The organism is Legionella santicrucis, assembly GCF_001468135.1.
Classification (GTDB): Bacteria; Pseudomonadota; Gammaproteobacteria; order Legionellales; family Legionellaceae; genus Legionella; species Legionella santicrucis.
Genome location: NZ_LNYU01000004.1, coordinates 1 through 57,671, shown reverse-complemented (window position 1 = coordinate 57,671; position 57,671 = coordinate 1). Strand labels below are relative to the sequence as shown.

Sequence of the window (57,671 nt, the reverse complement as noted above, 5' to 3'; positions counted from 1 at the left end):
GATCAGTTCGTTTTATGCAGGTGGTTATGGTTATATAAATGATGCAGTAAATGCTGTTTGCGGGGCAGGAGGTAATCAACCGTGCCGTGCAGTACCTGATGTATCAATGTTAGGTGATCCAAGCACAGGTCTAAATATGGTATTGGATGGAGCTTATCTGCAAAATGGCGGTACTAGTTTAGCCTGTCCTTTATTTTCTGCAACGATGCTTTTAGTCAATCAAGCGCGTGCATTATTAAATAAACCTCGTATTGGTCATACAGCACCTTATTTATATCAAATGAATACTATATTACGGTTCAAACGTGCACTTAATCCCATTGTTCCGCCGGTTAAAGTCATTGATGGGGCAACTGCTCCTGATCCAGCGACTTATCCAAAAGTACCCTCAACAGCTTTTGTTTTGCCGAATAAACAAGGGGATGTGGATATTTGGGGATGGGATTCTTCATTAACCATTGCCCCAGAAAGTCAATTTTGGAATGATGCAAGTGGGGTGGGCTCACCAAATCTTCCTAACTTTGTACCTTTAATGGCAAATCTGTAAGTTGAGTTTTATGGAAAATGATGGTGCATTACTGATAGTGTGTTCGCTTTTCAAAGCCGTTCGCACTATCAGAAAAAAGTCAGCATAAACATTGCTTTTTATATTTGTTACCAACATCTCCTATCAATTTCTATGATAGACTGTTGTTGTGTGAGGAGGCCGATGATCATCGGATTGAAACCCATCTTTATCGGCTCCCTTACCTTTTTTAATTCCCGCTTTATTCACTCGTTCGATTTCTTGTTTTACCGCTTTTTCCATTCGGTCGTAAGCTTGTTGTGTTCCTGTTTTGATTCCCAACATTTCAGCAAATTTGCTAATAAGACTTTGACTTCTACGCACATCAAACAATTTGTTATGTGCAACGCGATGTACTGTAATTTTGTCTAAAAGAACAGTGAGCGGTAATTGAGGTTTTCCTGCTATTTCTTGATATAGATGTTTTAATTCATCAAATTTCTTTCTTGTAGTGTCAGATGCGGGGTGCATTTTAGGCAAATTCTCAAGTTTTTTATAGAGTTCTTGCAGCACTTTCATTTGAGTTGGATTTGCTTTAAAACAATTAGGGGGTTGTGGAAGAACATAAAATGTATTTGCGGTTGGCTTTCCGGCGACTAATTTTGTTTTATAATCAAGTCCAATAGCAAACAAAGCAGGAACATCTGGGGAGTAGCGCAACGTATAATTAAGAAGGGCGCGTGCAGTCGTACGGCATGTGTTAGACGCTTTAATTTCTTTGGAGCCGCTAATTATTTCTTCGCGCATTTGCTGCTTGTCGTTAACACATTGATGTTCAAAAGTATTAATTGATTTATATTCGAATTTAATTTTTCCTGATTCTTCTTGAGTCGGGATATAACAATCGATGCCACTTCTTAGTTTATGGACGCCTCGTTGTGGAAAAGTCAAATTTTTATAAGAAATATTAGGAAGTTCTCTCTCTTCATAGTGTTTCAATTGATTCTGGTGAATCTCTTTTGTGAGCGCTAGAAATTCTAAATATTGTTCATAGGTAATTGAGTATGATTGATAGCTAATGTCTGAAGTAGCATCTTCATCATCACTGATTCCTTCATCCATTAATGAAGCCTCGGTGTGAGTGCCTACAGCTTTCCCAAACATAGTAAATTGTTTACCGCAACTTGTACCAAAGCTTGGGTCTATAAGATTTCCCTTACCTACCCTAGCTAAAAGTTGAGGTTTGTTATCAACCATGACTCCTAACATAATAAAACTATGAATTCCTTCTTTTGCAATAGTTATAAAAAATTCGCTATCTTTATCTACTGTAATTGACGTATTTGATCCAGGCATCTCAGCATCTCAAATTGTGTTCTATAATTGACATTGTAGATCAATTTGTATTCATTGGGAATACATAGGGTACCATATGGTTAAAAAGGTTCTTTTTGTTTTTGCTGGAACAGGAGTTAATGCACAAATGATCCGTGATTTTACCGAAGGTAAAACGGAGAATACGGGTGAAACATTTAATGACGATGTGATTCGGGTGTATTTTAATGGTTGCCAAGATAAGCATATTGGAGGCCATTCAAAACTTAAGGGATATTTAGATCCAAATCTTGATGTTGTCGCAAATAAAGTGCGTCGCGCTTTTTCTAAAGATGATGCTGTTACATTGAGTCTTGCTGATTTAAAAAGGAAATTTGGCAGTTCAATCATTATTGAACCCAAAGAAGGATTAGAAGATGTAGAGGAAGTAGATGATATTACTTTGAAAGGTTTCAGTCGAGGTGCTGTTGCTACTTTTGCAACAGCTCGAGCACTCGATGATTTAGATACACCCATGTCACTTTTAGCAGAAGATCCAGTTCCTGGTAATGTTCGTGAAAACACGTATAAACAAGATTCTTTATATGCCAAAAATTTCGATTTGAGTCATTGTAGAAATATTGTTCGAGGAGAAATACTGCTTGGAACCTATTCGAAACATAATCAAGGTTGGGAAAATAAGTGGTTTAGACAAATGGCACCTAAGTTTAATCCAACCACGGATAGTCATATTTTTATGGTTCCCAAAAAGATGCATGTCGAATTTAATCGCAGGACGACAACATATAATTCAAGCTTTTTATACCATAGAAATTTAACTACTGTTAGTCTTGCTTGGAGAGAAGAGGATGACCGTGCCTATGTAATTCCCAAAGTAGAGCAACAGAAATTTCATTTTGGTGTTGTCGGTAGGGCAGAATATTTACCTTCCTATAAAATGAGTGTTCTTCGAAATTTGAAAAGACAATATGACCCAGAAATTTTTTGTCCTATAGATGGTGATAACAAATTTAAATGGGGTCAGGCTCTTTTAGCATTACATAATGCAACTATGAGTGAGACAACTTTTGAGACTTTGTCGAAAGCTGTTTTAAAAAATACAGATAAAGGCAAAGGATTGCGCGAATTTATCGTGGAGTTTGATAGTATTGTTCAATACAGTAAAGAGCAAGGTGCTTTAAAAGCTGATCATAAGCGAACAATGGCTGCATTAGAAAAAAATATATATAAACTAATTGCAGACTTTTATAATTTAAAAAGTCCAAGTTTGAAAGAAAAGGAGGTTCTTGCACAAGCAATACAATCAAATATCAGCCTTTCAAAACGTGATTTACCTAGCAAGGTGTATGATAAATTAAAAGAATTAACCTCAATTCTATTAATTGAAAATACTTTAATGCATTCACACTTAATAAAATTTATCGATGAAAATGAAACTTTTTCTGCAAATTTACTTGCTGCCGATCAACCCGCGCTCGATGGTGCTGTAACGAATGCAGAAGAACTATCACAAAAATTATTTCATAGTTCTGTAAGACAACGTACGGTGATATTTGAACAAGAAAAAAAATCTCTAGGAGAATTTATAACCAAGGCGACTAATTTAGCAAATATTGCTTCATTTTTAACACCAAAGCAGTTAAAAGAGGTGCTTGAGATAAATAACAAAATTACAACAATGGCTGATGTACTTTTGCTCATGAAAACACTTCCTATATATGAACACCGAAAAATTATCTATCATGCTGTTAAAGAAAATTTAATCAATATGAAGCCAACATTAAATGAATTAGTAACGCTAATGGAATACTTATCCGATAAAAAATGTCAGGAGCTTTGCCAGATATTACCAATTCAAGAATTGGAGTTGGCAGATTTAATGCTCTCAAATGACTTAATGAGACGGAGACTTAGTGACGATAAAATTGCACTACTCAAAAAAGTATTGGAAGTTGTACCCGAAGAAACAATATCATATAGCTTAAATATTCGATAAACGAAGAGCACAAAAAGCTTTATATAGAAGTCACTTAAAAGAGCAGGAACTGTTTAGGGGACTTGTTAATTATGGATAGAATCATGACAAGGAGTCATTGCTTATGATGGTGTTAATACAGGCAATTTTCTTTTCTTTTGCCGCACTTTTTCCTATTGTAAATCCTGTAGGCGCCTCTATTGTTTTTCTTACTTTAGTAAAAGGTGCCTCAAGACAACAAATTAATGCACTGGCCATGAAAATTTCAATATATACAGTCGTTATGTTGTTGCTTGTTCTTGTAGTTGGATCGTTAATATTATCTATATTTGGCATAACCGTACCTATAGTTCTAATCAGCGGTGGGCTATTACTCACGCAAGTAGGTTGGCAGATGCTGCATAAACCGCCGCATGATGAATCAACGGGATTGTCTTCATCTGCAAGTCAGGACAAAAAAATAAGTCAATTAAAAGACATCGAAGATCCTAGAGCTTTTTATCCTTTAACTTTGCCTGTAACTGCAGGCCCTACTTGTATCGCAATTACAATCGCTTTGGGAGCGCATGGCGTTCAAAATGTCTGGGAAAATAAATTCTTAGCCATGTTGGGATACTCCATTGGTATTATGCTGATTGGTCTTAGTGTCTTTTTTTGCTATCGTTATTCCTATTATATTTTTGATAAATTAAAAGATGCAGGCAAAAATGTAGTGATGAGTTTGGCCGCTTTCCTTAATATTTGTATTGGACTTCAAATTATCTGGCGCGGAATAGAAATGTTAATACCTAAATAAAGGAGTGGTATTATGATTGTTAAAAAGGACCAAAAAAAATCAAATGCAAGTACCCATTCAACTTCTGTCTATGCAAGCCGTTACGATTTAGATGATTTCTCAATAGCAACCTGTAATGAGTATGGTATGTCACCTGCTGTGGCTAAGCAACTTATTGAAGATGAGTTATCTTTAGAGGCCACACCTATTTTAAATTTGGCAAGTTTTGTTACCACTTGGATGGAGCCTGAGGCTGAAGAATTAATTAAGCAAAGCATCAATAAAAATTTTATTAATTATGAAGAATATCCACGAGTGCAAGAAATTCACCAACGCTGTGTACATATTCTTGCTGATTTACTAAATATTCCTGAGGGATGTGACTATGTTGGGACTGCTACAGTAGGTTCTTCTGAAGCAATCATGCTTGCAGGTCTTGCCCATAAATTTAGTTGGCGCAATAAGTGTAAAATGCAAGGTCTTGAGAGTAGTAAACCTAATATCGTTATGGGAGCAAATGTGCAAGTTTGCTGGGATAAGTTTGCTCGATATTTTGATGTCGAAGCACGTATTATTCCTCTTAAAAAAAATAAATTTACGATTAGTGCCGAGGATGTCGCGCCGCTTATTGATGAAAATACTATTTGTATCGCGGCTGTGTTAGGGAGCACTTTTACGGGCGAGTACGATGAAATCGAAGAAATCAACGATTTGCTTATTCGTGTAAAAAAAGAAAAGGGTTGGGACATTCCTTTACATGTTGATGGTGCAAGTGGTGGGTTTATTTCTATGTTTTATGATAACGCCATTAAATGGGATTTTCGCCTTGAACAAGTTAAGTCAATTAATCTTTCTGGTCATAAATATGGCTTAGTCTATCCAAGTGTAGGCTGGCTGCTTTTTAGAGATGAAGCAGTTGTACCTAAGGACTTGATTTTTGAAGTAAATTACTTGGGTGGTCAAATGCCAACGTATACACTTAATTTTTCAAGAAGCAGTTCGATGGTTATTGCCCAGTATTATAATTTTCTAAGACTTGGAAAAAGGGGATATAAAAAAATTATCGGCAATATGTTAGCGGTTAGTGACGTAGTAGTTAAAGGATTAACTGCTACAGGCAAATTTGATTTACTGGGCGATCGACGTATGGCTCCAGTCGTAACCGTTGCACTCAAAGATAATATAAATTATTCGGTTTTTGATATTTCTAAAAAACTGCGAGAATATGGTTGGATCGTCCCCGCATACACTTTACCAGAAGCGGCAGATGAGATTGAGGCTTTACGAGTAGTTATTAAAGAAAATATGAGTTCTATGATGGCCCATCACTTCATTGTTTCAGTGGAGGAAGTATTAAAAGAATTAGAAAAGTCCAAAGGAAAGAGCGAGAAACAACAAGGTAAATCTTTAGGAATGCATTAAATGAAAAAATAGTGATATTGATGAAGTTGTTCGCTGTGTATCAACATCATAAGGACGTGCTAAAATAGATGAATAAAAATTTAAGTGCTTTGAGTTTACTTTGGATTTCAATTACCAGCATGATAGGTTCAGGTTGGCTATTTGGTGCTTTATATTCTGCACATTTTGCTGGGCCTGCTGCTATTATAGCTTGGCCATTGGCAGGTTTTTTACTTCTATTTGTAGCATTATCCTATGCTGAATTAGGTACAATGTTTCCACAATCCGATAGCCTGGCTTGTTTGCCTTTATATACTCATGGGCGTTTAACTGGGATCATTATGAGCAGTATGGCCTGGTTTTCTTTGGCCATTTTGCCTGTCATTGAAACTCAAGGTGTTCTTCAATATGCCAGTAATTACATTCCAGGTTTAGTAACCCATAATGGTATTTACTATAAAAATACTCCCTTAGGTTATGTGTTGTCCTTGGTTGTATTAATGAGCTTTGTGTTTTTCAATTATTTTGGTATTGGCTTTTTTGCTCGTATTAATGCAGCATTTACTGTTTGGAAGATAATCATTCCTGCGCTTACCATCATAAGCTTAATCACCATGAGCTACCACCCCGATAATTTTTTTCAACACGGTGGTTTCATGCCTTATGGTTGGCAAGGCATAATGACTGCTATGTCGAGTGGAGGCGTACTATTCTCCTTATTGGGATTTAGGCAAGTGATTATTATGATGGGAGAACTCGAAAAACCAGGGCTATCTGTCCCTCTGATTTTGGGTGGTTCATTATTATTCGTCACTTTACTTTATACAGGGTTACAATGGTCCTTTATTGGTAGTGTTAGCGAACAAGCACTTGAAAAGGGCTGGGTGAATTTATCGTTTAATGGTGATGCAGGGCCGTTCGCCGCATTGGCCGCATTAGTAGGAATGGTTTGGTTGAGTATTTTATTATATGTCGATGCTTTTGTATCTCCTTATTCAACGGGTTTGGTGTATTCAACAACAGCAGCACATATGTTAAGCAGTATGGGCTCAGTGGTTCCCACTCCGAGAATTCTTGCCAAACGTAATAAATATCAAGTGCCCTGGGCTAGTTTAGGAGTGAATTTTTTACTTGCTGCTTCAATGTCATTTGTGTTGCATGGGTGGCAAGAGATGTCTGCTTTTCTTGTGTCAATATTAATGGTTAGCTATTCCATAGGGCCTATAGGAATTGTATGTTTACGTAAACAATTGCCTGATTATAAAAGACCTTTTCGTTTGCAAGGGTGTAGCGTTATTGCTTTTATTGGATTTTATGTTTGTACGGTTGGTGTTTATTGGGCAGGCTTCCATAGTGTCCGAAAGTTATTGGTGATCACTATTTTGGGGTTAGCAGGTTCTTTTTTTTATTGTTTTATAAAAAACACGCATCAAAATCTCGATGGCAAACATAGCCTATGGTTTATATTGTATCTTTTGGGGCTTAGTATTTTCTCTTATCTTGGTAATTATGGGGGCAAATTTATCCTACCTAGGTATTGGGATTTAGTATATTTATTATTTTTCAGCTTGATAGTGTTTGTTTTTGCTATTTTCTCCAGAAAACCCAGTACACATACACAGAAATTAGTTACAGAAAAATTTACTGTACTTAGCAAATATGGGACGTAACCTCTTGGAGATTGATCATCAGCATTATAAGTAAGACGAATTGGGCCGACAGATCCTAGGGTTTTTGGGTATCTTACTTGCGCAAAAAATGGTGTAATCTGCTCTATAAAACAGGGAATGATGGCTTCTCCTGATGAGAGAAGTATACTCTTATAAAGGTGTTTTGTTATTGACTAAATCTATTCATTCATTGTCGATTTATTGGTTTCATATTCAATAATACGGACAGTTCATTTGGATTATGTAAAACGTCAGCTAGGGTATAATGCTCTAAAACTTTCATAAATGCAGCCTGAGCTTCGTGTAAAATACCTTTTAATCGACACACTGGAGCAATACAGCAGTTTGCTTTTTCTTTATTAAAACAAGGTACTAAATCAAAATGGGGCTCTAGTTGAGCAATAAGTTGACCCAAATTAATTGTTTCGGGTTGAACTGCTATTAAGAGACCGCCACCCTTACCACGACTGGTTTTAATTAGCCCGAGTTTGGCTAAGTTATGAATGATTTTAACCATATGATTATTCGAAATTGTGTAAGCATCCGTAATATCTTTAATCGTACATGATTCTTTTCTCAGAGTGATATAAATCAAAGCGCGCAAGGAGTAATCAGTAAATTGTGTGAGTTGCATTATTAATTCCTAATAGTTAGTTGACTCTGATTATTTCTTTTTATAAGATGTATTGCAAATACATCTTTAAGGGGGAGCCATGCATAAATCTTTATTTGAGCGCCTTGGTGGTCAAGAGGCAGTTAATAGTGCAGTTGACATTTTCTATCGCAAAATGTTGACAGATGAACGAGTGAGTCATTTTTTTGATGACATTGATATGGAGCAACAAATCTTAAAACAGAAAGGTTTTTTGACTTTGGTATTTGGAGGTCCCAACCACTACAGTGGAAAAAATATGCGTGAAGGACATGCTCATTTACTCAAACGTGGATTAAATGACACACATGTAGATATCGTTATCGAGCATTTAGGTGCAACTCTTAAGGAATTAGGGGCTAGAGCAGAAGATATCGAACAAGTGGCTGCAATTGCCAATAGCGTTCGGGATGAAGTATTGGGGCGCTCATGAGTATTATCGACTTTAATAATCAATCGTATTGCTTAGCACCTCAGGAAAATGTGTTACAGTGCCTTTTACGCCATGGTGTGGATTATCCTAACTCATGTCAGGCTGGTATTTGCCAATCTTGTTTGATTAAAGCTAAGGAAGGTGTAGTTCATCCCTCTTGGCAGGAGGGATTACCAGAGACACTTAAATCGCAAGGTTATTTTCTAGCATGTCTGGCAAAACCAGAAGTAGCACTTCAGGTGGTAGCGCCTGAAAGTGCTGAGTGTGAAATAGACGCAAAAATAATAGATCTTAAACTACTTAACTATAATGTAATGCAAGTTAAGCTTGGCGTAGATAATCTAGAGGAGTGGATCCCTGGCCAATATCTTAGTCTGATTAATCCCGAGGGCATTATGCGAAACTATTCAATCGCCAATATACCCATACAAGAAGGATTTATTGAGTTACATGTTAAAATTTATCCTAATGCCAGTATGGGGCAATGGCTTCTGAATAAGGCGACAAAACATATGGAGGTCAAACTTAGAGGTCCTTTTGGTCGTTGCTTTTACTATAATCCAGATCAATTAGTTTTTGATATCCTATTAGCAGGAACAGGTACAGGACTTGCGCCACTTATAGCGATTATTAAAAGTGCACTAAGTCAAAACCACCAGGGGTTAATTACATTAATTCATGGTGGTCTTGTAGATGAGGATATATACTACCGAGAAGAGCTAGAAATGTTATCAGCGGTATTCAGCTCTTTTGTTTACGCTCCTTGCGTGCTTCAAAGTCATGGGTGTTATCCAGAAGCATCAATAGAAAAACAAGCCTTGATTCATTTAAACGTCTCGAAAGCAACACGTGTTTATGTGTGTGGTCCTAAAGAAACAACCAATCAATTGAAGAGACAGATTTTTCTTGCTGGTGTGCCTTCTCAGTCTATATTAAGTGATGTATTTTTGTGATCGACGTATTTATTATTTATTACGGCACTTAAAGTGCTGTATTAAATGTCCAGATTTTTCTATTTCATCGAATTTTTTCGGCGTAAGGAACGAATAATAAAACCTTATTATGCTGAGCAATTGCTCTAAAAATTACCTATAATTAATTAAAATCTAAATGTCGTATTATATCATGAAATTAAATTTGACTGTTTTTTCAGAAGAGCATAAAAATATTTTGCGAGATCGAAGAAAGCTAATATTGGAAACACTCGATACAATTGCTGCTTATTTAGTAGAAAATGGTGATGTGGAATCAGAATGGCGAATGATGTTAACTAGGGAACACCGGATCAATTACTATGATGTAATTCCGGAGAAAGGACCCCTTCGACCTCATGAAATTGATTTAGAATTCTTTGTTGTTGATGAAAATAATCATCCCGAGACAAAGATATTTAAAAAAGATGTCTTAAAAGCCAATAATGCAATAATTCGAATTGTTTCTACTAAATTGAAAGAGAGAAAGACAAAACTAATACAAATGAAACAGGGCGCGCCTAATGAACATCTTGAACTCATTAACGCTCACATAGAGCACACAGAGAGCTTAATAAAAAAATGCTTTAATTTAAAAATCGGTGGCCAACTTCTCGTTACAGAAGTTGGGGGATTACATTTTATCGATGAAATTCTTAAACAGATTAAAGATAATGAAATTAATAGTCTTACTCATGAGAACTATATACAATTCAAAAAAAATATGGATGATTTAAAAGAACTTGTTTCTATGTATTCACCGCAAAGTGCTCAAGAGGATTATGTCTCGCTTTGCAGTAGAAAAGATATTGTTGATAAACGGCAACAATTTAATAAATCTTTTAATGTTTGCAAATCATTACTCCATTCTTTTTCACAGGATGGGCTATTAGCTTCTGACATGGAGCAATCAATTCTCATGAGCTTCAATAACTTGCAGCATATGTTTTTTGCAAAATGCGATGTATATTTTATGGTTATAACGTAACGTTACATAAGACCATCTCCCGAAATCAAAGCTTTAAAACTCATATGTTCTGAACCCATCATATTCAACGTGCTTAAATACGCAAGTTTCCCACAACAAAGTAATAGAGGTTTTATTACTCATCATTTACTGTTATGCTGACAAGCCAAAATGGATTGAGATTTAGGTATGTTAAGAGAGGATTCATTTAAACCAAGATGGTTACCATTAAAAGCGATTTCTTATTTTCACAAAACACCTATTCGTTTCATGAATCAAGTTGCTTATCGTTATGGGGATATAGCAAGGTTCAAATTTTTTAATCAACGTTTATGGATCATTCGTCAGCCAGAGTTAGCTGCTGCTTTAGTTAAAAATAGCGATTTTGTTAAATCTCCACTTATTTTTAAACAACTGTATCCTGTTACTGGTCGGCAGGGATTAGTTCAGCTGGATAATAGCAGCTGGCAACTTAGGATTCCTCCGATTAAGGCACAGTTTTCTATTCAAGGACTAAACGACTTTTTACCATTGATCATCGATAATATAGAAAATGTTTTGCAGCAATTAAATAACGGACTCGTCAATATCTATCCTCTTATTATGAGAATGACTATGAACAACATATTGGGAATGTTGGGTATTGAAGGTAGGACAGATGTAGCAGCAATTATTAACGATATGTTGGTATTAAACAAACTCTGTGGTAACCGCATGCGGCAACTATTTCGGTGGCCTTTATTCTTGCCCTTACAGTCACATCGCACCATAAGCAAGAAAGCTTATGCGTTGAGGATTAAATTAAATCGTTTGCTACAAACATCAAACGTTCGCGCTAACTCACCATTACATCAGTTACAACAGCATTGGTCTCGCAGTGAATGCATCGATCACTTAAGTACCTTTTTGTTTGCTGGTTTTGAAACGACATCAAGTTCTATTATCACTGCATTGTATTATTTGGCTCAAGACCCAGAGTTGCAAAATGCGATACGAGAAGAAGGGGCTCATACTGGGAAATTATCAGTACAGTTAATGAGGCAATGGTCTTGGACGCATGCGCTTTATTGTGAGACACTTCGAATGCACCCGCCTGCATATATGTTGGTTCGCCAGCCGACAATAGATATTCATCAGGATAACTTGATTTTTAAAAATAATGATTTAATAGTCCTCAATATTTATGGTATTCATAGGCATGAGCATTACTGGCGTGCGCCCAGATCATTTGATGTGAGACGTCATTTAAACAGTTCTCCATTTGCTAATAAAGCATTTATGCCATTTGGGTTGGGAAAACGAATTTGTACTGGACATCATTTGGCAATGACTGAGAGTATGTTGACTTTGTCTTTAATATGTCAACGTTTTCAATTAACTACTCCCAATATTATCAAACCGATGATGAATACAGAGATTACACTTCATCCAAGGAGTCAAATATGGTTGAACTGCGAGCCTCGCTAAGTCAGTGGCTACATGATTATTTAAAACTAGATATGGGTAGAGATGAGCGTTTATTTACTCAATTTTTACCTGTAGGCTACACTAAAACGACCTTATCTTGTGTCAATGCTTCTTTTTATGAACGATGTCAATTAACCAAATGGATGGTAGGTGCACTTATCACTTTAACTGATGATTTTACTGATAATCCAGCATTTAGGAGCATGTCTTGGGTAAAAGGATTTATTGCAGCTATTCAAGACGGTCGTTCGATGTATCCTCTATCTTCTAAACAGCAACAGGCATTGAAATTGTCTTGTCAATTATATGAATGGATACAACAATCGATCGCTCAAATGACACTTCAACCAAGGCTTATTCCTTTAATCGAATTTGACATGCAACAATACTTCCTAAATATGCATTTCAGCACCTTTCTTAATAGCGAGCCTTCATTGATTTGTAAACGAGAGTATCTATGGCATGCGCCGCATAACATGGGTATTGTTATTGCAGGAATGGTGGATTTAGCGTGCAGCGATTACATCGAATGGCAAGAAATGGCAGCTATGCGTGAAATATTTTATAGCGCTCAACGTTGTGGACACATTTGTAATACCTTAACCACTGTGGACAGAGAAATACAAGAAGAGTGTATCAGCAATGAAATTCTATTAAGAATACTCCATGGAAATAATGGCAGTGAAGACGATATTATCGAATTTTTAAGGCAGGAAAGAGCGGAACTGTATCAAAAAATACGTGATAAATCGTTAAAAACATTCTCAATAGAGAACTATGTGAAAGGACTTGAGCAGCTACAGAGCTTGCATGATGATATGCAAGGCGTAATATGAAATCATCATTTACTATTATTGGAGCAGGCGCTAGCGGGTTATTATCAGCATTGGTTTTAGCGGAACATAATGAAGAGATTTTACTAATTGATCGATATTGGCCTGATCAAAAAGGCGTGAGTCAAGGAACCCCCCAAAGTAGTCATTTGCATGTATTATTAGCTGAAGGACAACGGCTACTGGCTTCTTTATTACCAAAAGTGTGGCGAAAGTTAATTGTTGATCTACTGCCGTTGGTTGATTGGGGTAAGGAAACTTGGTGGAAAACTCCTCAAGGGCTGCTTATGCCAAATGATTGTGATATAAAAACATACCTATTTAGTCGTCAATGGTTCAATCAGATTTTATGGTCTGAGTGCCAGCAGTTTAAAAATATAAAAACCTTAACTGCAACTGTAGATGATTGGCAAATGATTGATGGAAGAATAAAGCAATTGCAATTTAAAGATGGTAATTATATATCAATTGCCGGGAATGTTATTGATGCACGGGGTAGAGCTTCAGACTTGCAAAGGCAATTGCGACTTAAATCTTTAGAAGTTAAAAATCAATATCGCTATTTTTCTACGCGATTGCCTCAAGATGCTTGGCAAACTAAACTTGTTGAGCAACAAGTTTATATTCAAGCTTGTCCTAAAAAACAACCCATAGGTTTGGTATTGTCTCCCATTGAAGGACGGGAAATGATTTTGACATTAATTGATACCACTGGAACCATTAAAACAGATGTGCAAAGACAATTAATAGTAAACAGTTTATTCGAAAAATACCAATTAGGTTTTATTCATTGTAAGCTTAAGGGATGGGTGCCCTATGCTAATTTGAATAATAAGCGTTTAATCATCGAGCGCAGAAAGTGGCCCCAAAATTTATTTGCAATTGGGGACAGTATTTGTTACCAAAATCCAGTGTATGGGCAAGGTTTAACAGTCATACTGAATCAGGTACAGGTATTAAGACAGTCTGATAAAATAAATTGGTTAAGTCAAAAACAACTTCATCGGTGTAATTGGTTGCCTTGGCTAATGTCTTCTCATCAGGACAGGAACAATGATAAGGACACTACTTTCCAATGGTTTTTGCAAAAACTATTAAAACAGGCAACGATTGATCCTGTCGTGGGAAAAATCCTTATTCAGGTGCTACATCAAAAAAAAGGACCATGGCATTTATTAAATCCTAAATTTTTGGCCAAACTTATGTGAAAACATCATTATGATTAGACTATATCAGTATCCAGGTATTTGGGGTATGCCGAGCTTGTCCCCGTTTTGCAGCAAAGTATTTTATTTCCTCACTTGGGCAAACTTACCCTTTGAGGTTATTCAGGTTTCTAATCCGCGTAAGGGTCCTAAGGGTAAATTTCCTGTGATCGATGATAATGGTTTATTGGTGGCTGATTCAGAATTCATCATTGAACATTGCAGGCAAAAATATAAATTAGATATTGAAGATCATATAGATGATTTACCTATCAGGCGGTTAATTGAAGAGCACCTTTATTTTATCATATTATATTCGCGGTGGATTGACTCAGAAAATAAGATGCAGATTGAAAATGCGTTTAAATCTTTTTTTCCCAGAGGGATAGGAAAAATAGTATTATCTCTCATCCGATTACAACTACGAAAACAAGGCTGTTTTCAAGGGATTGCTCGACACAATCGCCAGCAAATTTATCAAAAAGGCATTAATGATTTACAAGCGATTGAGCAGTTTATCATTCATCGTCAACAAGGCAAATGTAGAGTTATTGATATGTCCTTATATGCTTTTTTGCAGGTTATCCAACAAACGCCCCTGGATATTCCTATTCGTTCTTATGTAATTGCATCAGAAGCGATTCAAGATTATTTATTTTCTCTTAAAGATGAATTTCGATGTTAAGATTTTGATAGGAGCATCAAAGGAGGATTATCAAAGAGGATGCTTTTTCATTGGATACTTAGTTTGTTTTGCTGCTTCCACTATATTTTGCTTCTAGGTAGCAATTGAAAAAAGATTTGGTATATTGTTAAAAAGTAAAGGTAAAAAGGAATTTATTAATGGAAAATAATAGCTCACGGTATCCATGGAACGCGCGTTTTATTGTCGGAATTATCATCCTTCTGCTCGCTTTTATCGGATTAATCCTGACAAATATGAAAGCGGCAAGTGCATGGCGATTTTGGCAAATAATTACAGTCATCATTGCTCTTCTTGCTTTAGGATTAAGTTTTTATCATAGGCATGTGAAGAAAATTCCAACAGCAGTCCTTATTTGGCATGAAATTTTGCATTGGTTGGGACTAATGGGTTCTGTTTATATCATTTCAATTTATGTTGATATAGGAATTATAAGTTCATTTATTGGAGCATTAGGGGTACTTGCACTTCTTGCACAAGCAATTTTTTTAGCAGGTATTTATATTGAGCCTACTTTTCTTTTGATTGGAATTGCACTTGGTCTATTCGCAATAAGTATTGCTTGGATGGAAACACATCTCTTTCTTCTCATTATTCCTATTTTAATTATTGCTGTTTTAGCTATAGCTTATTTTGCTCGGCGAAAGAATGAGTAGTCTCTGGAACTAAAGCAAGCATTGACTATTCTAAGGGATTGAAATGGAAAGTTCATAAATAGGATAAAGATAGAATATTTATGAACTTATTAAAAATATCGCTATTATCCTGTTGTTAACATGCCGCAAGAAATGCCTGTAACTGTTTTTCCTAAAAGAGGTAAATCCTTTCTTTTTATGGCTTCAATCTGAATGAGATTCAAAGGATGAACCATAGTTGATCTTAATTGAATACTTTCTCCAAGCCAGGGTTGATGAAAACAAAAATCCTTCTCACCCGTTATTTGATAGAAGAATAGGATGGCTGCTTCTAACTCTGATTGAAAAGGTTTGAGATATTCATTGGAACCAGTTAATTGATACAAGTACTGTTCCCAGATAGGGAGGTAAACTTTAGAAAGAGTTACCCCTAATTGTTTGATAAAGGAAGCAAAAAGAGCATTTTCTTTGTAAAGAACCTTAAGCTTATTTTTTTCAAGGTTATTTAGTTCTAGCCAAGTGGAACCAATACCCCACCAAGTTGGGAAAAGAAGTCTTGTTTGAGTCCAACATAGAATCCATGGGATGGCACGAAGCTTTCTTTGATCCGGTCCTGATTTTCGTTTGGTTGGACGAGAACCAATCTTGAGATCCTTCAAAAAATGATAGGGTGATGCTTGTTCAATCGTCGACCAAAACCATTCGCTCTTTATCAACGCTTTATATTTTTGACTGACTTTTGTGGAAAACAATAACAGTTCCTTTGGATAACCATTATCCGTGTTTTGATCTTGTTGTGAATAAATATCAATGAATTTGTCAATCTGACTTTTGAGTATAGAGCCCGAACCAAAGAGCCGTGCAACCATTTCTCCTTGGATGGTGGCTTTATAATTTGCCATCATTTCCTTGGACCAGGAAGCGGTTTGCTCTTTGATATCCCCTCCTCCTCGCTCAATACTGCCACCTGAACCATGAAAAAAAATGGGCCTAAGGCCCTTACTTTCCAGTGTAGACTGAATACTTTTTAAGCTTTTAGCAATCATCACTCGGGAAGGCAGTACGCCATTTTCTTTAGAGGAGTCGGAATAACCCAGCATGACTTCATAGTTGCCATCCCATTGTTTAAGATGCTTCTGTCTAATATCTTCAGTGATTGAATTATTTAAAATTGTATCAGCATTAGTAAGAGCAAGTTGATTTTCAAATAAAGGTACAACAGGTAGGGCGTAACTTCTAAAAACTTGTTTCACCAACTTAATTCCATTTTTTATATCCTCAGCAGATTCAACCATGCTAAGAATAAAGCCTCGTATATAGTCTTTGGGATCAGTCCCATGGGTTATAGAATAGACTTTTTCAAGCATATTGGTGATCGTAGTTTTTTTTATGCTTGTTAAACTCTCTTTTACAACGGCTGAATCTTCTCTGAGTTCTATGGGGATGACTAAAGCGGGATAAAGCTGAAAAATGCTAGAAATAATGGAGAATTGTTCGAGTTTAAAATTTAAAAACTTTAGTGTGTCCTTCTGTATCGCAGTTAATTCTTTTTTGAACGCAGAGACTTTTTCATGATCCCTAGGTTTTATTTTCCTAAGATCGTGCGTTTTTCTAATAAGCTGATTGAGCTGATTTGCCAAAATTTTGTTTGCCTTTAATGCGGTTGAGAGTTTGACAATTTCCAGTACTTCTTTTAGGCACTCCTGAATGTAGGCAATAAAAAAAGATCGAGAAAGCTCGAGACTTTTAATCATGATTTTGTCATTAACGCCGGAATGTCCATCTTTATCCCCTCCTACCCAGGTACGTAATTGAATAGGAATGCCTTTGATGAAAAAGGAATGATAAAGTTTGATATTGAGTGGATTGAGTGCGTATTGATAGATGTATCGAGCTTCGTCTTCTACGCTTGGTTTTTCATGAAAGGAAATATTAATTTGAAGTGAGATTTTAAGCATTTGATCCAGGCGAGATTCATTCGTCAGATAGGGAGATTTAAGAACTTCGACAAGGTAGTCACGAATTGCTTTGAAAAGTTTTAAAAATTCATTGGTGCGAGCTTCGGTTGGATGTGCTGTTAAAACATAATGAATGCCCTGAGGCTTGTCAGAATAGATTTTTTCTTTTCTTTGATTGATACGAAAAATACGGTAAGCACTTTCACAGGCATTAATGAGTTCCATCATGAGAGAAAATCCATGAGCGATTTGATAAAGCTGATTTCTGTCAAGTTTAGCAAGCTCCAGTTGAAGACTAAGAAGTGCATTTCTAAGTTCAAATGCGTTACTCCCAATCGTGTCTTGCATAGATAGTCGAATTTGCTCAATTATTTCATATGTTTCTTTTCCATAGATCTCTGCAATGGCCTTCCCTAAACGAGTAAGGGACCAAGCAACCATATGACTGAGCTCTCTTGGTAGATGGGAGACATTTTGTTTCATCGAAAACTCCAATTTCTAAGAGAGTACCTGGAATGTGTATTCTTGCGAACATCTTCCGCTTGTAAGCCAATCTCGATTAGACACTCCTATATGGACTCTTCGCCTGATTTTCAAACGATTCTAATACATTCAATCAATTGAAAAGTGTCTTTATACACGATTGTAATATACTTATATGTACTGGAAAATAATTAGTTTTACTAATGCTTTTGTTGTATTTCGTTGAGAATAAATCAATTTGGTTTTAGGGGTTGAAGAAACTTGTCGCAATCGCATTGTTCCAATAACCATTTTTCTGACTTATCTGGAAAGTATTCGCTAATGAACTTGTTTTATAGGAATAGTATATACTATGGCTAACCTTAAAATTTTTGATAATTTCATATAATTTTTCCTTTTATTTATAGGTTAACAAACATTAAATATTCGCATAATAAAGGAGTTTCTTAGTTTGATGGTCATTTATAATCAAGGAAATCCTTTATAGGCTATGATGGTTGATTTTTTTAAATTAAAAGGCACGATTAGATTAGAATTATTGATTTGTATACTTATTGAGTAACTCGCTTCTGCATTTCAGATTAAAATTTGAGGAAGCGACATTTAAAATACTGGCGCTAAGGAAGGCATTTATGAATACAACAATTATTCGTCGCTGGTTACCTTTAATCATGTTAATTGGATTATTGGTCCTTTTCTTTACTTTCCGTTTGAATAAATATTTTAATTTTGAGATGTTACAAGAAAACCGTACTTTGCTCATTTCTTGGACCAAATCTCATTATTTGAGTGCATCTGTTCTTTTTGTGGCGTGTTATATATTTTCTGTTGCCATTTCTTTTCCTGGAGCAGTGTATCTTACTTTGGTTGGCGGCTTCCTTTTTGGTATATTCTGGGGGGCTGTCTTTGTCGTTCTAAGTGCCACAATAGGCTCCACACTTCTTTTTTTTGCTGTGCGCACTTCTTTGGGGGACTGGTTGGCTCAAAGAGCATCGGGCTGGGTAGGACGAATGCGTGAAGGGTTTCAACATAATGCTTTTTCTTATTTGCTTACTTTACGTTTAATTCCTATTTTTCCTTTTTGGGTTGTTAATATTGTACCTGCACTTTTGAACGTGAATGCTAAGACATTTATAATGGCAACTTTTATTGGCATCATACCTGGCTCTATCGTTTATGTTATGCTTGGTAATGGTTTAAGCCATCTATTTGCAGCCAATCAAACACCTAATCTTCATATTATTTTTGAACCGCAAATATTAGGGCCTTTATTGGCATTAGCTGCTCTTTCTTTAATACATCCAATCTATAAATTTTTTACTCGCAATCATCATAAACGGCAAGGCAACGCTAATAAAAGCACAACAGATAATCGCCAAATCATAAGCTATGATTTGGCGATTATTGGCGGTGGAGCAGGCGGCTTGAGTCTTGCCTCGGGTTGTGCTCAATTGGGTTTAAAGGTTGTATTGCTCGAAGCGGGCAAAATGGGAGGGGATTGTTTGAATTATGGTTGTGTTCCCTCCAAGTCGTTATTGGCTGCTGCAAAGGCTTTTTATTTCACAAAACAAGCAGAGCTCTTTGGCATTTGTTGTAAGGAATTAAATCTCGATTTTCATCAGGTAATGAAGCATGTGCATCAAGTCATTGCCAATATTGCTGAGCATGACTCAGTGCAGCGTTTTGAGGCTTTAGGAGTAAAGGTAATCCAAAATACAGGGAAGTTTCTAAGCGCGAATGCGTTGCAAGTAGGGAATATGGTGATTCAAAGTAAGTATTTTGTCATCGCAACAGGCTCCTCTCCTTTGATACCAGCCATTCCAGGATTGGATGAGGTGCCTTATTTTACTAATGAAACTGTATTTTCTATAAAAGAAAAGCCAAAACATTTAATTGTAATTGGCGGAGGACCAATTGGATGTGAATTAGCTCAAGCTTTTGCCATGTTAGGCTCGGAAGTGACTTTATTAGAGCTATTCAATATTCTTCCTAAAGATGATGTGGATTGTGTTGAAGTCGTTCGTAGTCAATCAAAAATGATGAATATTGCTATTTACGAACAAATTAAGGAGTTGGCAATAAAATCTCATTTGGATGCTCATATTACTGTATCTTTTAATTACCAAAACAATCATATAACAATTACTGGTACCCATTTACTGATTGCTACTGGACGTCAAGCAAATGTTGACGGTCTTAATTTAGATAAAGCAGGAATTAAATACACATCTAAAGGTATTGAGGTTAATGATCGTTTGCAAACCAGTAATAAGAAAATTTATGCTATTGGTGATGTGATAGGGACCTATCAATTCACTCATATGGCAGAATACCAGGCAGGAGTCGTTCTGCGTAATGTGGTGTTTAAAATGCCTTCTAAGGTTGATTCTCGTGCTGTGCCTTGGGTTACTTATACTGAACCAGAATTAGCGCATGTTGGCATGCTTGTAGCTGATGCATTAAAACAACCGCACCTAAAAATTACGGAATGGTCTTTTGCTGAAAATGACCGTGCACAAACCGGACAAAACACACAGGGAAAAATTAAAATTATTACAAATAAAAAGGCAAAAATTTTAGGTGTTACTATTGTTGGTCCTCATGCTGGCGAGCTTATTTTACCTTGGATTATGGCAATTCGGGAACGAAAGACATTACGTACATTTACAGACGTAATCATTCCTTATCCTACATTAAGTGAAGTAAGTAAACGAGTTGCTGGAGCATTTTATACACCTAAATTATTTTCTAATAAAACACGGACACTGGTTCGATGGTTGCAAAAATTGGGGTAAATTATATGATTGAACAACATGTAAGAGAACATTATCAGCAAATATTTGTGAATCCAATAGCAAATCATTTGCCTTATTTCATAACTCCTAATCAAATTACCTTGTTATCAGGTATATTAGGCCTTCTTATTTTTCCGGCGTTGCTGTTTCATCAGGAGTTTTTGGCAATTTGCTTACTGCTCTTATCTGGATATTGCGACACTTTAGACGGAACAGTGGCACGTTTTAGTCAGCAAACATCAAACTGGGGATCGGTTTTAGATATTATGATTGATCGCTTAGTGGAGTTGGTGGTTGTTTTGGCTTTGTGGTGTGTTGCACCTCTAGAAAGAGGATTGTGGTGTTTATTGATGCTGGGTAGCATGCTTTTGTGTATCACCAGCTTTCTGGTAGTTGGTATTTTTTCAGAGAATCACTCTCAAAAAAGTTTCCATTATAGCCCTGGACTTATGGAGCGTGCTGAAGCTTTTTCTTTCTTTATTGCAATGATGGTATGGCCTCATGCTTTTGTTTTCCTCGCTTTTTTATTTACACTGTTGGTAACATTCACTGCTATTGTTCGTCTTAGAGATTTTTATAATCAACGAGAAATAGTAGATTAATAATGCAAATAACGAGCTGTTGACAATTGGCCAACACACTGTAAAGAAACCATTGCTATTTCATTTATATAGGAAGATTTTTCTTTTCATCAGGAACAGGTGGTACGGCACTAAAAAAATGTGCAATTAATAAGATTAAAAAAGCAGCTACTAAAAGATGAAGAAAAATTTTTGCAATAAGGGTCAGCGTAGGATTAGTTCCCTTATATAAGTAAATCGCCATGAGAATAGCGATAGCCAAAAATGTAAATGCTCCTATTAACATTATTATTCCTTTTAATTAAATACACACGTTTATCCCTATTAAACCGATTAGAAAAACTAAAGCCCACATCACCCAAAAGACCAAGAGCTTGCAAGTATATCGGAAATGCAATAATTTTACTGTTAAAGCAGTAATTAATGATAATTTTTTAAAATTATGCATCTAAAATGCTTGAAAATTTCAAAAATTACTTCTATGGCAGTAATTTTATGCTTTTATTTAGAAATTATTGATAACTTAATTAAATAAATCTAATCGCTCACATCGTTCATCTAGCAATTGGAGATATTTTTTTTGCATTTGCTGAGACAAATAGCTGAAACCAATCAGTTGGCGCCATCTGGGTATTACTTGTTGGAATTCTTGCATAATTCCGGCAATGACCTTCTGGTTTAATGTGAGTTGTTCAACAGCAAAATATTTAAAAAAATCACGTTTAGTTAAATTGTTTTTTCTACCCCTTAAAGGTAGAGCCATTTCTTCTTTGGCATTTTTTAAAGCGATGGTTGAGTTAAGTAAATCATATGCAGGGGATAGAGAAATTTTTTTATCTTTTGTAATTAGGGAGAAATTTTTTAAATGCATGTCTTCATTGCCGACGAGGAAGTTAAATAGTGTCAGCTTGAATAGTTTAACGAATTCAATTTTGGGGAATGTACAAAATTTTTCTATGATAGCCAGCACTTTTTCCATGGAGCTCTGATATTTTGTATAGCGATCTTCGCCTGATAGCTGTGCAAAATCTTCTACTGCTAATTTTTTATTATGCCCTATTCGATCAAATCGTTTAATGAAATACGTCATACTGTTGTCTTTAGAATACACTAAACCATGAACTGGTACTTCGAGGCCAATAGTTTTTGCTAATGACATAGTAATGGCTTCATTTTCTGGCAATTCAGGGAAGTTGTCACTTTGTGGTTTTAAAATATAATGACCATTTTGATCAACGATTTCAAAACATCCTGCCTTAACTTTTAATTGTGCGCTTAATTTCTTTTGAACACCTTGAATCGACATTTTTCCTACACGGTCGAGTGCTTCTTGTCTTTGCTCATTAGCACTTAATTCTAATGGACTAAGTTTTTTTAATTGAGGTGAAAGTAATCGTAACCCACGTTGTGAATAGCTTTCTTGGTCACTTATGATTTCATAAGTAATAGGGCAGTATTTCATTCTAGTTCCTCAATAGTAACTGCACCCACAACGTCATGTCCAACTGTCATCAATTGACCAAAGTAATCATTCCTATCGATTTTATATTTTCGTAATAGCGCTTCAAGCATAATACCTTCTGGTAATAAACCCTCAAAGAACGGAGGAAATATATCGAAGTCGTACACCTTGTTTGTTAATGGCATTGTCAGAGAAACTGGTGCCCCGTGATAATCATTAAAGTAAGTAAATTGATATTTTTCATCTTTTAATTCTTCTAGAATCCCAGCTTTGGTCCCATTAACCAATACGCATGCTTTTCTCATGAATTATCATCCGTTGTTTGTGAAAAAGGTGTTTCGAATTTCATTCGGATATTCAAAACATCCAGTACTTTTAATAATGTATTTAACTGCACTGTTTCTTTACCTTTTTCAATATCAAATATAACGGTTTTGCCTACGCCTGCTAATCTGGCTAGTTCTAGTTGTGATAATCCGCTTTGTTTGCGGTAATAATGGACTATTTTTGCGATCTCATTAGGGAGCATATTTACATTATAAATTAAAGGTTTATTACTTTTATAGCAGTAAAAATGATGAAATAAAAGGTTTCTAGAGTGATGTTATAACAAAAATACAATAAATTTACTTCTATGACGGTAAATAATGATGATTTATAAGTTCATGCATTTAAATTGCTTAAAAAAATTTAAAAATTACTTCTATAGCAGCAATTTGGTGTTTTAATGATTCATAGAGTCAGAATTGATAAATTAACGTAAATTGATAAAATAGATTCCTGCCAGCAGCTATATACGCTGAGACAGGAAGAAAATTACACACTTCTTAGCCTAAAGTTCTTGCTGGTCTATGTTCAGCATGGCTTACTATTTCGTGTAGTTGTTTTATACGGTCGTTTAAAATAGCTACAGCTTGCTCATAACCGATGGCATGCGTTCTTCCTAGTCCTGAATAGCCAGTAGCCTTTCTATGCGCATTTAAGAGTAATGCAAGATCCTCTACCGCTTGTTCATAGGTGGGATCTTCTGGTTTGATAATTGCTTTGAACACTCCTTCCGCAAGAGGGCGAATAAAACTCATATTAATATTGAGTAGTGCATAGTGACGGTCTTCTTTTCGGCGCCCTGAAAAAATTGATTTTATTTCGTGTAGGCAATCTTTATTTTTATCAAGAAGATGAGCATATTCTTGCAGACTGCCAGACGTAATTGCCAGTTCGGGATCCATCACTTTTCTCATGTAAAAAGAACAAGCGATTTCCTCTTCGGACAATGAACGTTTAAAGCAGCATTTAGCCGGACCAAATTTTAAAATAGCCATACCATTATCTGCGATAATAGGTATCGCTTTGGTTTTTCCTTGATAATCTAAAAAATGATTCTTCAAATAGGCTCCAATGTGGGAGTTGCTATCTCGAGTAAGTTCTATTTGTTCAGGGGTTAGAACAAGTGTTCCTATAAGCGCTTTAGGCTCTCCATCTACTGTTCCGATTAACTCTTCATCGTGGTAATGATGGTAATGCAAACCCCAGGCATCCACGGCGTGAATTTTCAAATGTTGAGAAGGTTCGTTAGGGTGATGAATAACCAAAGAAAACGGTTCGGCATCTGTTTGAAAAGGATGAAAATCTTTAAGTTCTATTGTAATGTCTGAAGTGTCTTCTATCCTTAGAAGATGTGGCAATTTTCTATAATACAATTTGCCCGTATAAGATAGCTTTGATGTGTTAAGAAAAGCCGGATTAAAAGGAATTATTGTGTTTTCTGCAAGGTTAGCTGGTTCAGCCGCTGGTTCAGGATGAAACCTCCAGCTCGTTTCGGATATATTTTTAAAATAATAACCCCATCCTAATTCTGGATCTTTCCCTTGAATTCTTAATTCGCGTGCATCATCGCCCTGTCCTGTCAAACGAATACACACCTTATGGGTAATATTAGGGAGTATATCATCTACTGGGTGTTCCACCCATCCTTGCAAAGGCAATTTACGAACGCCATGTCCAAGAAAAAAACTTCCTTCATGACCATCGGGGGGCTCAACGACAGGAGTATCTGTATAATTTACTTTCAATCCTGGACAAGCACCATTGATTTCATAGTCAATCATGCGGGTAAACAAATGCAGTTTTCCTTCTGAGTCTATGGCAGAAAGAAAAACAGTGGAGCCAGCTGCACTGATAGACTGACCTTGAGTACCCTGAGGAACAAGAAATCCTCTTGAAAAACTGGCGGGTAAACCTGTATCCCAATAGACTATTTTTAGTCCATCCTTATCGAGCACGTACAGGGTTGGTGTAAATCCAAAATCGAAATGGACTCCGTTAGCATCACTGAAGAAGGAAACGATTTCATTTGGGTGGATAAAGTCGGTTCTTCTTATTTCAGGTTTAGTGCGTACACTGCAACTAAAAGCCCAAGCTCGCCGAGTGTGAGGAAGAAAAAGTTTGTCACTACTTATATAATCGGGAGCGCCTACTATATTTTCCCAGTGAAGAGGCCTATTGTTTTCAGTTGGTTTGAAAAGATAAACACGATCTAAATTCGAAACTGCCACCACGATATCGCTTGCAACACCAATCTCAACAATTTGCTCCTCAGAAGCAAGAAGCGACTCCATATTTTTATTATAAGGTATCCCTATACCATCAAAAAGTTTCCATCCAAGAGCATCAGGATCGTCCTTGAGCGAAACGATATCGCCGCGAACTAAAGTTTTGGGATCTTCAGGCGTTTGTGTTCGTAGGTAAATTTTCCCATTATTTAATAAATAATCAAAGTTAAAAGTGCTGCCCGAATGATGATCCGGAATAGGGTTGATTGGACCTGATGGGAGAGATGACAATGGTTGGTCTAAACTAGAATTAGGCATTTCCTTTCCTTATTCAAATAAAATATAACCTATTTTTTTGTAAACCAGAACCCTGAACAAGTCAATAAATTTTTAAACTGGTTGTTGCCGATAAAAAGTCTTTACTTGAAGCCATAAATGAAAGAAGCGATTTTTAAATGAAATAGAGGAATTTTTATTAGGCAATGGAAAATGGGCATTACTTTAAAAAACAATATAAATTAATTGAAATAAAAAATTGCCTTTGATAACCCTAAGATATTAACTGCTAAGTGCAGGCATAAAAATCATGGAATGAGTATTGATGATATTTGTAAAACGCTTAAAATATCTCGGGTAGCCGTGACAGAAATTATGATTTTAATTAATTTTAAATTGGAGAGTACAGGTGAATAATAATAAAGTTTTAGAGAAGCCAAATAATTGGTTTCGGCTATGCAGTATTGCTTGTTTCGGTTTATTAATTTGTGTTAGTAAAAATGCAGCTGCAGAAAATATCTTGACTCTAGGTCAAATGGCCTCACAAATTACAAATTCATTTGAACAGCTGGCTAAATTAATTACTGCTGGTTCGTATATAGCTGGTTTAGGTTTCTCTATCAGTGCTATTTTGAAATTTAAACAGCACAAAGATAATCCAACCCAAATTCCGATTGGAACACCAATAGCTTTGGTGTTTATTTCTGCTGTGCTATTGTTCCTCCCATCTTTCTTAGGAGTGGTCAGTTCCACAATGTTTGGTGAAAGGGGTGGTGAAGTCGCAGGACCTAAAGGAACAGTTTTTGCGAGCGTAGATCAAAGGTTTGATTTTCCATAACTATAGAATATTTTGTCTGATCTTCTCCTAAAGGAGAAGATGGGAATATTAAATGCACCACGTATAATGCCGTCAACAATGGTACGTAGCATGCAGTTCTCCTTTATTTACTCCAGCCATGAATGCTTATGTGATTATCATGAAAATTTAGACTAATGCTGCAAATTTTTCTCCTTGGATAGTGTCACTATTTTTTGAATAAATTCGATTTTTAACCCATCCTTTATTTGTTTATAAGATGCCTAAAACATTGCAATTTCAGAGCGCGTAAGAAGTTGAATTGCCATTATAATTAGTCCATTATCATCCATGATTGATTATATTATAGACAGTTTTATTGATACTTAAATTTGGGCAGAGTCTACCCAATTAAGGAGGCATTTTAATCAAGTTAGCCTAATATTAAATTTAATCCATTTTGTTGTATTTGATTTTCGCACTATGTAAATGAGGTATTAAATTTGATTTAATACCTGCACCAATTCATAGGGTTTCGGTGAGTGACCAGATGGGAAGGTCAAGATTTTTTTATTATCAAACCCAAAGCGTTTTGCCATATCAAGTTGTGATTTTGAGGTACGATTTTATCCTAACTGCATAAGATATAGGCGGTTTATGGATGATGAAGTTGTCTATCTTGGTGCAATACTAACAGGAGTAGTATGTTCTTTAAATAAGTCAATTAAACGCTTTGCTGAAGGACCTATTTTGTGCGGTTGATGATGCACTAGATAAACTGGATAGGTCCTAATATTATTCTCTGCCATGTTTAGCGGAAGTATGGGCAAGTTACGTGCCTCAACAATTTGCTGAGGCAACCAGCCAAAACCAATTCCATGGGCAACACATTGAATTTTCATTTCCAAGGTACTCACTTTCCAATGAAATTCCGAACCTAACCAACCCTCATTTCGTTTTTGTTTCAGCCCAGAATCTTGAGCAATGATATAACGTTCTTCATAGAGATCCTCAAGAATTACTGTTGTTTTATGTAAGGGACTGTCTTTATGTGCATAAGGAATGAAATCAATATCCAGTAATTTATGACCCGTATATCCCTCTGGAATTTTTGAAATAATAGCCAACTCAGCCTCCCCATTGATTAATTGATCACTAGGACCGGATAAAAGTCCATGGTTTATGATCAATTTAGTATATTTATTTTCTTGACTAAACTGTTGTAATACAGCCAGTAAAATTGTAGAGGGAAAAATCTCATCAATGGCAATTCTTAGTGACTTCTCATAGATTGATTTTAAATTGAGTGCCGCATTCTCTAAATTTTTTGCACTTCGGAGCAGTTGTCGCGATAGTTTTAGGATTTCAGCACCTTGCTCTGTCAGTACCGCCTTCCGGCCTTCAATTTGGAGCAACTGCACCCCTAACATTTCCTGAAGTTTGGCAATTGTATAACTAATATTGGATTGGCTTTTATGTAATTTAATTGCTGCTTTAGCAAAACTTCCTTCATCAATTACTGTTTGCAATACTCGCCATTGCTGAAGAGTTACTTTTGTCATTGTTTTCCAAATCCCTAACTAATCTAAATTTTAGATGAATATGGTCAAAATTATGCGCTTTTTTAATTTTTAAAGCCATTTATAATCAATTTTGTTTAACAAACAAGGAAAATAAATGAACAAAATACTCTTATCACTAGTTGCCAGTGGTTTATTGATTAATTCCGTTTCCACCTTTGCAAAATCAATTCAGGAAACCAACAAAGACATCGTGAGCCAATTTTATCAAAAAGCCCTCAATGAAAAGGATTTTGATGGCGCACAACCTTATTTGGGTGATTGGTACATTCAGCATAATCCAATGGCGCAAGATGGAGTTATCGGATTAAAAAATTATATTAATTATCTGAAAACTGCTTATCCACAATCTCATAGTGAAATAAAACGAATTTTTGCTGAAGGAAATTATGTCATTGTACATGTCCATTCTGTTCTCGAGCCTGGAACTAAAGGAAGAGCAATCGTTGATATTTTTCGTCTGGAAGACAATAAAATTTATGAACATTGGGATGTAATTCAACCCATCCCTGATGAGTCTGCAAATAATAATGGGATGTTTTAGGTTATATAATCATCGTTGTACTCGCGCCTAGGTCAGGTCTTTACTTTTGGCTGAAAAAGCAAAAGTAAAGACCTGATCTAGGGCGTGTACACAAGCCATTTGATAGATTAGTCACCAGCAAGACAATTATTACAGCCAAATTAGTAGTTTGTTAAACAAATAATTTGTATAAAGTATAAAAAACTCTATCTTTTTGCTTTATGCATCAGTACTGCGCACCAGAAGCACTGGTGTTGTGGCAATTCGAATAATATTCTCCGCCACGCTACCCAGAAAGAGACGACTAAAGCCACGTCGGCCGTGCGTGCCTATAATTAATAAATCAGCAGGCCATTCTTTTGCTGCTTCAACAATTACCTCGGCTACTCTTCCCTGCAATGGTTTTAATTCCAAAATGGATGTCTCAGGTTTGAGAGATGATAGCTTCGCTATTTTTTTTGCAGCATTATCTAATATCTTTTCTCCATCTTCCCTACAAGCAGCAATAATTGAAAGATAGTCAAAAGAGGCTCCACCATAACGAATAAAGCTTTCGTCAACAACATGGATAATTCGTACATTAGCGCTCTGATCTTTAGTTAGTTTGATTACTTCGTCTACTAAGGAGTCAGATATCTTACTCCCATCAAGTGCTAGCATAATATTTTTATACATTATAATGGCTCCTTGCTCGTATTAATTTCAGAGAGATTGTAGTGCACTAGTTCTATCAAAATGAATCATGCTGTCAAATTGGTAGGGTAAATGTGTAAAGAAATAATGACTAAGGCGTTCTGTTTCTGGCCGATAAATCACTCCTATTGCTCGTTGTAATCGTGGAATTTTAAGAAAATGCTCCAATTCATCATTACCTCTCAGATTTAAAATAAAATTTTTATAACGAATAAAATGAAATAACTCTTCATAGCTACCAGAAAGTCCGGGAACAATTTTTTTGCTTTGGGCTGGTTCATCCCAGTCCGAAGCTGCAGTAACAAAACCATCATAGGTTGAAAAGCCAATCGAATAAGTATCCGTATGCTGTTCCCGTACCAGTTGCCCAATATTCACTTCACCTTTTTCACCCATTTCAGTAGCACGCGCATCACCTAAATGTGAATTATGAGCCCAAATAACAACCTTAGCCGGCTTATTAAAACGATGCTCTAAATGGTCAGTAATTACATTAAGCGTTTCAACCATATGTTTATCACGAATATTCCAAGAGGTGATATGTCCTTCAAACATGGAGCGATAATAGGCTTCTGCATTTTTTACTAAGCGAGCATTTTGTGCTGCGAAAAAATAATCATCTTCTGCACTTTTATCTTTATCATGCAGGAATTTAAAGGCATTATGCTGTAACTCATAAAGCGTTTCTAGTACTTCAACAATACATGATTTTTTTACTCTGGTATTGGTTAGGTAGCCATACATTTGGGGATCAACATTTAGATGGTCAAAACAAGCATAACGTTTTTTGGCCTGTTCAGCAGCATTGGGATCAACCTTTGTTAAATAACTAATAACTGCTTGCATCGATGCATTAATACTGTATAAATCAAGCCCATAAAATCCAACTTTATTTAAAGTTGTTGGCAATTTATTATATTCATGTAACCATTTGAGAAAAGGGGGCATGGTTGTATTGCGCCACATCCAGGTTGGAAACCTTTTAAAATCATCCAAAGCGCTTTTGCTGTTATCAATCTCACTTCGACCTTGTATGTACCGATGTACACGATGAGCATCAGGCCAATCTCCCTCTATAGCTACAGCCATAAACCCTTTTTTTTGAATAAGTTGTTGTGTTATTTCAATACGAGTCTGATAAAATTCATGGGTTCCATGTGAGGCCTCACCTATCATAACAAAACGCGCATCACCAATTTGTTCCATCATTAAAGAATAATCAGTTGGTTTTTCTAGAGGGTTTGCCGCTTCATTAATTACATCAATGAGCTTGAGTTGCGCATCGATATTCATAAAAAGTCTCCTTACCTGCTATTGAGGCTTGGGAAAGTACATATTCCAAAGGAATCAAAGCATTGTGCTTAAATGCTGGGCTTTCTAGTGAGAAACTCAAAGTAATCTCCTTATATTTGTGATTTTTCCTGTTTTTTTCGTTTTAATTTGCCATAAATTAAGAAAAGTAACTCATTTAAGCATAGCATGATCACAATACGGTTGCGTTTTTATGAGGAGCAAAAAAATTTATTGGGAGGGGAATCATTTCAATAAATTAAAGAAATGGATTGCAAAAATGCTCAATGAAAATCCCTAATAATCCATTGTTAGTTTTAATTAGAATTCTAAGCCAATATAATTCTGAAAATCGTCCATTTAAGTAACTATCAGTAAGTTTAGCCAATCGAATGTATGACTCTTGCGAGATTTCCTCCGACAAAGGTATTCAAGCTAATTTCCCCGCAAATCAAAAGAAAGTGTTACATTTGCATTTTTTAATGAACAACATATATAACCTAATGTATAGAAACAATTTTTATTCAAATTAACCAAAAAAAACGATACACTCCGTACTTTTTATAAAACCAACAACAAAAGAGGTACAAAATGTTAAATTGCGGAGATAAAGGGTTGGACGACCTGCAAGAAAAAGGGGAAATAATATCCATTGACACTTGTTGTGGCAATTCAGTCTATGGTGATCATGAATGTCGAATAGCGCTGGAAAATGGGGATAAAATATTCAGCTATGTTAGTGGGATAACAAAACTGGTTCAAATAACTCGAGAAGAGACGGTTTATGAAAAGACTGTTACGGGCGGCATGGCAAATTTCATTTTATCGTTTTTTGGCAAATCCAATCAATCTGCACCCCAGCCAGAATTTAGTAAGGGACCTGCAGGGGAAGATTTTGATAAAAATAAACAATCTATTTCTGAAAAAGAATTTAACGATGTACTTTCTACTTTACCTCCTTCCATTCAAACTTATCTAGAAAAGCGCGAAAAAGAGAGCAATAATGTTTACATTATGTCTAATAGTAATCGGAATCAGATGACCCTCTAAAACGTACTATGGCTTTTTATAAGCTTATCTTGATCCTATTGAGAACCGGCCTGATAACCTCAGCGAAGAGAAGCAAGTAAAAAGGAGATGTATTTTTAACTCAAGATCCTGCTATTGAAGTCATCTATCAATTTCAGCAAGAGCTTCATTATAAATTTATGTTGTGGGCAAATGAAAAACCATTTGTGAATGATGCTGAAGAAATTGTAAGGAGAGAGGATTCTTTAATAAGTATCGATTGATTTTACTCATTTCGAGATTCAAATCAAATCGATACTTGCCTCGTTGATTCAAAAACCTCATCATTTATGGCGAGAGAGATGTCAAAACTGTTCTTCTCTCTAAAGTAGGGGGACCATTGGGCACTTCACTCAACCTCGCATCAAAAAATTTTAGCCCAGCTTGCCTAATTTTAGAATGATTAGGTTTGGGAGATTTTTCTGATGTTAGAGTATTATTTTGAAGTGTCTCTGGAGTATGGCTTTGACTCATTTTTTCTATCAGTGGCCTCTCTATCGGTGAAGGATATTGAGTCGATTTTTTTCTATGAAAAACGGTAGGCCAAGTAAATGCTATCGATACGAATACTAAAATGACTGGAGACAATATTGCCATGGTAATGGTTAATGCAAGTTTTGCCCCTATTGTTTCTCCCAGTGTTTCACCAATATGAATTCCACTTCGGATTCCACCGGCAACAGAATAAGCAAGAGAATCACCTATCAAAGCACATAATTTGAGCATGTTGATAGCCCCATACTTTATCTTTTGTGCTCTTGTTTGGTATTCTTCTGGTGCTTGATGTATTGATTCAAATTTTTCTTTTAGATCGACATACGTTTTCGGGTTAAAGACTTTATATACTTGTGAAAAAGTATTAACAATCATGGTAGTCGAAGTGCATACCATTGAAAGAGTATGTGCTAAAAAGGTATCAGGATTAGCACCTAAAGCATTAAAAAGCTTATTAACCCCTGATGCCGTAGTAAACCAAGTGAGCGTCGCATAAACAGCTAAAAAGACTGTACTTACGATTCCTAATAAGACACATCGCAAAAGACCATAGGGTTTTTGATAATCTTCAATAAAAAGATTTTTAAATTTTGCATAATTTTCACGTATGCCTACAGCTTGAAACGAATAAAAAGAGATAGCTGCAATCACAGATAACCCAATCGTAATTGCCAAAACTAGAGGGTTAGAAGCGAGCAGACCTGCCCCCAAAAAAGTGAGAAGTCCTACGAGACCAGCATATCCAGAAATGCCCGCAGAAATACATGCCAACAAGGTTACGATACCAAAAATTAATTTCTGACCTCTATCGAATATTGTTTTTTGTTTTATATTTTCTTCGAGGGTCGTAAATGTTTTTTGTTTTTTAGGTTGAAAGCCAGCACTATCAAGCATGGCTTGTCCACGACTTAATAAGCAAACTATTCCGTTACATAAGGAAAGTACTATCGCTAAGCCGAGGCTTATGCCAAAGGGCACTCCTAAAGTACTTAATAATCCAAGGCAAAATACCATACAAAGCGCCATGGAGGTAACGACTTTGCCAGTGACTAAGGGCACTCCTTTTATCAGCCTATTTCTATTTTGAATGGGGGTTCTTGCAAATTCTTGGCCATTGCAAGAGTAGGTAGCGATTTGTAAGACCTCTTGCTTAGATAGTCTTTTTCCACCCGAAAGTATTTCCCCCCACTTAAAGGTAAGGAAACTCCAAAAATAGTGGGAAAACGGACGTTTTAGAATATCTGTTATTCGAAGATCCCCATTTAGAATAGCTTGTTGGACTTTTTTCGACTCTTCTTCAGTAAATTGATATTGGTTGAAAGAAGCAATAATCCAATCTTTTTGGGTACGAAATTTTCTTCTTAAAACCATTATGACTTCAGGACGTTTATGAATAGCAAAATCGATTTGATCTTGTTCTAATAAACTAACTATTTCTTTCATTCCGACAAATCCCTTTTTAATACAAACTGTGTAGCTTATTTATAATTTCACAAAAATTCCATTTAAATTTTTAGAAATTAATTATCAATAGGGTATGAGAGCTATCATTTTCATTAGAAAGGATTTGACATACTTTGAGAGTTACATTCTAATCGTATTTTTTTATCATGATATGGATCATCATGGCATTTTTTAATTTTCTAAAACCTGCTCCTTATCTTGATGAAATTCAGGATAAAACCATTGTTAAACAACAATATCGTTATTGGCGTATTCGCACCTTTTATGCAATGTATATAGGGTATGTGTTGTTTTATTTTACGCGAAAAAGTTTTACCTTCGCGATGCCTGCATTACAAAGCGCCTTGGGGATGACCAAAACTGAACTGGGAATGATTGCTAGCATTTTGAGCTTAAGTTATGGTATCAGCAAATTTTTAAGTGGAATTCTTGGCGATAAGTCAAATCCTCGTTATTTAATGGCGATTGGGCTAATTTTGACAGGTATTGTTAATATTTTGTTTGGATTGTCTTCTACCTGGTGGTTATTTGCTATTTTTTGGGGATTGAATGGTTGGTTTCAAGGATGGGGATGGCCAGGATGTACAAAATTATTAACACATTGGTATTCTCAATCCGAACGTGGTCGTTGGTGGAGTATTTGGAATACATCACATAACGTTGGGGGTGCATTAATTCCATTGATTGTTGCCATGTGCGCGCAGTATTTTGGCTGGCGTTCAGCCATGTTTGTGCCTGGGATCATCTGCATTTTAGGAGGTATTTTTTTAATCAATCGTTTAAGAGATACTCCGCAGTCGCTTGGTTTACCAGCGATAGAGCAATATAGGGGAGATTTTTCTGGTTTGTCAAATCATCACCAAGAAAAAACAGAATTCTCAGTCAAAGAAATTCTTTGGAATTATGTATTAAGCAACCCATATATTTGGATGCTGTCCATTTCTTATTTATTTATTTACATTGTCCGAACAGCCATTAATGATTGGAGCATGCTGTACTTAACGGAAGTGAAGGATTATTCCTTAATCACAGCAGGTAGTTGTGTCATATGGTTTGAGGTTGGTGGTTTTTTTGGAAGTTTAGCTGCCGGCTGGCTTTCTGATAAAATATTTCAAGGTAAACGTAATCCAATCAATGTTCTTTTTACTGCGGGTGTGTTTGCCACTTTGTTGCTATTTACGTTGATTAGGGGATATACACCATTCATCGATTCTTTGTTTCTTTTTTTCTTTGGCTTTTTTATCTTTGGACCACAAATGATGATTGGTATGGCGTGTGCGGAGTTAGCACATAAAAAAGCAGCGGCGACTGCAACTGGCTTTGCCGGATTTTTTGCTTATTGTTTAGGTGCTGTTCTGGCTGGTGCTCCTTTGGGTGCAATTATCAAAAATTACGGCTGGGATAATTTCTTCCTCACATTGTTTATTTGCTGCTTGATTCCATTATTTATGATGCTGCCACTCTGGCATGTGAAAGCCCGTCCAACGCATCGTAAATCAGAATTTTCAGGCAAATCTGAGTTTGCTTAGTGATTGCTTCTCTTTTTAGAGAGCCATTAAGAGCGGATCGCTCTGGGATCGTTCCTTGATGTTGTTAAGTGTTTAAAACAGTAATAAAAAAATCTGTCATTTAAACCCGTATTACAATTTTAAATAAGCTATGCATTTATTTATATGGTATGGTAATCCTCTGCTCATTTCCCCCCAATATACTAGTGATCATAACTCAGTGATAGGCATATTAACTTATCACTTAGTGATTAAGAATCTTTTATTAAAAAAGGATGGATAGAAAATGTATAAAAAAACCAAACTTCCAGTAGTATTTTTTAGTAAAGCTATTATTTTATTATCAGCGAATCAGTCTTTTGCTGATGCAAGTCTCACTATTACTCCATCCCAGCCAGTATTACAAACCGTAACCATTGGGTCATATTTAAATAGTGATGGGGGCACTGCTCCTTTAGCCTATTATGATGGTGGTATCGAGTGGAAACTAAGTTCCTCTCTACCACTCCCTTCTGACGTCCTTCAGCTTTCTGGCAAGCAGTATAGTTTTCTCAACGGTGTTGCCTGCTATAAAATGGGCCATTCTTGTACTGCGATAGGAGCTTATGTTACTAATGCTGAGGGCCCAGATGCACCGGGTTATGCACCATTAAGCTATTTTTCGACTGATAGTGGTGCTCATTGGAATTTAAGCGCCACACTCCCTTTGCCTAAAGATGTAAGTACGCCAGCTAATAGTATACGTACCGCTCTTTTCGGGGTTGCATGTGCCGGATCAGGACAATCGCATTGTTCTACTGTTGGATATTACAGTAACAACACTGGTGCCACTGTGCCATTAAGTTATACATCAAGCAATGGAGGTAAGAAATGGAAACTTAGTGAAACACTCCCTTTGCCAACGGATGTAATTATTCCAACCAACAAGCAGAACAATATACTCTATGGCATTTCCTGTGATCCCAACGGTGAGTCATGTACTGCAATAGGGTCTTACACCAATAATAACAAATCAACTGTCCCATTAAGTTATACATCAACAAATCGAGGACGTTCATGGACCCTCAGTCAAACTCCTCTTCCTCTGCCAGCAGATGTTCCTAATAGTAATCAGTTGAGTGAGCTACGCGCTATTTTTTGTAATGACATGGGATTCTGTACTGCGGTTGGGTATTATTATAATAATAGAACAGGGGTTTCTCCATTAAGCTATGTTTCAAGTGACAGTGGCGCTACATGGCAACTGAGCCCGGCATTACCGCTACCCCCTGATGTAATCAGTCAAATCTACCGTCAAAAGACGTATCTTAATGGTGTCGCTTGCAGTCAAACTGATTCAAGTTGTAGTGCGGTGGGTTATTACACAAACAAAAATGGTGTCGTTGCACCTTTAAGCTATACTTCCGTTGATGGTGGCTACTTATGGACTGTCAGTTCATCACCGCTTCCTCTCCCTTCTGATGCTGCGACCGGTATTCTTAGTAATAGCGGGCTGTTTAGTATTATTTGTGATGCATCAAAAAACCTTTGTAATTCAGTTGGATATTACAAGAAAGCGGGCACTATGGGTATTGTTCCATTAAGCTATACTTCGATCGATGGAGGTATTACATGGGAGGTTAACCCTAACAATCTCCAGCTACCTGCTGATGCTACCCAAGTAAATCAATTGTCTCGTCTCAATGGTGTTAATTAATATCAACGAAAATTATAGGCTTCCTTTCTCGTGATTGATTTTATCAATCACGAGGATTCTTTATGTTGCATGAATATTTAACTGTAATAATGCTTGAGTAAAAGAGGTTTTAATCAATCTTATTCGTTTTGAATACTCAGAGCCATCGAAAGGTAATTGCCATATACAATGAAGATGCTCAGGCAAAACAACAAGAGCATGAGTGATGAAGTTAGCTTTTGCTCTGACCGTTCGAAAAGCATTACCTAAATGGTCAATATGCTTTGTGAGATGGTCAGATTGCCTGTCTAATAAAGTTAATGTGAAAAAATAGCTGGCGCCGGGTGAATAATCTCTACGGTATCGTACCATGAAAAGCTTCCTTAAGTTGGACGAGATGATTATATCAAATTTATATGAAAAAGGGATTGCTTGATGGAGTAGATCCTGTATTACGACTTCGTCTAATACAGGCTACGCTTGCTGTAATCGATTCGAATATAATCAATTGCATTTAAGTATATCCTCATTTCTATAAGGAGGGGCATGTACTAATAGTTTTGTTATATGATTGAGAGGGTGTATGTTTTCCCCTTTTTACTATATTTTAACAAATGAATTTGTGGATGGTGAAAGAAAAAATAGCATTGACCTTCTTCAAACTGCTTCTTAGAGATTCTTTAGGAATTAATAACGAAATGCAATTATCGTCTAGAGGAGTCCATAGTGATCGCTAAAATATCAAACACTTTATTTTAATAATATTCTTTTTCCCGCGTTTTCTTGAAAGGAATGAATGTTGTTAAATTAAATTTGAATATTTTTGAATCTAAATTTAAGAGAATATGTTATGTCAAAAAGCAAGGTAGCCTGGTTGCCCGCAACCAGGATTTCTCTGGAGGGTATCTATTCAAAAATAAAAATGTTATGTTCGCCTCAGCAAGTCACCAAGGAAATACATCATGGTTAATTATAGGAGAGATAAAACTCGAGGCGCTGCTTATTTTTTTACTTTGGTTTTAAAAAATAGAAAATCAGATCTACTAACAAAATATATCACATTATTAGGACGTTCAATTCGCCGTGCTAAAAAGAATAATTTTTTCATTATCAAGTCAATAGTTGTATTACCTGATCACCTCCATATGATAATGGAACTTCCAGAAGGTGATTTGGATTATTCAACTAGAGTGCGTCAATTAAAAACATATTTTTCTCAAGAGATCCAATTATTGGGTATACCTTTATTACAAAATGATCGAAATGAGTATAACTTGTGGCAAAGACGATTTTGGGAGCATCGGTTACGCGATGAGTCTGATCTATCTACCCATGTGGATTATATTCATTTTAACCCAGTAAAACATGGTCTAGTAAAAAATGTTATTAATTGGCCTTATTCAAGTTTTCATAAGTATGTTAGTCAAGACATTTTACCGAAAAATTGGGGTGGCGAGTCATTGAAAGGTGATTTCGGAGAATGAAATCCTGTTTGCAAGCAAACAGGCTACAGCTCGCTAAAGCTGATAATGCAGAAAAATTTTCAGTTTGCATCATCAAATTACCATTCCAATAATGCGCTAAAACACCATTAATTTTATTGTTTTCAAAGGAGCCGTAATATTCTCCGTGAAATGGCGCATCTTGGTAGGTAATACCTGAGTGGTATAAGTTGTTTCTTATGAACATGGTCGTTTCTTGGTAATGATTGAGATAGGATGACAATTCATTTATATGCAATTCATCGAGCTTTTTTATCACAATCATTTTTACCTCTGTATGGTGATTATTTTTAATACACTTTTAGGATATATGCTAAGATAGCCCAATATAGGTTATTATTAAATACAAAATCTTAGAATATGATTACCTTACTTCCTCATAATCCTGCGTGGAAAGCTGCGTTTGGAATTGAAAAGCAACAGTTATTACAATTGGATATTAAGAATATAATCCAAGTTGAGCATATTGGCAGTACAGCTATTCCTGGCATTTGTGCAAAACCAGTGATTGATATTTTAATTGGTGTTAAGTGTTTGCGTGAATTTACTTCTGAGGATATCCAAAAAATTGAATCCTTGGGTTATCGATATAACCAGGTTTTTGAAACAGTTTTTCCACATCGGCGTTATTTCCAAAAAGACAATGAATATGGTGAGCGGACGCATCAGATTCATTTGGTTAACTATCCATCTTCTTGGTATGCGAAGCATCTGTTATTTCGCGATTATTTGAGTTTTTATCCTAATATTGCTAATGAATATGAAGCACTTAAGCTCAACTTGAGCAAAATCCATGACAATACGATTGATTATGCTAATGCCAAGAATGAATTTTGTCAGCTTATAGATAAGAAATCCTTTTTACATTTTGAGGTTAATAAACCATTCATTGAAACATCGCGTCTTATTGCATTTATTCCCCAAGTTGCTTGTCACGAAGACTATGCAATAATGCTTTCAAATCCTGAGTTTATTCAATGTTATGGTGTTTCATACAATGAGGACCAAGCTTTAAATCGTTTGGAGTCGGATATAACACATTACAACCAATATGGTTTTGCTCCCTGGATGTGGTATGACAAAGAAACCCACAACTACGTTGGGCGAGGGGGATTAAAAACTTTTATATTTGATGGTAAAGAGGAAGTTGAGTTAACTTATCAAATAGCTCAAAGCTACTGGGGAAAAAGTTTAGCCTTTGAAATGGGGCAAGCATCCCTGGAGTATGCTGAAGAGCACTTGGATTTGGCTAGTACTATTTGTTTTACTGCATACAATAATTATCCATCATTGCGTGTTATGGAAAAATTAGGTTTTAAATTTGAGTTTGATTTTGAGCATGCAGGAATTTCGCATAAATTTCACAGAAAACCTACAATAAAGAAACAAAAGAGGTCTTAATGGATAAAGTAAAAATTGACACCTACTTAGTCCAAAAGCTGATTGCCGAGCAATTTCCACAATGGCAATCACTACCGATACATCCAGTTGCTCAAAGTGGTTGGGATAATCGAACGTTTCATTTAGGTGAAGAAATGGTGATTCGTTTACCTAGTGATAAGGAGTATGAGCCACAAATAAATAAAGAATATCAATGGTTACCATGGCTCTCTAAACAACTCTCATTTCAAATCACGCAACCGATCGCACTTGGAAAACCATCACCAGATTATCCATTGCATTGGAGTATCAATCGTTGGATTGAAGGTGAGACTGCTTCAATACAGAATATTCATGATAAAAAAGAGTTCGCGAAAGCATTGGGTAAGTGCCTAAAAGAATTTCAATCTTTAGATGCTACGGATGGACCTTTGGCTGGCGCACATAATTTTTATCGGGGCAGTTCATTAAAGGCCTATGATCATGAAATGCAGCTTGCAATTCCTAAAATTAAAAACGTTCATGAACAAAGAGTTGCTGCATTATTATGGGAACAGGCACTTTCTTCTAAATGGCGCTTAAAGCCAGTTTGGGTTCACGGAGATATAGCTGTTGGAAATATTTTAGTTCGCCATGGAAAGCTGTGTGCTATTATCGATTTTGGACAACTTGCTGTAGGTGATCCTGCTTGTGATTTGGTAATAGCGTGGAATTTTTTTTCTAGCGAAGAACGAGAAGTATTTAAAAATGCAGTTCAAGTGGATAATGATACCTGGATACGCGCTTTAGGATGGACATTTTGGAAAACCTTATGTTGGCCAATTAAAAGTACTAATGTAAAAGGTGTCTTGCATGAAATTTATACCGATTATAATGCGCTTAAATAAACATGCGAGAAATTTTGCAAAGAGCAGTTAAATAAAACTATGTCCGCTTTGAGCATCCCATAATGTTTTATAAAAGCCTCCTGCCCCGATTAACTGTTGATGATTGCCCATTTCAATAAATATTTAGAAAGCTATCTTAATACTCTGGAAGGAAAAGAAAAGGTGCAGGTGGTTTGTATTGATGTAAGCTCCAGTTACCGCAAGTTAATCAGGCGTTACTTTCCCAATGCGATGATTGTTGCCGATCGCTTTCATGTGATTCGTTTATTGAATCAATTCTGTTTGCAGACTTATCAGCAGATTGATCCCGAAATGAAATATCAGCGAGGTCTCTTGGCCGCATTGAGAACCAATCCCAATAATCTCACTGTAAAGCGACTCAATAGACGAGAACGTTATTTGCAACAACAGCCTGTCATTGCTGCAATATATTCTTTTAAACAGCGATTACATCGGTTACTCATGAGGAAACATCGCACCGCAAAGCAGTGTACGCGTTTAATACCTCTTTTTCTTAAACTGGTTGCCAGTCTGAAGGAAAGTCCTTTTGAGTCACTAAAGACTCTGGGTAAAACATTATATCAATGGAAAGAAGAAGTGGTTAGAATGTGGCGGTTTACTAAAAACAACGGCATTACAGAAGGGTTCCATCGTAAGATGAAGCTGATTCAACGTCGTGCTTGTGTCAGATTAAGTCAAAACTAATTCAGTTTAGAAACTTTGAAAATTACAGGTTAAGGGTTAAAGTTTGGCTCCGTTGCAAAAAAGATTTAATTTATAAAATTTTAGGTTTTGGATAGATCTCAACTGTAAATCCCAAATTGTTCATTAATAAAGGATACTTCGGTTCGTGTTCCATACATCCAAATATTGAACTGTCCTTTTTTGAACATCCGCATGACTTCAAATCCTTTAATCGTTGCATAGGCAGTTTTCATTGACTGAAAACCTCTTGTAGGATTTATAAGTCGTTTAAGCTTTCCGTGGTCAGCTTCCAACCGATTATTACGATACTTTATTTGTAAATGCTCGACAGACTCTGAAATAGTGCCTTCCACTTTTAACGCCTTAATAGCTTGTCCGTATGATGGATTTTTATTAGTGTTAATCACACTAATATCACAGGTGGGATTGCTCTTTATCATTTTTTTCAAGAATCGTTTCGCAGCAATGGCATTGCGTCGGTGAGACAGATAAAAATCAATGGTATTACCCCGTTCATCAATTGCTCGATACAGATATTTCCATTCACCTTTTATCTTGATGTAGGTTTCATCTAAATGCCAACGTCTAGAATAACACTTCTTATGCCATTCAAGTCGCTTTTTTAGTTCGGGCGCATAATGCTGAACCCAGCGATAAATAGTAGTGTGATCCAGTTCAAGACCGCGCTCACTCATCATTTCTTCCAAATCTCTATAACTAATACCGTATTTACAATACCAACGTACACATTGTAGGATCACTTCACCATGAAAATGACGCCACTTAAATGCAATAGGTTTTGTTGAGCGCATTAGGATAGCCTGTTAGGGAACGAGATCAGTCTAAATTATAAACTACTTTCCCTTTTTGCAACGGAGCCTTCTATCTTGCTGCGCTGCTATAACAATTATTTTCATTTTCTTATCTTCTGAATTAGATAATAAAAATAATATTTTTTACCCCAAAATTTTTCTCTTCGAGCATATTTCGCAATAGGGTGAAGCGCTGGATTTTTAAATCTAATTTTCCACCAGGGTAGAAATATTAGTCCGTAAGTAGCAGCTATGGTAGTGAGTTCTTGAAACCATGTTTCTGCATTACCACTAAGCAAGAATGATACATATCCATAAAATCTTTCTTCATTGACAATCAGTTTTTCGTAGAGAGAAGCTTGAACAAGTTTGGTAATATTTAGTTTTTGTACTATTTTTAATTTATCATGATGTTTAATAAATTTTTCCAAACGGTTTGATTGATCTTTAAGTTTAAAATAATGATCTGCATAACAAAAATAACCGCCTAAAGAAAGAACACGCCCCACTTCGGAAAAAAAATTTTCAATGCGTGGGTAAAGGTGAGAGCTTTCAAGGTTGGTAACAATATCAAAGTTTTCATTTTCTATAGGTAAACTTTCCGCATCGGATTGGATGTAGTTTACTTTATCTTCTTGGTAAAAATTACGATGTGAATTTCTTACTAATTGATTGACCAAATCAATACCCAAAGCATAATCTGTTTTAAGTAACTCTGAACTTGCTCGTAGACCAAGACCATTTCCAGAACCAATCTCTAACAATCTTTTATTGAAAAATTGCATTTTGATAAGAGGTCTTATAAGAAAGTAAAGAAGTAATTGCGAATAAATATCTTGTATCTCAGAAATTCTAGAAAAATTAAAATTTAATTGGTTGTATTCTTGGTAAATTTTTTTATCCCATAATCCTAAATTTAAAAAAAATTTATCAGGATATATATTCCCAAAAGTTGTATAACTTTCTTGTATAAATTTTTTGAGTAGATTCAATTCTGAAACGTCCACATACTGATGACTCATCACAAAACCAATTTGTCTGGCAGCTTTAAAGTAAGTGTTAATCAATTCATTCATTTTTAATGGGACCACTAAGGAATGAAATTAAGTTTAGATTATTTCACTTTATAAGACAATTTTCTTGGGCACCGTCAAGTTAACTTTGTGCTAGGCTGTATTTTATTTGTAGGAAGATCGTGATGCTGGAAAGGAAGCCGAAAAGATATCGTTACCCAGTAGATCTTATCAGTATAGCGGTGTGGAGTTACCATCGATTTAAGGACAGCTACCGTGACGTCTCGGAACGCTTATTGTATCACGGGATAGACGTAAGTTATGAGACGATACGTCAATGGTGCATTAAATTTGGTGCTAAGTTTAAGAATGTCATTAAGAAACGAGCGCCCAGACGCACGGATAAATGGTATTTGGATGAGCAGCAATTGCGTATTTGCGGAGCAACTCATGCGCCGCGGATGATGAGGGTTATGAGCTGGATGTGTTTCTGAAAAAGCGGCTTAATAAAAAGTCGGCCATCCGTTTTCTGTCCCGCTTATTGAACGCCTATCCAAAGCCTCGGGTTATCGTAGCGGACAAGCTAAGAAGCTATTTGAGACCAATTCAGCAGATGGGTAAAAGAATTGAGCATCGCTCGCATAAATGACTCAATAATCGGGTTGAAAATGCCCATCAGCCCACGCGTAGAAAAGAGAAATGCCTTATTCGTTTTAAATCACTCGCAGGGACGCAGAGCATCATCGCGCTCATGGGGGAAACGCGTAATCTTTTTGCTGTGGCCGTCGGGCGCTATACCAATTCTGCCTCTCATCGAAAAATCCAATTTCATAAAGCCAAAGAAATTTGGAATATCGCTGCAGCGAATGATGGGTTAACGTAGCAAATGCGAATTAGCGTCATATTTCGGCCTAATTTAATGAAAAATCAATGCATACTAGCTATGAATCTAGCTAATTTGGTTATAAATTACTTCATTTTTATTTCTTCAAATGAGCAGTTAAATTTACAGTAGAGCTCAGTTCTGGCTAGGGTTAGCGATGATTCCAGTTCTGTAAATCAACCCAAATATCTATAATTGACATATAAATAGTCGTACTAGGATTTCCAATGAAAAAAACAAATGCAGTATTTACTTATTTTATTTTATTCAATTTATGTTTCTTTGTTTTACAGTTAGCGCTAGTGTATACTAATAACAGTAGTTTTGTTAATGCGATAAAACTTCCAGCGCAAATTTGGATAGAATTAATCACAACATTCATAATCCACCTCTTTCTTTATATACTGTTATCGTTCATTCAGACGCTTCTGCTTATTGGAATACTAAAACGACCATGGCATTATTTTTCTGATCAGCGCTGGATCATTATTATTTGGACGCTCACCGTTTGCGCCATACTTAGTGCAAATAGCTATTATTTTCCACTTAGCATATTTAGCAAGCTGTTTTCACCTCCAATATCAGAATCATTTATGCTAATTGTATTAGGTATTTCAGTATTAGGATTAAGCTTTTTAATCATTAACAGTATTCTTTATCGAAAAAGTTTATATACTTTGACAGCCATAGCCATTATTCCTTTAATTTTAAATCTGATCCGCCACCAAACCACTCAACCATACGCTAGTGAAAAACCTAATATTATCCTATTAGGTATAGATTCACTAAGTCCAGATAGTGTGACTTCTGAAAGCATGCCTTTTTTTTCTAAATTAGTGAATCAAAGCACTCAATTTACTGATTCAATCAGCCCACTTGCACGAACCTACCCCGCATGGTCTAGTATTTTAACCGGATTATATGCAGAGCATCATCATGGAGAGGAAAATTTAGTAGCCAAAGATATGGTCAAAAGTGAGTTAAGTATTGCTTGGATGCTTAAAAAACAAGGATATACGACAATCTATGCGACAGACGACAGGCGATTTAATAATATTGACAAGGAGTTTGGGTTCGAAAACGTTATCGGTCCTAGGCTCGGTATTAATGATGTCATTCTTGGAACATCTAATGACTTGCCATTGTCTAATTTATTAATCAATTTTCGAATTAGTTCCTGGCTATTTCCTTACAACTACAGTAATCGAGCTAGTTTTTTTTCTTACTATCCACAAACTTTTACGACTAAATTAAAACATGATTTGGCCTCAGAGGTACATACCATGCCCGTTTTTCTTGGAGTTCATTTCACACTCCCACACTGGCCTTATGCATGGGCGTCATCCTTACCCGAACAAGTTAATAATGAATTTAGTCTTGAAAAAAGAGATATTCTTTATCAGAAAGCTTTAAAAAAAGTCGATCAACAATTTGAATCATTTTTCATGTACTTACAAGAAAATCATTATTTGAACAATTCTCTTCTTATTATATTAAGTGATCACGGAGAAGTGTTGTATCATCCTAATTCTCGTTTAACCAATTACTCTAATTATCAAGGCACGCTTCCCAGTAAATTTGCAGAATATCTCAAAGAAAAAACCGCTACTGACTTAAATAAAAGCGCCGGCCATGGTTCGGATATATTAAGCCCTAAACAGTATCATAATGTATTAGCTTTCAGAATTTATAAAAATGGGCAAATAATCACGAAAGACGACAAAATTGATACGCGTGTTGCATTAATTGATCTCTCGCCTACCATTCTCGATTTTCTGCATCTACAAAATACACAAAAAATGGATGGAGTTTCTTTGCTTCCCGCGGTGCTTAATCCTAGGTACACTTTACCCAAACGAACCTTTTTTATTGAAAGTGGCATATTTCCTAACCAAAAATTATCAAAAGAAAAATCCATAAAGATTGGTCATTTATTTTATATGGTTAATCCTGAAACAGGAGAACTTGAAATTAAACCTAATAAACTTCAATATTTTGAGGAACAAAAACTATATGGAATAATCAAAAATAATTGGGTATTAGTTCTTTACCCAGATGCGAAAAATTATATTCCCGTTATTCAAAATCTTTCTACTGGGGCATGGGACGATGATCTACAGAGTAACTTTGCGAAAGCTACACCTGCCTCTCAAATGTATCAACAACTCCATCAGTTTTATGGAAACAAACTTTTTTTACCTTTACCCTAACTCGGGGTTAAATTACAGAAAGGGATTCTAAACAAAGCCATTAACCAACAGGATCAAAAAAGTAAGTTTATCGATGCTATAGTCCCTTAGGGCGTTGTTGAATAAATCGAATTAAGGTAACAATCATCGAATCAGATGATTTCTATGTAAGTCGCTTTTTTGAATTTATGGCGATATTTGTCGTTATGCTTATTGGGCATGTCCGCGCGCAGGATGAGAACATTGGTAGATACAGTAACAGTAGCTACATTCCTGGTCAAAGTTATAGGGATATTTTAAAAATACTCGATTTATTCAACAACGCCCCACCGGAACTTGATTATGTATTATACAGAACAGGCAACTGGTCCGTCTTGCAAAATAGCATACAATAAACATCCTGTTTATCAGCATAAGCCAGTACATCAATCTAATTTGGATAAGGAAAAGAGGCACATTTTCAATAAAAATAAGAATTTAAAATATTTTTTGTTCCTTTTTTATTAGTTATTATCATAGTAGAGGGCTACTTTATTACACATTCTTTGAGTAAAGATAAATTACCTTTTCCAAGAAATCCAAGTAAGGTAGATCAGAGAATTATTTTGAGCGGCGTAACAATTAATTTAAATCAATTATTTGAACAAGTTAATTTGGCTGCTGATTCCTAGCATTCCGGTAAGATATAGGCTGATAATAACTGCAAAACGGTTGCAAGCAATAATCCAAACCAAGGCACATTTGGAAATGAAGTTTGCAAGGATGGTAATAGATAACCGCTCTAAAGTTGCGGAAGTGATAATACATTTTTTTGATAAAATAAAGTAATTGCATAAGCTATACCTTGTAGCTCAAATAATCCTGTAATAAAAGCGGTAATGATCAATCCGTGGGTTCCCAAGTATTTTTGGGCAATTGCAACTAAAAACAATATGCCCATAATGAAAATCCCTAATTTAATCAGTGAATTAAAATCCAGCGGATTCGGGTAGCTTATTTGAATTTTCGCTTCTCCCTTATGCAGAAAAAACCAGGTTGAGAGCCCACCTACTGCAATCACTGCAACAATAGGCAAAAAGACGAATTTAAATAAATTTGGACTTACGGCTAAAATAACCATTAAAAAAGCCAAAAGAGTAGCAATTGTCGCAAAAATGCCTCCCAGAACTCCTGCGTAAACGGTTTGCGTTTTCCTTCTAGTTTCTTGTGAGAGTGAAGCGAATACGGCGGTTGAAGAAATAAAACCGCCAAAAAACCAATTAAAATAATCCCAAGTCGCTTACCGAATAAGCGAATGACTATGTAGCCTCCAAACTGCAAACTTGCAAGGATTAAAAAAATAATTCCGAAATTTTGCGGATTAAACAAATTCCAGGTGTCGATGGTTTTATCAGGTAAAAATGAAATTATGGCCAGTGATATAATGATAATGGTAATTGAGGCTTCGATTTCTTTTGCTGTAATTTTTTCCCTAGCAAAACGATGCAGACTGGGTCTGCCATACAAAATAAGTAACATAAATAAGATGTTACTTATTTGCTAAAAAATAATATGACTGCTAAATTTAATCACACTTACATATAAATTAATTATAAAATTGAAAGGATTGCATATCGTTTTGTAGCCAAAAAACTAGATTTCTCGAATTAACCATCAAGGAAGAGAGAAATGGAATTAAATATAAGACACGATAAAAAAAATCAAAAATTCTACGTTAAGAAAAATAATGAAGAGAGCAATTTAAAATATAAAAAACTCGATGAGCAAACATTGGATTATTATGCTACTTATGTACCTGAAAATTTAAGGAACCAAGGGATTGCTGATAATATCACTGATTATGCTTTACAATATGCAAAAGATGAAAATTATCAAGTGTTTCCCAGCTGTCCTTATGTTAAAAGTTATATCGAGAAGCATCCGAAGTATCAGAGTTTAGTAAAGGAAAAATCTGAAAATCAATCCAATCACCCATCATTAAAAAAATACTGGCCTTTAATTTCTTTGATTATCATTTCATTACTAGCAGCCCTAAGCATTAATTGGCAAGTTGGTGGCGACATGCGTGTCTGGATGCACTATTTTATGGGTATTTTTCTTTTAATTTTCAGTACCTTAAAACTATTTCATCCCCTAGATTTTGCCGATGGCTTCGAGATGTACGATATAATCGCCAACCGCTCTCGAATTTATGCTTATTGCTATCCTTTAATTGAATTACTTTTGGGCCTCGCTTACCTCTCGTTTTTTTTACCAATACTAACCTACCTCATCACGATTATTATTTTAACCATTGGTGCCATTGGCGTGATCAAGGGATTGCAACAAGGGCTTGATATCAATTGTCCTTGTATGGGTACTACCCTAGATGTGCCATTATCTACAGTCACCCTTACGGAAGATATAGGGATGGCTTTAATGGCTTTTATCCTTTTGATTATGAGTATATTTTAATAAGTATAGGCTGAGCAAATAACTCCTCTTGGAGAAGTTAGAAAATGATGACTCCATTCTCAAAAAAATATTTTTATTTTATTGCAAATATCCTACTTACAGGTTACGTACTGGTTATCTCAGCCCCTTTATTTAACCCTTTACTCGCAGCGCTTATTTTAGCTCTGGCTTTAAAACCATTTGCAACATTTCTTGAAAAATTTAAGGTTCCTCGTCTTTTGGCTTCTCTTATTTCAGTGGTTACATTCGTCATTGTTTTAGCAGGCCTTATTCTTTTTTTTCAAGCTCAAATACGAAATATCGATTTTAAGCTAGGTCATATTAGTCAAAATATGGTCTCGATGCCAACCTATATCCAAAGCTCGATTAGTAATTTTTTTGGCATTAGCCAAGAGCAGCAGACTTCTCTCCTGAACGAACTGTTTACAATAATAATTAAAAACAGCACGGTTTTATTCAATCATACGTTATCTTTTACCACATCGCTTGTTGCTTCAATATCAATTTTTATTATCGCATTATTTTTTTTCCTTAATTATCGAAAATTTTTTAAAAACTTTTTATTCAAAATAGTTAAAGAGAAATACCATTCCAATTTAAATCAGATTTTAACTCGCATTCTATCTGTTGTCAGTCGTTATATATTTGGTTTACTTCTTATTATTTTCATTGTTGCTCTTTTGAATACTTTAGGGCTTTGGTTTTTAGGAGTAGAACATGCGATTTTGTTTGGTGTATTGGCTGCTGTTCTAATACTTATTCCGTACGTTGGTATTTTTATCGGCTCTCTACTTCCTGCCTTATTTGTTTTATTGACAAAAGGATCGTTTGGATATGCCTTTGCTATGATTTTTATTTTTATTTTTATAATTGTACAATTCCTTGAAGGTAATTTTTTAACTCCTAATATTGTTGGCAGCCAAGTGAGCGTCAATCCTTTTGCGGTGATATTGGGAATCGGCGGATTATTACTAGGAATAACTGGCATTATGTTAGCGCTTCCCGTATTGGCAATAACAAAAGTGATCTGTGATGAAATACAATCCCTAGAACCTATAGGATATTTAATTAGTAATCCTAAATGATAGGGCTGCTACTCCTGTTTGTGCTGGCATTTTAACTTTAAGGATCACAACTAAGTAGGAGAATTTACCCCAATCACTTATTAATTAATTCTCTTAGGATCTAATAACTCATAAAGTTATGTACCATATGCAAATTGGCTTGAAAATATCATCTTTTTTTATTACGACTGCTCGGAAGATTGAGTTTCTTCGATTCCGTTTATTGAATACTTCTTTTTCAGTGTACTGATAGTTATCGACAGGTGATTTTTACTCTGACATGGATATAATTTTATTATATTTTGGTGCAAATGATTGCGTTTGGTTTTTCCCTCTTTAATAATACTTTCGAGCTATAAAATCAGGAATAGTGATGAGTAATGTAGATAATTGGTTAGAAATTATAAAGGTATATCAACCACATCATAAGAGATACAGAGTAGCACTCGAGTTTTTAAAATATTGCGCTGATACCGAACGTGCTGAGTTAGTTAATAAATATATTCGTCCGCTAGTGGTTTTCGATGGATATACCTTCATAGAATCATTGGAAAAATTACACGATGAGTTTGGTATAGGTCCGCATTCAATTGGTCTTTTTTTAAGAAGAAGTAACCATTTTAAAGGTATAATCGATGCATTGCTCGATCTTAAGAAACAGGGTATTTACAGTCATGAAATAACTGAACTCATGGTGTCCTTGTATGAAAGCTGCAATCACAATAGCGATCCATTCTTCCCAAATTTTGATACAAACTTGTTATCTCATCTGACTAACCTGTATCGTGCTGAAGCTTTAAATCCAAGTGTGATAACCTTATTAAAAATTTCTGCCCCTGCCTTACAGGAATCTATAGAAGCGCTTTCCTTATTAAAGGCAGCAGGACTGTATAAAGAGGAGTATATTGATATTTTATCTTACCGTGATGCATTGTATCCGGTTGAATATGCAAAAGCACTCGTCCTACTGCAGGAAGCCAATGCACTTAATCAAGAAACATTAAAATATTTTAAACACAGTGGCCTACCGCGTGAGTTTTTATCCTCTTTAGAAAAAGTAAATCATGCCCAGCAATTGAATACTGAATCAGCAAAATGGATAATGACTACTTGCTTAGGTTATGATTCTGAATCTGATCTTTTAGCGTTTATTGAACTTAATAAAGCCAAAATTCAATTTGAAATAGAGGATTTATTGTCAAAAAAAATATCAGAAATAATTTTAATTATTTCCAGGTTAAATAGTCTTACTCAAGATGTGTATCATGCATTAAAAACCAAAAGCTCTCAGCAACGATGGCCATTTATACGATGTTTGCATTACTTGGAAGAGAAGAATATAGGAACGCCTGAACTTATTCTTCGTCTTTGTAATAATGAGCTCAAACTTAACCAATTGTATGAGCTATTTGAGACAGTGAATATTGATACTGCGTCGCAAGAAGCAATGTTATCTCAAGGTTTTATTCATAATATGAATAATCAAAAACCCAATTCAGCAAGTAATGAAATAGCACCATCATCCCCTAATCGACTCTATGAACCATGATGAATGTATGTGGCCCTAAAACTTGAATTTAAATTTATGCTATCTATACTCAAAACACACTCATCATGAGCAAGAGCAATGAATAGATGGTGTGAACATAAGTATCTTGATTAGAAAAGCAACAGAGATACTCTACTCACAATAGATTACTCTCTGAAGAATGAATTTTAGGGAGAAATAGATGTGGCTTTACTATCTCGAGCAAATTAATTCAAGTATGGATATTTCTTATGTCCTTATAAGAACACTTATAATTTATATTTACGCTATTTTTTTAATCCGAATAGGCAACAAACGATTTCATTTTGATAGTAGATTTGCGGCAAAGAAGCATTGAGTCATTATTTTCGCCCCAACCTATTGATTTTATTACGCCTGCTAGCTAACCTTGCTGCCCTTAAGAGGAGCAGGGTTGCTAAATGACACCAGCAAAAGAACTACCGATTGTCATTGAAAAATCACAAGAAGACGTTGATCAGATCATTGCATTAATACACTTATCAAACTTACCAGAGGGAACAAAACCTTTTGTCATTGGGTGTATTCACCTGGCTTCCTGGATCCCGCGCGCACTGGTCGAGCATAAAATAACCGTATCCAATTTAAAGCGGCTTATCTTTGGCAAAGGAGATAAGGCTACGAAACAACAAGACAAATCTCCAAAGGAAGAAGAGAATAACGCCGGTGCAGAAGAATCCGAAACCAGCCCTTCAAATGATGAGAGCCATGAGCCCAAAGAACCCACAGGACATGGATGCCTTTCGCATACCGCCTACATCAATGCACAGGAACACACCATTGCCTTAGAGTCCCTAAGTACCGGACAACCATGCCCACATCACTGCGGTGGCAGGCTTTATTCCATAAATCCCGGCATCTTTATTAATATCAAAGGACAGAATTTAGCTTCCGTTAATAAATATTGGATTGAGAAGCTGCGATGTGCTTTATGCAATGAGATCTTTTCAGCCAATATTCCAGCTCATGTCCACCAGGAAAATATCATCCAAGTTTTAAAGCCATGCTAGCTTTACAAAAATACTACATGGCTATGCCTTTTCATCGACAAGAATATTTTCAATTGCTCATTGGCTTTCCCAAACACTAACAATAATAGTGGAGAAAAGAATGGATATATCTTTTAGGATCTTGAAATCCATAATACACGCTCATATGCCTAACGTTTCCTCGAACTGTATCAAATAAAGAATATTGCGTCATCATTTACCCCAAAAAAGGTGCGGTCGTTTCTATTAGGAGGAATCTCAATCTCAATGGTACAAAACGTATGCTAATCCAAAATTTAGCCATATCACCTGATATGCAGTATTTTGAAAATAAAACAAGTTTACGGGTTACAGAAATGGCAAAAGTGATTGAACAAGTAAAAATAAGTGGTGATACCCATGGTGTTTGGAAATATGATGGCTCGAAAGTTATGGAGCATGAAATACCTGGATCAATAAAAAGAGCAGCAGCTCATGAAATGTCCGATGTAGAATTTTCAAGTAAAAGCGGTTTCTATAAAACCGATGCGGCTCAAAGTTCTCAGGGTGGTTCTCGTTTGGCACCAACACCTTGAAATTAGTCTTAAGGTAATCCTCTTTTGTCTATTAAAGGATATCTTTTAGATTTCTGATTAGAAAAGAGTGACGAGGTCTAAGAAATATCATTTAGATGTCTTCAGATTACTAAGGAGTTTAACTCTATTCAAATAAACATGGCTGTTAATATATTAAAGGCTCTAATAACTCAGACTTATTTACCTCAATGTCAAAACCATAGTCCTTAATGAGTGATGAGATTACATTGGTAAACCATTTAGGAGCAATCGGAGAGATAACTATCCTTTCAATTAATTTCTTTACATCAACATCTACAAAAATTCCTTCAGATGAGTTTCCAGTTCTTATAGAATGATAATCCCAATGAATAAATCGAAACTCATTTTCATGTTCATACGATTTGCGTTTGAAGAATGGCTGATGGATGACATAACTAGAGGTGGAATCGCTTTCACTGTTATAGTAAATAATTTTGCCACCCGTAATATTTTTGGAATCCATAATTGCATCACAAGCGCGTTCAAGTTCCGATACAATAGCTATAGAACATTGATTGGCACCATATATTTTCCATTGAGCCATAGATTCGCTACCATTCATATGCCAACAATTAACATAAAAAGAATCTCTTGCTCCTAAATATGAGTCTTTATAAAGTTTTGCAATAACTGGATTATCCTCAGTTGTGCTATTGAAGTTTAATTTAGAGGGCAATCCTTCCCATGGATCTTCATCAATTAATTGTTTTAACGATGGAAAATATAAACAGCGATTTTGCAAAAGAGCTAAAAATTTTGCCAACTCCATATATCGCCAAATTTTTTGATGTAAGGGTGGATACGATAGATCGGGACGAAATTGAAAGGGCATATAAGACTCAATTAATTTGGTTTAGTACATTTTACCTTAATTTATTCTATAAATTAGGTTTTCACAAAACGATGGTTTTGTGGGTTAGCTTTAAAAGATCCAGTACCTCATCATTCATCCCTAAGTCGCATAAAAAAACGATTAGGCGTAGAAACCGTAGAGCAATTTTTCTTAGAAATTGTTGCGCAATGCAAACAAGCTAGTTTATCAAATGATACCAGTGTTATGACCGCCAGCATTTTACTTGATGCAAATGCATCACTTGATTCATTAACATTAAAGGAAAAAGATAAAAATACACCTTCAATTGAGGGGGAAAACGTCAACTATCTAATAAGACCCATATCAGTAAAACTGATCCGGATGCCACATTAGCTTTTAAATCGGGAACACCAAGAACATTAAAATACAAAGCACATGTCACGAGCGATAGTATTAATAGGATAATTCTTGCTATAAAAATTACTACAGGGGCGGTTCATGATTCAGTCCCGTACCTAGAACAGCTTGAATATGTAAAAACGAAGGGGTTATGTTCTATCAAAGAAACTATTGCTGATAGAGCATATGGTTCTGGAGAATAATTTCTTACTTGAGAGACAATTCTGTCACAACATATATTCCTTTATTTAGTTCTCGTAGTGGTAGCTCTGAAAATAGTTCCCTTCCCGGTTTCCAATATGATGAGACACATAACTATTATTTATGCCCTCAAAATTTCATATTAAAACCCTGCAAATCACAAGGAGACACAACACTCTACATTTCATCTGCCTCAGATTGCAAACAATGCAGTGTCGCAAAAGATTGCTTGGCAAAGCTCAAAAATAAGGGGCCAATTCGGTATGTAACACGCAATAGGTATGCTGCACTTTATAACCAAATGAAGGATGAGATGGAACAACAATATTTCAAAGAAAAATTGTATGAGAGAATGTGGAAATTAGAAGGAATTATGAATAAACTCAAAAATTACCATGACTTAAAGCGAGCACAATATAGAGGATTAGAAAATACTCAAATTCAGGCCTATTTTGCTGCTATGGCGTTGAATATCAAAAGATTGGTATTTTTTGCTCTCTACCAACTATTACAGATTTTGATCTAACTTTGATCATATTTTTCAACAGGCCGCCCCATTTTATTTACTTACGAAAAATATATGCTTGTGCTTTATTTAAACCAAAACCATGCTATACTACAAATGTAGCAAAAGAATACTATTGTAGGTGAGATTATGGGAATCCCAATAAGAATTGACGAAAACATTTATTATGAGGCAAAAAAAGTTGCTGCTGCAGAATTTCGCTCTATCCCGAATCAAATAGAATATTGGGCTAAATTAGGGAAGTGTGCATTGGATAATCCTGATTTACCCATTGAGTTTATAAAAGATGTTTTGCTTTCTAAGCTTCAAGATAAGTCTTTAGCTGAACCTTTTCAATTCGAGGGTGAAGGTGAGTGATATTGAAATAAGGCAAATGCCAGCATTTAAGAAGGTCTATAAGAAATTGCCAGCCTCACATAAATCCATCGTTAATGAGGCTGTACGAAATATTGCCAATAATCCTGAAATTGGAGAAGAGAAGAAAGGGGATTTACTTGGAGTATATGTATATAAATTTAAAATTAATCATCAACAATTTCTTTTGGCGTATGAATGGGATCCGGCATTAAGAATTCTATTAGCACTGGGTGTACATGAAAACTTCTACCGAGATCTTAAGAGAAAGTAATTTACTATGAATTTTTAAGGGCTTTTACAAAGGGATTTACATGAAAGCATTGAACTTAGCAGGACAAGAAATAATTAAAAACTCAAAAGAAACTCGTTTCAATAATAAATTAAAAGTTTTGAGTTTATTGAGAATGGCCATATATAGCATACAAAAAGATATCGAATTAACGAAAAACATTGTAGAAGAGTCTTATTTTTTTCTCCTAGAATCACTGCATTGTTCATTTATTTGTGTTGAGGGACTTGAGCCTTTAGTTTTAAATGAAAGAGAAGATGCCGAAAATCACAACAAATTAGATTTAATAAGAGAAAAATTTTATAAAAATATTTTTTGCGAAATTTTTGGTTTGGAAACAGAAAACTATGAAGGTGGAAATATATTAAGTTATTCGCGAGGAAAAATTAAACGATTATTATTAGAGACGTTTAATGAGATATGCTTAATTGAACCATTAGGGTTTAATTTAGAGTAACTAATCATTATGTAATTATGTCGAGATGTAGGAGTCATAATAGTATTCCTTTACATATTTAAAGTATATATCCAAATTTAAGTGTATTCAATTATTATGCAAAACTGGTGTCCCAAGTTAGTTTTAAAAAATTGAAGAACTCAACGTCTGTATAGAATGGTCTAAGGGTGGGAAAGGGGAGGGAAGTGTACAGTCGATAAAATCCTAATAAATCTGATTACTGTGAAAAGTAGACTTTAAGCTAGAAAACGGACCTCGAAATAGTTCAACCCTTGAAAAAAAGTGTTGCAGATCAATTGATGTTGAAAAATAAAAATACAAAAGAGAATAAGTAAAGCTCATTATGTTTTTAGTATTGGACAATTTATTTGCTTAGGATCTATCACTCAGTAAAATATCTAATTATTCCTACCACTATACCAATAATAGAACAGTCAGACATACCCCTTTTTCAATTTTCGTAAAACACACGTAAGTACTTGATTTAATGGCGCGCCCGGAAGGATTCGAACCTCCGACCCCCTGGTTCGTAGCCACATTGATCAAGAGAAATATTTAATAAAATCAGCATGTTGCGATGTAACAAAATTAGCAACTACGGCCTAAAACTGCTTGAAACAACTATGGTTATACTACAGTTTGTTACAAATTTGCTACACAATATTTTTCTTATTAGGAGGCAGGAGCCTTATAAGGGCTTACTAAAATTGATAGAATGAATGCAGTAAGCTCCTAAAGACAACGCTGATTCTTGCATTTTAAGAAGTCATTCCTATAGCGCATTGAGTTTGATTATCAATCACTGCAAAAGGCAGCATGGCCCCTGATTCTTGTATGGAATCGCTTGTGGATATTCTCTCGCATCGACTCAGGGGATAGCACAAAAGTATACCATAGCTTCCATAATTCACCGTATTAAGTGGAGGGGCGTCGTGATGTCTTTCCGAAGCGGTGTTCGGGGAACAAGCACGCCTTAAAGTGTAACTGCATCTACTTTCATTGGTGCTTTTTTAGTTTCACGAGTGTTTTCTATCATGCCACGCTCGATTTGTTTAAGATAAAATTGCACTTAAATGAATTAGGAGAACCTTATAGTAATTTACATGAGTCAAATTCCTTATAGAAAAACATAGGAAAAAAAATAACAACCTTCTATAATGATGGATTTTTGTTATTTCTGGTTGTCCTATGGTTCGGTTTGCATTGTTGCTCTGTTTGATTAGTTCTTTTAGTTATGCCGAATCCCCAGGTTCTTTTACGCAATCTAAAAAAATTGCAGCACAATTGTTTCAAAAGCATCCACAAACCATTTATTGCCAATGCAGTTATGAAGATAAGGAAGTCAATTTAGCCAGTTGCGGTATGCAAGCTGCAAATCCTATAAAGCGCGCGCACCTTATTGAATGGGAGCACATTATGGCTGCAGAGCATTTTGGTCAACAATTTGCCTGTTGGCGGGAGCCTTTATGCGAAGATAAAAATGGAAAATCCTTTAAAGGGCGAAGATGCTGTGAGAAAAAGGATGAGCGTTTTCGCCATGTTGAAGCGGAGCTGTATAATTTGTGGCCTGAAGCAGGGGTTGTCAATCAGGCGCGCTCTAACTACCGCTTCGGAGTGCTTCCTGAACAATCCAGCTATCTAGGATGTGGGATGAAAATTGATAAATCATCTCGTCGAGTAGAACCCCCAGACTCTGCCAAAGGAGTGGTGGCTCGTGCTTATTTATTCATGTCGGAACACTATGGACTTTCTTTAAGTCCCTCGCAAAAGAAATTATTAACTCATGTTACGCACGGGACTTGCTGGCTGACTAAAAAGCATTAGAATTCCGCTCTTAATTTTAGGGAGGGAATCCAATGGA

General features: G+C 35.7%; 53 protein-coding genes and 2 pseudogenes (1 of these 55 running past the window's edge). 38 read left to right on the top strand and 17 right to left on the bottom strand.

The window, feature by feature from the left end; genetic code table 11:
- Positions 1-547, top strand: the final stretch of a protein-coding gene (locus Lsan_RS00840; RefSeq protein ID WP_058512648.1) for a S53 family peptidase. 1,481 nt of this gene lie to the left of the window's left edge; the window shows 547 of its 2,028 coding nt (coding positions 1,482-2,028); the start codon falls outside the window, past its left edge; its stop codon occupies positions 545-547.
- A 123-nt stretch (positions 548-670) separates the two neighbouring features.
- Here Lsan_RS00840 and Lsan_RS00835 read toward each other — a convergent pair whose 3' ends face one another.
- Positions 671-1,861, bottom strand: a complete 1,191-nt coding sequence (locus Lsan_RS00835; RefSeq protein ID WP_058512647.1) for a hypothetical protein — start codon at positions 1,859-1,861, stop codon at positions 671-673.
- 76 nt (positions 1,862-1,937) lie between these two features.
- Here Lsan_RS00835 and Lsan_RS00830 point away from each other — a divergent pair, with 76 nt between their 5' ends.
- From Lsan_RS00830 to Lsan_RS00815, 4 genes are all read left to right on the top strand, one after another.
- A complete protein-coding gene (locus Lsan_RS00830; protein ID WP_058512646.1) occupies positions 1,938-3,836 on the top strand; it encodes a hypothetical protein in 1,899 nt (632 codons plus the stop codon).
- A 103-nt stretch (positions 3,837-3,939) separates the two neighbouring features.
- Positions 3,940-4,611, top strand: a complete 672-nt coding sequence (locus tag Lsan_RS00825; RefSeq protein WP_058512645.1) for a MarC family protein — start codon at positions 3,940-3,942, stop codon at positions 4,609-4,611.
- Positions 4,612-4,623: 12 nt separating this feature from the next.
- A complete protein-coding gene (gene gad, locus Lsan_RS00820) occupies positions 4,624-6,012 on the top strand; it encodes a glutamate decarboxylase (RefSeq protein ID WP_058512644.1) in 1,389 nt (462 codons plus the stop codon).
- Positions 6,013-6,080: 68 nt separating this feature from the next.
- On the top strand, positions 6,081-7,661 hold the full coding sequence (locus tag Lsan_RS00815) for an APC family permease (protein WP_058512643.1): 1,581 nt from the start codon (positions 6,081-6,083) through the stop codon (positions 7,659-7,661).
- 187 nt (positions 7,662-7,848) lie between these two features.
- Here Lsan_RS00815 and Lsan_RS00810 read toward each other — a convergent pair whose 3' ends face one another.
- Positions 7,849-8,295: an Rrf2 family transcriptional regulator gene (locus Lsan_RS00810; protein WP_058512642.1), complete on the bottom strand. Its 447-nt coding sequence runs from the start codon at positions 8,293-8,295 to the stop codon at positions 7,849-7,851.
- Positions 8,296-8,374: 79 nt separating this feature from the next.
- On the opposite strand from Lsan_RS00810, the gene Lsan_RS00805 reads away from it, so the two are divergent.
- The 8 genes from Lsan_RS00805 to Lsan_RS00770 all read left to right on the top strand — a co-directional run bounded on the left by Lsan_RS00805 (position 8,375) and on the right by Lsan_RS00770 (position 15,548).
- The gene (locus Lsan_RS00805; RefSeq protein ID WP_058512641.1) at positions 8,375-8,746 is read left to right on the top strand and encodes a group I truncated hemoglobin; all 372 of its coding nucleotides are present in this window, start codon (positions 8,375-8,377) and stop codon (positions 8,744-8,746) included.
- Entirely contained in the window at positions 8,743-9,699 is a 957-nt protein-coding gene (locus Lsan_RS00800; protein WP_058512640.1) for a 2Fe-2S iron-sulfur cluster-binding protein, read from the top strand. The genes Lsan_RS00805 and Lsan_RS00800 overlap by 4 nt, the downstream gene beginning before the upstream one ends.
- Positions 9,700-9,871: 172 nt before the next feature.
- A complete protein-coding gene (locus Lsan_RS00795) occupies positions 9,872-10,705 on the top strand; it encodes a hypothetical protein (RefSeq protein ID WP_058512639.1) in 834 nt (277 codons plus the stop codon).
- A 168-nt stretch (positions 10,706-10,873) separates the two neighbouring features.
- Positions 10,874-12,151 carry a cytochrome P450 gene (locus Lsan_RS00790; protein WP_058512638.1) on the top strand — a complete coding sequence of 426 codons (1,278 nt, stop codon included), beginning with the start codon at positions 10,874-10,876 and terminating at the stop codon, positions 12,149-12,151.
- Entirely contained in the window at positions 12,127-12,987 is an 861-nt protein-coding gene (locus Lsan_RS00785) for a hypothetical protein (RefSeq protein WP_058512637.1), read from the top strand. The genes Lsan_RS00790 and Lsan_RS00785 overlap by 25 nt, the downstream gene beginning before the upstream one ends.
- Positions 12,984-14,192 (top strand): FAD-dependent monooxygenase family protein, encoded by a 1,209-nt coding sequence (locus Lsan_RS00780; RefSeq protein ID WP_058512636.1) that lies wholly within the window; start codon positions 12,984-12,986, stop codon positions 14,190-14,192. Before Lsan_RS00785 ends, Lsan_RS00780 begins: the two co-directional genes overlap by 4 nt.
- Positions 14,193-14,202: 10 nt before the next feature.
- Positions 14,203-14,874 carry a Tom37 metaxin N-terminal-like domain-containing protein gene (locus tag Lsan_RS21355; RefSeq protein ID WP_083505058.1) on the top strand — a complete coding sequence of 224 codons (672 nt, stop codon included), beginning with the start codon at positions 14,203-14,205 and terminating at the stop codon, positions 14,872-14,874.
- 158 nt (positions 14,875-15,032) lie between these two features.
- Positions 15,033-15,548, top strand: coding sequence for a hypothetical protein (locus tag Lsan_RS00770; RefSeq protein ID WP_058512635.1), 516 nt, complete (start codon positions 15,033-15,035; stop codon positions 15,546-15,548).
- A 104-nt stretch (positions 15,549-15,652) separates the two neighbouring features.
- On the opposite strand, the gene Lsan_RS00765 is transcribed toward Lsan_RS00770, so the two are convergent.
- Positions 15,653-17,968 (bottom strand): phosphoenolpyruvate carboxylase, encoded by a 2,316-nt coding sequence (locus Lsan_RS00765; protein ID WP_058512634.1) that lies wholly within the window; start codon positions 17,966-17,968, stop codon positions 15,653-15,655.
- 632 nt (positions 17,969-18,600) lie between these two features.
- On the opposite strand from Lsan_RS00765, the gene Lsan_RS00760 reads away from it, so the two are divergent.
- On the top strand, positions 18,601-20,763 hold the full coding sequence (locus Lsan_RS00760) for an FAD-dependent oxidoreductase (RefSeq protein WP_083505057.1): 2,163 nt from the start codon (positions 18,601-18,603) through the stop codon (positions 20,761-20,763).
- Positions 20,742-21,365, top strand: a complete 624-nt coding sequence (locus Lsan_RS00755) for a CDP-alcohol phosphatidyltransferase family protein (RefSeq protein ID WP_237762001.1) — start codon at positions 20,742-20,744, stop codon at positions 21,363-21,365. Before Lsan_RS00760 ends, Lsan_RS00755 begins: the two co-directional genes overlap by 22 nt.
- Positions 21,366-21,429: 64 nt before the next feature.
- On the opposite strand, the gene Lsan_RS00750 is transcribed toward Lsan_RS00755, so the two are convergent.
- The 5 genes from Lsan_RS00750 to Lsan_RS00730 form a co-directional block, all read right to left on the bottom strand.
- Positions 21,430-21,630 carry a hypothetical protein gene (locus tag Lsan_RS00750; RefSeq protein WP_058512633.1) on the bottom strand — a complete coding sequence of 67 codons (201 nt, stop codon included), beginning with the start codon at positions 21,628-21,630 and terminating at the stop codon, positions 21,430-21,432.
- Positions 21,631-21,867: 237 nt separating this feature from the next.
- On the bottom strand, positions 21,868-22,806 hold the full coding sequence (locus Lsan_RS00745) for a HipA domain-containing protein (protein WP_058512632.1): 939 nt from the start codon (positions 22,804-22,806) through the stop codon (positions 21,868-21,870).
- Positions 22,803-23,111, bottom strand: a complete 309-nt coding sequence (locus Lsan_RS00740) for a HipA N-terminal domain-containing protein (protein ID WP_058512631.1) — start codon at positions 23,109-23,111, stop codon at positions 22,803-22,805. Before Lsan_RS00740 ends, Lsan_RS00745 begins: the two co-directional genes overlap by 4 nt.
- On the bottom strand, positions 23,108-23,335 hold the full coding sequence (locus Lsan_RS00735; RefSeq protein WP_058512630.1) for a helix-turn-helix transcriptional regulator: 228 nt from the start codon (positions 23,333-23,335) through the stop codon (positions 23,108-23,110). The genes Lsan_RS00740 and Lsan_RS00735 overlap by 4 nt, the downstream gene beginning before the upstream one ends.
- Positions 23,336-23,633: 298 nt before the next feature.
- Positions 23,634-25,676 (bottom strand): hypothetical protein, encoded by a 2,043-nt coding sequence (locus Lsan_RS00730; protein ID WP_058512629.1) that lies wholly within the window; start codon positions 25,674-25,676, stop codon positions 23,634-23,636.
- 367 nt (positions 25,677-26,043) lie between these two features.
- Between Lsan_RS00730 and Lsan_RS00725 the strand changes: the two genes are divergently transcribed.
- Complete coding sequence (locus tag Lsan_RS00725; protein ID WP_058512628.1) at positions 26,044-26,472, top strand: hypothetical protein; 429 nt, start codon at positions 26,044-26,046, stop codon at positions 26,470-26,472.
- 632 nt (positions 26,473-27,104) lie between these two features.
- Here Lsan_RS00725 and Lsan_RS00720 read toward each other — a convergent pair.
- The gene (locus Lsan_RS00720; RefSeq protein WP_058512627.1) at positions 27,105-27,992 is read right to left on the bottom strand and encodes a LysR family transcriptional regulator; all 888 of its coding nucleotides are present in this window, start codon (positions 27,990-27,992) and stop codon (positions 27,105-27,107) included.
- A gap of 115 nt (positions 27,993-28,107) precedes the next feature.
- Between Lsan_RS00720 and Lsan_RS00715 the strand changes: the two genes are divergently transcribed.
- Positions 28,108-28,554, top strand: a complete 447-nt coding sequence (locus Lsan_RS00715) for a nuclear transport factor 2 family protein (protein WP_058512626.1) — start codon at positions 28,108-28,110, stop codon at positions 28,552-28,554.
- A 198-nt stretch (positions 28,555-28,752) separates the two neighbouring features.
- Here the strand turns inward: Lsan_RS00715 and Lsan_RS00710 are convergent, their stop codons facing one another.
- Together Lsan_RS00710 and Lsan_RS00705 are read right to left on the bottom strand one after the other, a co-directional pair.
- Positions 28,753-29,208: a universal stress protein gene (locus Lsan_RS00710; RefSeq protein ID WP_058512625.1), complete on the bottom strand. Its 456-nt coding sequence runs from the start codon at positions 29,206-29,208 to the stop codon at positions 28,753-28,755.
- Between the two features lie 27 nt (positions 29,209-29,235).
- The gene (locus Lsan_RS00705) at positions 29,236-30,519 is read right to left on the bottom strand and encodes an erythromycin esterase family protein (RefSeq protein WP_058512624.1); all 1,284 of its coding nucleotides are present in this window, start codon (positions 30,517-30,519) and stop codon (positions 29,236-29,238) included.
- A gap of 588 nt (positions 30,520-31,107) precedes the next feature.
- On the opposite strand from Lsan_RS00705, the gene Lsan_RS00700 reads away from it, so the two are divergent.
- Entirely contained in the window at positions 31,108-31,566 is a 459-nt protein-coding gene (locus Lsan_RS00700) for a hypothetical protein (protein WP_058512623.1), read from the top strand.
- A gap of 306 nt (positions 31,567-31,872) precedes the next feature.
- Here the strand turns inward: Lsan_RS00700 and Lsan_RS00695 are convergent, their stop codons facing one another.
- On the bottom strand, positions 31,873-33,522 hold the full coding sequence (locus Lsan_RS00695) for a hypothetical protein (RefSeq protein WP_058512622.1): 1,650 nt from the start codon (positions 33,520-33,522) through the stop codon (positions 31,873-31,875).
- A 182-nt stretch (positions 33,523-33,704) separates the two neighbouring features.
- Here Lsan_RS00695 and pgtP point away from each other — a divergent pair, with 182 nt between their 5' ends.
- Positions 33,705-35,072, top strand: coding sequence for an MFS transporter (gene pgtP, locus Lsan_RS00690; protein ID WP_058512621.1), 1,368 nt, complete (start codon positions 33,705-33,707; stop codon positions 35,070-35,072).
- A 265-nt stretch (positions 35,073-35,337) separates the two neighbouring features.
- Entirely contained in the window at positions 35,338-36,747 is a 1,410-nt protein-coding gene (locus tag Lsan_RS00685) for a beta propeller repeat protein (protein ID WP_058512620.1), read from the top strand.
- Between the two features lie 60 nt (positions 36,748-36,807).
- On the opposite strand, the gene Lsan_RS00680 is transcribed toward Lsan_RS00685, so the two are convergent.
- On the bottom strand, positions 36,808-37,098 hold the full coding sequence (locus Lsan_RS00680) for an REP-associated tyrosine transposase (RefSeq protein ID WP_193392671.1): 291 nt from the start codon (positions 37,096-37,098) through the stop codon (positions 36,808-36,810).
- A 590-nt stretch (positions 37,099-37,688) separates the two neighbouring features.
- Between Lsan_RS00680 and Lsan_RS00675 the strand changes: the two genes are divergently transcribed.
- The 4 genes and pseudogenes from Lsan_RS00675 to Lsan_RS00660 all read left to right on the top strand — a co-directional run.
- Positions 37,689-38,210: an REP-associated tyrosine transposase gene (locus Lsan_RS00675; RefSeq protein WP_058512619.1), complete on the top strand. Its 522-nt coding sequence runs from the start codon at positions 37,689-37,691 to the stop codon at positions 38,208-38,210.
- 378 nt (positions 38,211-38,588) lie between these two features.
- A complete protein-coding gene (locus tag Lsan_RS21345) occupies positions 38,589-39,629 on the top strand; it encodes a bifunctional GrpB family protein/GNAT family N-acetyltransferase (protein WP_058512618.1) in 1,041 nt (346 codons plus the stop codon).
- Positions 39,629-40,495: an aminoglycoside phosphotransferase family protein gene (locus Lsan_RS00665; RefSeq protein WP_058512617.1), complete on the top strand. Its 867-nt coding sequence runs from the start codon at positions 39,629-39,631 to the stop codon at positions 40,493-40,495. The genes Lsan_RS21345 and Lsan_RS00665 overlap by 1 nt, the downstream gene beginning before the upstream one ends.
- Positions 40,496-40,612: 117 nt before the next feature.
- A pseudogene (locus Lsan_RS00660) lies at positions 40,613-41,295 on the top strand (ISL3 family transposase); the annotation flags it as partial.
- A 3-nt stretch (positions 41,296-41,298) separates the two neighbouring features.
- Here Lsan_RS00660 and Lsan_RS00655 read toward each other — a convergent pair.
- Together Lsan_RS00655 and Lsan_RS00650 are read right to left on the bottom strand one after the other, a co-directional pair.
- Positions 41,299-42,012 carry an IS6 family transposase gene (locus tag Lsan_RS00655; RefSeq protein WP_058512616.1) on the bottom strand — a complete coding sequence of 238 codons (714 nt, stop codon included), beginning with the start codon at positions 42,010-42,012 and terminating at the stop codon, positions 41,299-41,301.
- Between the two features lie 101 nt (positions 42,013-42,113).
- On the bottom strand, positions 42,114-43,088 hold the full coding sequence (locus Lsan_RS00650; protein WP_058512615.1) for a class I SAM-dependent methyltransferase: 975 nt from the start codon (positions 43,086-43,088) through the stop codon (positions 42,114-42,116).
- Positions 43,089-43,210: 122 nt separating this feature from the next.
- Here Lsan_RS00650 and Lsan_RS21900 point away from each other — a divergent pair, with 122 nt between their 5' ends.
- The 3 genes from Lsan_RS21900 to Lsan_RS00640 all read left to right on the top strand — a co-directional run bounded on the left by Lsan_RS21900 (position 43,211) and on the right by Lsan_RS00640 (position 46,118).
- Complete coding sequence (locus Lsan_RS21900; protein WP_058512614.1) at positions 43,211-43,519, top strand: IS6 family transposase; 309 nt, start codon at positions 43,211-43,213, stop codon at positions 43,517-43,519.
- A complete protein-coding gene (locus tag Lsan_RS23460) occupies positions 43,510-43,674 on the top strand; it encodes a DDE-type integrase/transposase/recombinase (RefSeq protein ID WP_162265578.1) in 165 nt (54 codons plus the stop codon). The genes Lsan_RS21900 and Lsan_RS23460 overlap by 10 nt, the downstream gene beginning before the upstream one ends.
- Positions 43,675-44,135: 461 nt before the next feature.
- Positions 44,136-46,118 carry a sulfatase-like hydrolase/transferase gene (locus Lsan_RS00640; protein WP_058512613.1) on the top strand — a complete coding sequence of 661 codons (1,983 nt, stop codon included), beginning with the start codon at positions 44,136-44,138 and terminating at the stop codon, positions 46,116-46,118.
- 760 nt (positions 46,119-46,878) lie between these two features.
- Here Lsan_RS00640 and Lsan_RS00635 read toward each other — a convergent pair.
- The gene (locus tag Lsan_RS00635) at positions 46,879-47,337 is read right to left on the bottom strand and encodes a DUF4010 domain-containing protein (RefSeq protein ID WP_083505056.1); all 459 of its coding nucleotides are present in this window, start codon (positions 47,335-47,337) and stop codon (positions 46,879-46,881) included.
- 428 nt (positions 47,338-47,765) lie between these two features.
- On the opposite strand from Lsan_RS00635, the gene Lsan_RS00625 reads away from it, so the two are divergent.
- From Lsan_RS00625 to Lsan_RS00600, 5 genes are all read left to right on the top strand, one after another.
- Complete coding sequence (locus tag Lsan_RS00625; protein ID WP_058512610.1) at positions 47,766-48,551, top strand: GNAT family N-acetyltransferase; 786 nt, start codon at positions 47,766-47,768, stop codon at positions 48,549-48,551.
- 44 nt (positions 48,552-48,595) lie between these two features.
- Positions 48,596-49,636 carry an AI-2E family transporter gene (locus tag Lsan_RS00620; protein ID WP_058512609.1) on the top strand — a complete coding sequence of 347 codons (1,041 nt, stop codon included), beginning with the start codon at positions 48,596-48,598 and terminating at the stop codon, positions 49,634-49,636.
- Between the two features lie 352 nt (positions 49,637-49,988).
- Entirely contained in the window at positions 49,989-51,164 is a 1,176-nt protein-coding gene (locus Lsan_RS22790; protein ID WP_237762000.1) for a hypothetical protein, read from the top strand.
- 419 nt (positions 51,165-51,583) lie between these two features.
- Positions 51,584-52,192 carry a hypothetical protein gene (locus Lsan_RS21885; protein WP_237761999.1) on the top strand — a complete coding sequence of 203 codons (609 nt, stop codon included), beginning with the start codon at positions 51,584-51,586 and terminating at the stop codon, positions 52,190-52,192.
- A gap of 260 nt (positions 52,193-52,452) precedes the next feature.
- A complete protein-coding gene (locus Lsan_RS00600; RefSeq protein ID WP_058512608.1) occupies positions 52,453-52,746 on the top strand; it encodes a hypothetical protein in 294 nt (97 codons plus the stop codon).
- A gap of 145 nt (positions 52,747-52,891) precedes the next feature.
- Here Lsan_RS00600 and Lsan_RS00595 read toward each other — a convergent pair whose 3' ends face one another.
- The gene (locus tag Lsan_RS00595; RefSeq protein WP_133134362.1) at positions 52,892-53,536 is read right to left on the bottom strand and encodes a hypothetical protein; all 645 of its coding nucleotides are present in this window, start codon (positions 53,534-53,536) and stop codon (positions 52,892-52,894) included.
- 141 nt (positions 53,537-53,677) lie between these two features.
- Here Lsan_RS00595 and Lsan_RS23455 point away from each other — a divergent pair.
- The 6 genes and pseudogenes from Lsan_RS23455 to Lsan_RS00570 form a co-directional block, all read left to right on the top strand.
- Positions 53,678-53,974, top strand: a pseudogene (locus tag Lsan_RS23455) (transposase); the annotation flags it as partial.
- 217 nt (positions 53,975-54,191) lie between these two features.
- On the top strand, positions 54,192-54,707 hold the full coding sequence (locus Lsan_RS00590) for a transposase (protein ID WP_058512606.1): 516 nt from the start codon (positions 54,192-54,194) through the stop codon (positions 54,705-54,707).
- 129 nt (positions 54,708-54,836) lie between these two features.
- Positions 54,837-55,064, top strand: a complete 228-nt coding sequence (locus Lsan_RS00585) for a TA system antitoxin ParD family protein (protein ID WP_058512605.1) — start codon at positions 54,837-54,839, stop codon at positions 55,062-55,064.
- The gene (locus Lsan_RS00580; protein ID WP_202814618.1) at positions 55,057-55,335 is read left to right on the top strand and encodes a type II toxin-antitoxin system RelE/ParE family toxin; all 279 of its coding nucleotides are present in this window, start codon (positions 55,057-55,059) and stop codon (positions 55,333-55,335) included. Before Lsan_RS00585 ends, Lsan_RS00580 begins: the two co-directional genes overlap by 8 nt.
- A 40-nt stretch (positions 55,336-55,375) precedes the next feature.
- The gene (locus Lsan_RS00575) at positions 55,376-55,810 is read left to right on the top strand and encodes a hypothetical protein (protein ID WP_058512603.1); all 435 of its coding nucleotides are present in this window, start codon (positions 55,376-55,378) and stop codon (positions 55,808-55,810) included.
- A gap of 1,188 nt (positions 55,811-56,998) precedes the next feature.
- Positions 56,999-57,634, top strand: coding sequence for an endonuclease (locus Lsan_RS00570; protein ID WP_237761998.1), 636 nt, complete (start codon positions 56,999-57,001; stop codon positions 57,632-57,634).
- Positions 57,635-57,671: the final 37 nt, after the last annotated feature.

Coding starts and splice junctions, on each gene's coding strand:
- Lsan_RS00655 (WP_058512616.1), bottom strand. CDS start 42,012: ATGCGCTCAACAAAACCTATTGCATTTAAGTGGCGTCATTTTCATGGT.
- Lsan_RS00755 (WP_237762001.1), top strand. CDS start 20,742: ATGGTTGCAAAAATTGGGGTAAATTATATGATTGAACAACATGTAAGA.
- Lsan_RS00695 (WP_058512622.1), bottom strand. CDS start 33,522: ATGAAAGAAATAGTTAGTTTATTAGAACAAGATCAAATCGATTTTGCT.
- Lsan_RS00760 (WP_083505057.1), top strand. CDS start 18,601: ATGAATACAACAATTATTCGTCGCTGGTTACCTTTAATCATGTTAATT.
- Lsan_RS00745 (WP_058512632.1), bottom strand. CDS start 22,806: ATGAAATACTGCCCTATTACTTATGAAATCATAAGTGACCAAGAAAGC.
- Lsan_RS00780 (WP_058512636.1), top strand. CDS start 12,984: ATGAAATCATCATTTACTATTATTGGAGCAGGCGCTAGCGGGTTATTA.
- Lsan_RS00710 (WP_058512625.1), bottom strand. CDS start 29,208: ATGTATAAAAATATTATGCTAGCACTTGATGGGAGTAAGATATCTGAC.
- Lsan_RS00705 (WP_058512624.1), bottom strand. CDS start 30,519: ATGAATATCGATGCGCAACTCAAGCTCATTGATGTAATTAATGAAGCG.
- Lsan_RS21885 (WP_237761999.1), top strand. CDS start 51,584: ATGACACCAGCAAAAGAACTACCGATTGTCATTGAAAAATCACAAGAA.
- Lsan_RS21355 (WP_083505058.1), top strand. CDS start 14,203: ATGATTAGACTATATCAGTATCCAGGTATTTGGGGTATGCCGAGCTTG.
- Lsan_RS00680 (WP_193392671.1), bottom strand. CDS start 37,098: ATGGTACGATACCGTAGAGATTATTCACCCGGCGCCAGCTATTTTTTC.
- Lsan_RS00715 (WP_058512626.1), top strand. CDS start 28,108: ATGAACAAAATACTCTTATCACTAGTTGCCAGTGGTTTATTGATTAAT.
- Lsan_RS00795 (WP_058512639.1), top strand. CDS start 9,872: ATGAAATTAAATTTGACTGTTTTTTCAGAAGAGCATAAAAATATTTTG.
- Lsan_RS00575 (WP_058512603.1), top strand. CDS start 55,376: ATGAAAGCATTGAACTTAGCAGGACAAGAAATAATTAAAAACTCAAAA.
- Lsan_RS21900 (WP_058512614.1), top strand. CDS start 43,211: ATGCTGGAAAGGAAGCCGAAAAGATATCGTTACCCAGTAGATCTTATC.
- Lsan_RS00735 (WP_058512630.1), bottom strand. CDS start 23,335: ATGCTCCCTAATGAGATCGCAAAAATAGTCCATTATTACCGCAAACAA.
- Lsan_RS00750 (WP_058512633.1), bottom strand. CDS start 21,630: ATGTTAATAGGAGCATTTACATTTTTGGCTATCGCTATTCTCATGGCG.
- Lsan_RS00770 (WP_058512635.1), top strand. CDS start 15,033: ATGGAAAATAATAGCTCACGGTATCCATGGAACGCGCGTTTTATTGTC.
- Lsan_RS00790 (WP_058512638.1), top strand. CDS start 10,874: ATGTTAAGAGAGGATTCATTTAAACCAAGATGGTTACCATTAAAAGCG.
- Lsan_RS00805 (WP_058512641.1), top strand. CDS start 8,375: ATGCATAAATCTTTATTTGAGCGCCTTGGTGGTCAAGAGGCAGTTAAT.
- Lsan_RS00685 (WP_058512620.1), top strand. CDS start 35,338: ATGTATAAAAAAACCAAACTTCCAGTAGTATTTTTTAGTAAAGCTATT.
- Lsan_RS00665 (WP_058512617.1), top strand. CDS start 39,629: ATGGATAAAGTAAAAATTGACACCTACTTAGTCCAAAAGCTGATTGCC.
- Lsan_RS00720 (WP_058512627.1), bottom strand. CDS start 27,992: ATGACAAAAGTAACTCTTCAGCAATGGCGAGTATTGCAAACAGTAATT.
- Lsan_RS00815 (WP_058512643.1), top strand. CDS start 6,081: ATGAATAAAAATTTAAGTGCTTTGAGTTTACTTTGGATTTCAATTACC.
- Lsan_RS00785 (WP_058512637.1), top strand. CDS start 12,127: ATGGTTGAACTGCGAGCCTCGCTAAGTCAGTGGCTACATGATTATTTA.
- gad (WP_058512644.1), top strand. CDS start 4,624: ATGATTGTTAAAAAGGACCAAAAAAAATCAAATGCAAGTACCCATTCA.
- Lsan_RS00650 (WP_058512615.1), bottom strand. CDS start 43,088: ATGAATGAATTGATTAACACTTACTTTAAAGCTGCCAGACAAATTGGT.
- Lsan_RS00585 (WP_058512605.1), top strand. CDS start 54,837: ATGGGAATCCCAATAAGAATTGACGAAAACATTTATTATGAGGCAAAA.
- Lsan_RS00740 (WP_058512631.1), bottom strand. CDS start 23,111: ATGAGAAAAGCATGCGTATTGGTTAATGGGACCAAAGCTGGGATTCTA.
- Lsan_RS00800 (WP_058512640.1), top strand. CDS start 8,743: ATGAGTATTATCGACTTTAATAATCAATCGTATTGCTTAGCACCTCAG.
- Lsan_RS00600 (WP_058512608.1), top strand. CDS start 52,453: ATGCTAATCCAAAATTTAGCCATATCACCTGATATGCAGTATTTTGAA.
- Lsan_RS00595 (WP_133134362.1), bottom strand. CDS start 53,536: ATGGAGTTGGCAAAATTTTTAGCTCTTTTGCAAAATCGCTGTTTATAT.
- Lsan_RS21345 (WP_058512618.1), top strand. CDS start 38,589: ATGATTACCTTACTTCCTCATAATCCTGCGTGGAAAGCTGCGTTTGGA.
- Lsan_RS00810 (WP_058512642.1), bottom strand. CDS start 8,295: ATGCAACTCACACAATTTACTGATTACTCCTTGCGCGCTTTGATTTAT.
- Lsan_RS00730 (WP_058512629.1), bottom strand. CDS start 25,676: ATGCCTAATTCTAGTTTAGACCAACCATTGTCATCTCTCCCATCAGGT.
- Lsan_RS00825 (WP_058512645.1), top strand. CDS start 3,940: ATGATGGTGTTAATACAGGCAATTTTCTTTTCTTTTGCCGCACTTTTT.
- Lsan_RS00765 (WP_058512634.1), bottom strand. CDS start 17,968: ATGAAACAAAATGTCTCCCATCTACCAAGAGAGCTCAGTCATATGGTT.
- Lsan_RS00830 (WP_058512646.1), top strand. CDS start 1,938: ATGGTTAAAAAGGTTCTTTTTGTTTTTGCTGGAACAGGAGTTAATGCA.
- Lsan_RS00675 (WP_058512619.1), top strand. CDS start 37,689: ATGGTTAATTATAGGAGAGATAAAACTCGAGGCGCTGCTTATTTTTTT.
- Lsan_RS00640 (WP_058512613.1), top strand. CDS start 44,136: ATGAAAAAAACAAATGCAGTATTTACTTATTTTATTTTATTCAATTTA.
- Lsan_RS00625 (WP_058512610.1), top strand. CDS start 47,766: ATGGAATTAAATATAAGACACGATAAAAAAAATCAAAAATTCTACGTT.
- Lsan_RS00835 (WP_058512647.1), bottom strand. CDS start 1,861: ATGCCTGGATCAAATACGTCAATTACAGTAGATAAAGATAGCGAATTT.
- Lsan_RS22790 (WP_237762000.1), top strand. CDS start 49,989: ATGAGTAATGTAGATAATTGGTTAGAAATTATAAAGGTATATCAACCA.
- Lsan_RS00570 (WP_237761998.1), top strand. CDS start 56,999: ATGGTTCGGTTTGCATTGTTGCTCTGTTTGATTAGTTCTTTTAGTTAT.
- Lsan_RS00620 (WP_058512609.1), top strand. CDS start 48,596: ATGATGACTCCATTCTCAAAAAAATATTTTTATTTTATTGCAAATATC.
- pgtP (WP_058512621.1), top strand. CDS start 33,705: ATGGCATTTTTTAATTTTCTAAAACCTGCTCCTTATCTTGATGAAATT.
- Lsan_RS00700 (WP_058512623.1), top strand. CDS start 31,108: ATGTTAAATTGCGGAGATAAAGGGTTGGACGACCTGCAAGAAAAAGGG.